34 protein-coding genes, 1 tRNA gene and 1 pseudogene (1 of these 36 only partly in view) are annotated in these 41,179 nt (G+C 56.7%); 21 read left to right on the forward strand and 15 right to left on the reverse strand.

From position 1 onward, the window contains the following. The 3 genes from H6G07_RS03675 to H6G07_RS03685 form a co-directional block, all read right to left on the reverse strand. Window positions 1–79: the start of a hypothetical protein gene (locus tag H6G07_RS03675; RefSeq protein ID WP_139296883.1), read on the reverse strand. The gene continues 1,553 nt to the left of window position 1, outside the view; 79 of the gene's 1,632 nt are visible here — the first part of the coding sequence; the start codon lies at window positions 77–79; its stop codon lies beyond the left edge, outside the window. 111 nt (window positions 80–190) lie between these two features. Then, window positions 191–778, reverse strand: coding sequence for a 3-isopropylmalate dehydratase small subunit (leuD, locus tag H6G07_RS03680; RefSeq protein ID WP_073606379.1), 588 nt, complete (start codon window positions 776–778; stop codon window positions 191–193). 713 nt (window positions 779–1,491) lie between these two features. After that, window positions 1,492–1,722, reverse strand: coding sequence for a DUF8624 family small hydrophobic protein (locus H6G07_RS03685; protein ID WP_073606378.1), 231 nt, complete (start codon window positions 1,720–1,722; stop codon window positions 1,492–1,494). A gap of 354 nt (window positions 1,723–2,076) precedes the next feature. On the opposite strand from H6G07_RS03685, the gene H6G07_RS03690 reads away from it, so the two are divergent. The 6 genes from H6G07_RS03690 (at window position 2,077) to H6G07_RS03715 (ending at window position 7,342) form a co-directional block, all read left to right on the forward strand. Beyond that, window positions 2,077–3,564 carry a tetratricopeptide repeat protein gene (locus H6G07_RS03690; RefSeq protein WP_073606377.1) on the forward strand — a complete coding sequence of 496 codons (1,488 nt, stop codon included), beginning with the start codon at window positions 2,077–2,079 and terminating at the stop codon, window positions 3,562–3,564. A 111-nt stretch (window positions 3,565–3,675) separates the two neighbouring features. Further along, window positions 3,676–4,209, forward strand: a complete 534-nt coding sequence (locus H6G07_RS03695) for a DUF3122 domain-containing protein (protein ID WP_073606376.1) — start codon at window positions 3,676–3,678, stop codon at window positions 4,207–4,209. 659 nt (window positions 4,210–4,868) lie between these two features. Continuing rightward, on the forward strand, window positions 4,869–5,186 hold the full coding sequence (locus H6G07_RS03700) for a DUF6464 family protein (RefSeq protein WP_073606375.1): 318 nt from the start codon (window positions 4,869–4,871) through the stop codon (window positions 5,184–5,186). Window positions 5,187–5,452: 266 nt separating this feature from the next. Next, window positions 5,453–6,088 carry a peroxiredoxin gene (locus tag H6G07_RS03705; protein ID WP_073606374.1) on the forward strand — a complete coding sequence of 212 codons (636 nt, stop codon included), beginning with the start codon at window positions 5,453–5,455 and terminating at the stop codon, window positions 6,086–6,088. A 122-nt stretch (window positions 6,089–6,210) separates the two neighbouring features. Further along, window positions 6,211–6,693, forward strand: coding sequence for a flavin reductase family protein (locus H6G07_RS03710; RefSeq protein ID WP_073606373.1), 483 nt, complete (start codon window positions 6,211–6,213; stop codon window positions 6,691–6,693). A 295-nt stretch (window positions 6,694–6,988) separates the two neighbouring features. Further along, window positions 6,989–7,342: a phenylpyruvate tautomerase MIF-related protein gene (locus tag H6G07_RS03715; protein WP_073606372.1), complete on the forward strand. Its 354-nt coding sequence runs from the start codon at window positions 6,989–6,991 to the stop codon at window positions 7,340–7,342. 68 nt (window positions 7,343–7,410) lie between these two features. Here the strand turns inward: H6G07_RS03715 and dnaX are convergent. Both dnaX and H6G07_RS03725 read right to left on the reverse strand, forming a co-directional pair. Next, window positions 7,411–10,671, reverse strand: a pseudogene (gene dnaX, locus H6G07_RS26985) (DNA polymerase III subunit gamma/tau); the annotation flags it as partial. 72 nt (window positions 10,672–10,743) lie between these two features. Next, on the reverse strand, window positions 10,744–11,175 hold the full coding sequence (locus tag H6G07_RS03725; RefSeq protein WP_073606370.1) for a hypothetical protein: 432 nt from the start codon (window positions 11,173–11,175) through the stop codon (window positions 10,744–10,746). Window positions 11,176–11,344: 169 nt separating this feature from the next. Between H6G07_RS03725 and rnhA the strand changes: the two genes are divergently transcribed. The 7 genes from rnhA (at window position 11,345) to H6G07_RS03760 (ending at window position 18,511) form a co-directional block, all read left to right on the forward strand. Beyond that, window positions 11,345–11,839 (forward strand): ribonuclease HI, encoded by a 495-nt coding sequence (gene rnhA, locus H6G07_RS03730; RefSeq protein WP_073606369.1) that lies wholly within the window; start codon window positions 11,345–11,347, stop codon window positions 11,837–11,839. A gap of 129 nt (window positions 11,840–11,968) precedes the next feature. After that, the gene (gshA, locus tag H6G07_RS03735) at window positions 11,969–13,120 is read left to right on the forward strand and encodes a glutamate--cysteine ligase (protein ID WP_073606368.1); all 1,152 of its coding nucleotides are present in this window, start codon (window positions 11,969–11,971) and stop codon (window positions 13,118–13,120) included. Window positions 13,121–13,360: 240 nt separating this feature from the next. Continuing rightward, window positions 13,361–13,864, forward strand: coding sequence for a tRNA (cytidine(34)-2'-O)-methyltransferase (locus H6G07_RS03740; protein WP_073606367.1), 504 nt, complete (start codon window positions 13,361–13,363; stop codon window positions 13,862–13,864). A 792-nt stretch (window positions 13,865–14,656) separates the two neighbouring features. After that, on the forward strand, window positions 14,657–16,813 hold the full coding sequence (locus H6G07_RS03745) for a peptidoglycan DD-metalloendopeptidase family protein (RefSeq protein WP_139296881.1): 2,157 nt from the start codon (window positions 14,657–14,659) through the stop codon (window positions 16,811–16,813). Window positions 16,814–16,991: 178 nt separating this feature from the next. Beyond that, window positions 16,992–17,063: transfer RNA gene (locus H6G07_RS03750), tRNA-Met, on the forward strand. 200 nt (window positions 17,064–17,263) lie between these two features. After that, entirely contained in the window at window positions 17,264–17,869 is a 606-nt protein-coding gene (locus H6G07_RS03755; RefSeq protein ID WP_073606365.1) for a peroxiredoxin, read from the forward strand. Window positions 17,870–17,974: 105 nt separating this feature from the next. Next, window positions 17,975–18,511: a redoxin domain-containing protein gene (locus H6G07_RS03760; protein ID WP_073606364.1), complete on the forward strand. Its 537-nt coding sequence runs from the start codon at window positions 17,975–17,977 to the stop codon at window positions 18,509–18,511. Window positions 18,512–18,520: 9 nt separating this feature from the next. Here H6G07_RS03760 and alr read toward each other — a convergent pair whose 3' ends face one another. Beyond that, window positions 18,521–19,717, reverse strand: coding sequence for an alanine racemase (gene alr, locus H6G07_RS03765; RefSeq protein ID WP_073606363.1), 1,197 nt, complete (start codon window positions 19,715–19,717; stop codon window positions 18,521–18,523). A 182-nt stretch (window positions 19,718–19,899) separates the two neighbouring features. On the opposite strand from alr, the gene H6G07_RS03770 reads away from it, so the two are divergent. Together H6G07_RS03770 and H6G07_RS03775 are read left to right on the forward strand one after the other, a co-directional pair. After that, window positions 19,900–20,400 (forward strand): HNH endonuclease, encoded by a 501-nt coding sequence (locus tag H6G07_RS03770; protein WP_073606362.1) that lies wholly within the window; start codon window positions 19,900–19,902, stop codon window positions 20,398–20,400. A 231-nt stretch (window positions 20,401–20,631) separates the two neighbouring features. Beyond that, window positions 20,632–21,837: a DHH family phosphoesterase gene (locus H6G07_RS03775; RefSeq protein WP_425320099.1), complete on the forward strand. Its 1,206-nt coding sequence runs from the start codon at window positions 20,632–20,634 to the stop codon at window positions 21,835–21,837. Window positions 21,838–21,973: 136 nt separating this feature from the next. Here H6G07_RS03775 and H6G07_RS03780 read toward each other — a convergent pair whose 3' ends face one another. The 3 genes from H6G07_RS03780 to H6G07_RS03790 all read right to left on the reverse strand — a co-directional run bounded on the left by H6G07_RS03780 (window position 21,974) and on the right by H6G07_RS03790 (window position 27,765). Continuing rightward, window positions 21,974–25,201 carry an efflux RND transporter permease subunit gene (locus tag H6G07_RS03780; RefSeq protein WP_073606361.1) on the reverse strand — a complete coding sequence of 1,076 codons (3,228 nt, stop codon included), beginning with the start codon at window positions 25,199–25,201 and terminating at the stop codon, window positions 21,974–21,976. Between the two features lie 116 nt (window positions 25,202–25,317). Further along, the gene (locus H6G07_RS03785) at window positions 25,318–26,589 is read right to left on the reverse strand and encodes an efflux RND transporter periplasmic adaptor subunit (RefSeq protein ID WP_084172800.1); all 1,272 of its coding nucleotides are present in this window, start codon (window positions 26,587–26,589) and stop codon (window positions 25,318–25,320) included. Window positions 26,590–26,856: 267 nt separating this feature from the next. Further along, the gene (locus tag H6G07_RS03790; protein WP_073606360.1) at window positions 26,857–27,765 is read right to left on the reverse strand and encodes an SDR family oxidoreductase; all 909 of its coding nucleotides are present in this window, start codon (window positions 27,763–27,765) and stop codon (window positions 26,857–26,859) included. A gap of 20 nt (window positions 27,766–27,785) precedes the next feature. Between H6G07_RS03790 and H6G07_RS03795 the strand changes: the two genes are divergently transcribed. The 3 genes from H6G07_RS03795 (at window position 27,786) to H6G07_RS03805 (ending at window position 31,572) form a co-directional block, all read left to right on the forward strand. Beyond that, complete coding sequence (locus H6G07_RS03795; protein ID WP_242026590.1) at window positions 27,786–29,144, forward strand: mechanosensitive ion channel family protein; 1,359 nt, start codon at window positions 27,786–27,788, stop codon at window positions 29,142–29,144. A gap of 65 nt (window positions 29,145–29,209) precedes the next feature. Further along, window positions 29,210–30,226 carry an endonuclease/exonuclease/phosphatase family protein gene (locus H6G07_RS03800; protein WP_073606358.1) on the forward strand — a complete coding sequence of 339 codons (1,017 nt, stop codon included), beginning with the start codon at window positions 29,210–29,212 and terminating at the stop codon, window positions 30,224–30,226. 137 nt (window positions 30,227–30,363) lie between these two features. Next, window positions 30,364–31,572 (forward strand): anion transporter, encoded by a 1,209-nt coding sequence (locus H6G07_RS03805; RefSeq protein WP_073606357.1) that lies wholly within the window; start codon window positions 30,364–30,366, stop codon window positions 31,570–31,572. A 135-nt stretch (window positions 31,573–31,707) separates the two neighbouring features. On the opposite strand, the gene H6G07_RS03810 is transcribed toward H6G07_RS03805, so the two are convergent. The 3 genes from H6G07_RS03810 to H6G07_RS03820 all read right to left on the reverse strand — a co-directional run bounded on the left by H6G07_RS03810 (window position 31,708) and on the right by H6G07_RS03820 (window position 35,019). Beyond that, complete coding sequence (locus H6G07_RS03810; protein ID WP_338420672.1) at window positions 31,708–32,331, reverse strand: response regulator transcription factor; 624 nt, start codon at window positions 32,329–32,331, stop codon at window positions 31,708–31,710. Window positions 32,332–32,382: 51 nt separating this feature from the next. Next, complete coding sequence (locus tag H6G07_RS03815; protein WP_084172799.1) at window positions 32,383–33,489, reverse strand: sensor histidine kinase; 1,107 nt, start codon at window positions 33,487–33,489, stop codon at window positions 32,383–32,385. A 108-nt stretch (window positions 33,490–33,597) separates the two neighbouring features. After that, a complete protein-coding gene (locus H6G07_RS03820; RefSeq protein WP_084172798.1) occupies window positions 33,598–35,019 on the reverse strand; it encodes an ammonium transporter in 1,422 nt (473 codons plus the stop codon). Between the two features lie 684 nt (window positions 35,020–35,703). On the opposite strand from H6G07_RS03820, the gene H6G07_RS03825 reads away from it, so the two are divergent. Both H6G07_RS03825 and H6G07_RS03830 read left to right on the forward strand, forming a co-directional pair. After that, window positions 35,704–37,197 carry a polysaccharide deacetylase family protein gene (locus H6G07_RS03825; RefSeq protein ID WP_073606355.1) on the forward strand — a complete coding sequence of 498 codons (1,494 nt, stop codon included), beginning with the start codon at window positions 35,704–35,706 and terminating at the stop codon, window positions 37,195–37,197. A 110-nt stretch (window positions 37,198–37,307) separates the two neighbouring features. After that, window positions 37,308–38,567: a glycosyltransferase family protein gene (locus H6G07_RS03830; RefSeq protein WP_073606354.1), complete on the forward strand. Its 1,260-nt coding sequence runs from the start codon at window positions 37,308–37,310 to the stop codon at window positions 38,565–38,567. 197 nt (window positions 38,568–38,764) lie between these two features. Here the strand turns inward: H6G07_RS03830 and H6G07_RS03835 are convergent, their stop codons facing one another. From H6G07_RS03835 to H6G07_RS03840, 3 genes are all read right to left on the reverse strand, one after another. Further along, window positions 38,765–39,556, reverse strand: a complete 792-nt coding sequence (locus H6G07_RS03835) for a hypothetical protein (protein WP_073606353.1) — start codon at window positions 39,554–39,556, stop codon at window positions 38,765–38,767. Window positions 39,557–39,735: 179 nt separating this feature from the next. Beyond that, window positions 39,736–39,924 carry a DUF8622 domain-containing protein gene (locus tag H6G07_RS27280; RefSeq protein ID WP_073606352.1) on the reverse strand — a complete coding sequence of 63 codons (189 nt, stop codon included), beginning with the start codon at window positions 39,922–39,924 and terminating at the stop codon, window positions 39,736–39,738. A gap of 4 nt (window positions 39,925–39,928) precedes the next feature. Beyond that, window positions 39,929–40,180 (reverse strand): TIGR03643 family protein, encoded by a 252-nt coding sequence (locus H6G07_RS03840; RefSeq protein ID WP_073606351.1) that lies wholly within the window; start codon window positions 40,178–40,180, stop codon window positions 39,929–39,931. Between the two features lie 286 nt (window positions 40,181–40,466). On the opposite strand from H6G07_RS03840, the gene H6G07_RS03845 reads away from it, so the two are divergent. Next, entirely contained in the window at window positions 40,467–40,970 is a 504-nt protein-coding gene (locus tag H6G07_RS03845) for a helix-turn-helix domain-containing protein (protein WP_073606350.1), read from the forward strand. Window positions 40,971–41,179: the final 209 nt, after the last annotated feature.

A 41,179-nucleotide genomic window follows, 5' to 3' on the forward strand; every position in this document is an offset into this window, starting at 1 on the left:
TTGCGGCTGTGGAACCCGGCAGCAAGGCCGGATCGGCCTGCAACCAGGGGGTCAGCGATCGCACAGCGGAAGAAACCATAGCAACAGCCCGCATAAGGGGGTGAGGGATCTCCCTAGAGAGTGCCTAGTTTTGCGGCAAAATCCACAGGGTGTTGCAAATCTATGGGTAGGAGCACAGCATGCTGTGCCCTTACCAAGCCACGTAGGGCAGCGTTGCCGCCGTGGCGCGAATCGCCTCGGCGTTGGCGACGAGCTGACCGCAAGCATCCCAAGTGCCCGCCAAAAAGGCCTGACGCACTCCTTCGGGCATCGCCACAGCTCCCGTCTCGGCCCCAAAGGTCACGGTTTGAGTCACCAAATCGAGCGTTACCGCAGCTGTTGGATCGGCCTCTAGCGCGGCCTGCACCTGGCTCACCACCTCAAAGGTCGCCGTCAGACAGGGAATGCCGATCGCAACGCAATTGCCAAAGAAAATTTCCGCAAAGCTCTCGCCCAGCACAGCTTTTATGCCCCAGCGGGCGATCGCCTGGGGAGCGTGCTCCCGCGATGAACCGCAGCCAAAATTGCGGTTGACCACCAAAATTGTGGCCCCCTGGTACTGGGGCTGGTCGAAGGGATGACGACCCTCCAAAGCGGCGCGATCGTCGGCAAACACCTGCTCGCCCAGCCCGTCAAAGGTCACGCACTTGAGAAACCGAGCCGGAATGATGCGATCGGTGTCGATGTCGTTGCCCACGAGGGGAATGCCGGTGCCGGTAATCTGTTCTATCTGCGTCACTGCGATCGCTCCTTACCCTTTCGCCTCTAGCTTAAATCAGCCGACTACCTCCCTAGAGGCAACCGCCTACTAATAGTAGCGTCTGGGTGCCCCCACCACAGCCCCAACATCCCAGCCCAAAAGCACTTTTGCCACCTGAGAGCAGGGTCGAAAACGCTGACTTTTCAACAGAATGATAGTAGCTGTTAATCTAATCATAAACTTTAGTATCATCCCTAGCCATCCACAAAGCAGGGGAGTATCTTAATAGATAAGGAAGTGAATCGATTGATACAAAAAACGGTTTCTTCCCCGACAGATCGAATAGTTCAGTCCTGTAAATAGGAGGTACGTTATCGATTTAACGTCTGAATCTATCTCGTCAAATACCAGCAGCACTTTACTCGGTTGTTGATATTTCCTCTCTGTAACTGATGAGAGCTCTGTTAAGAAATGCCCAGAAACGCTATAAACCCCACGCGATGGTTTCTTTACGACGGCATTTAAACATCTCTATTTAATCGGAACTTCTTGAGGAAAACTCTCAAGGTAATCAGTCAAAGTGCTGCTGTCTCCGAATTGCTTAAACGACATCCTGTCTGGAGGAGAATTATCCAGCCCATTGTGTCTAGTTACAGGCTATAAGGTTTAAGTTTAGAAGCCCCCGACAGATTATCTGCCGGGGGCTTCGCATTAGTTAGAAACTTGCTTAAGTGAAGGGATTAAACCCAACCTTATCCCTCAACCCGCATACTCTGAGGCCCATGAATGAGTTCCGACAGTTCAGGCATGATTAGATCGGCTTGGGCCGTAGGCATTGACCCCATCGCCGATATAGGCTCTTCAATCGGGGCAGGAGCCATCATATCGCTGGGCAAAAAGATGCGGGCACTGACCGCCAGCATCGCGACCGCAAAAATTAGCACAATCAGCAAGGGCGCAATGTAGGACCGGAAAAACGACATAGGGCGATCGCATGTGAAGGGATGTAACTCATGCTCTCATCTTACACGGAAGCCGGGGCAGAGGGGATCAGGAAGAAGGAGGAGATGAAGATAACAGGGGAGATGAGAAGAAGGAATGCAACCGTCAGTGAGCTCAACCATTGAGGGTCACAACGGCTCGCAAGGTACGGCAGAGCGATGGGATAACAGCGGGTACTTACAATTCTAGAAAAAACTCTTTAACCCGTCTCTCAACCTAAATAAGCTGACCTATCATTAGCGCCAGGGGCGTGGGTGGGTATGCTGACAAAACAGTCTGCTTAGGGGCAGCACCAGCCTACTAAATCTGCAAACACCGTCGGTGGAGGGGAAGCCATGAAACTGCGTTATGCCATTTTGCTATTGGGCTTGGGCCTGATGATTGGGGCCACCCCCGGAAGGGGCTACGCCCAAGCTCCCGCTGAGCCGGAGGTCATGGAACCCGAGGCGGCTGGCCCCGAGGAGATGGATCTCGAAGGCCTTGAGCCCACTCTAGCTGAGCCTGAAGCGCCCGAACCGGAAGCGGCTGAGCCCGGTCTGTCGGCTATTGGTGCCTACAACCAAGGGGTGGAACGCTACAACAGCGGTGACTATGACGCTGCCCTGGAATCTTTTGACTTGGCGATCGAAAAAGATTCTAATCTGGCCAACGCCTACCTCTACCGAGGCCTAATCTACTCTGAGCAGGGCGACTACGATCGCGCCTTGATTGACCTCAACCAGGCCCTCAGCCTTGAGCCTAGCAACACCAATGCCCTCTTTGCCCGAGGCAGCGTTTACTACCGCCAGGGTGAGTCTAGCCAAGCTCAGACCGATTTCAACGCCGCCCTTGAGCTCAACCCAGACGCCGTCGGCGCTTACCTCTACCGCGGCCTGATCGACAGCGAACAGGGTCGCTACGATCTCGCCATCGAAGATTTTTCCACCGCCATTGAGCTGACTCCCGACGATCCGACCGCCTACGTACTGCGGGGCTTTGCCCTAGAGCAAGTCAGCAACTACACTGCAGCTGTGGCTGACTTTAGCAAAGCCATTGAGCTAAATGGCGATCTGCCGCGAGCCTACATGGGGCGCGGGGTGTCGTACTATCACCTCGGATTGTTTGACACGGCCTTGAGCGACCTTAACGAGGCCGTCAACCGCGACCCGGAGATGGCCCGGGCCTACCTCAACCGCAGCTACGTCTATTTCCGCCAGGGGCGGCCTTCTCGGGCATTAGAAGATTTAGATCGCGCCCTAGCGCTCAACCCCGAACTGACCGAAGCCTATATGAGCCGAGGCACCGTTCGCGCCAGCCAGGGCAACTTCGGCGGAGCCCAGCAAGACTTTGCCCAGGTGCTACAACTCAACCCCGACTCGGCGATGGCCTACAAACAAAAGGGCGATGCACTCCTGCAAGCGGGGGATGCAACCGCCGCGATCGCCGACTATACCGAAGCGCTGTTCCTTGACCCCGCCTACGCAGAGGCGTTTAAGGCTCGAGGCGACGCCCGCCTGTCTGCTGGGGATGTGTTTGGTGCGATCGACGACTACAGTCAGGCCCTCGCGGCGCAACCCAGCTACCTAGAGGCCTACTCGGCTCGCGGCTCGGCCTACCTACAGGTGAACCAACCCCAAGATGCCTATCAAGACCTTACCCAGGCCATTGCTAGCTCCTCTAACAGCACTGACCCCAGGCTGTTCTACAACCGGGGTGTAGTGCGCGCCCGTTTGGGCGATGATGCCGGTGCCCGCCGCGACTTTGAGCAAGCCGCCCAGCTCTTTTTACAACAGGGCGAAGCCGCGGGCTATCGACAGACGCTGAATCAGATGAGCCAGTTGTAGAAGGTCAGGAGATGAGGAAGGTGAGGATGATGGGGAGATAATGGACACAACCACTGCAAACGTGGCTATCCTTCTCCATCGCCTCATCTCCCCTATCTCCCTCATCTCCCCATGCATCACCTCTGGCGTGCCCTGCGGCTGACAATTCTGGCCCTCCTGCTGGGCTGTTTGCTGCTGCTGGCGCTGGCCGAGCCAGCTCTAGCCTCTATTCACACCTACCACGAGCAGCCTGGGCAAACGACCTACCGTTCACGCCAGAGCCTGCGTGACCAGACCGATCTGGCTTGGCAGGCTACGGTGTTTAAGCGCTACACAGAGGGCATTTTTCAGGGTACCTTTCTGCGTTTAGTAGGCTTTCCGGGACAGGCGGCCACAGATCCTAACCGTGACCTGGCTATTGAAACCGGCACTAGCGCTCAATGGCAAGCGCCGCACCAGCTCGATCCTCAAACCCAAGCGCTGCCCGATGGGGTTGCCCAATATCAGATGGATGCCGTGCTAGCCAATCTTCAACGCCCGATTCCGTTGACGCTGCGGGTGCCGCTGCGGGGTGAAGGCACGGCTCGACTGGTTGCGGCTCCCTACGTGGTAGAAGAATGGTTGCAACTCTACGCCATGGTTGAAGCTGCCAGTACGGCAGATTAGACAAAGGTAGAACGCTGTGGGATTGAACAGATTGGCGAGGGGGTTGAGCAAAACCACTGCGATCGCCAAGCCCATCAGCCAGCTATAGCCATCGCTCTTTTGATTAGAACAGGCGCAACAACGCTCCTTGAGGGCAGATGGCCCAGCGCTGGGATTTCATATTTAGGCTTTAAAAGTAAAAAGCCGGGTAAGGCGCTATCACTGAGGAGCGAACCTCCACAATGTCCTGTGGCCCTACCCGGTCTTAGCTTTGGAGCACACGCGAGTCTACAGGATGTTTTGATAATCGGCTATAAACCAAGATCCGCCAATACATGAAAGTTCAGGATCTTGTTCAGGTGATAGGAAAACAAGGAGATTTTGGGTGAGAACTGCACCAAAAATCGTTCTCTCTCAAAGTCTAACTATAAATTCATTGGTCATCCCTATAATCGGGAACTTTCTGGGCGCAGAGGCGTCGCCCCTGACTACAAACATGGAGAGCCGTTCTGGTGGCTGATTTTGCCTTTGATTTAGCGTAAGAGAGCGGAGCGACCCTTGCTGGTCTATGTTGCGAAAGGCTAAGTAACGCAACGGTACGTACCAATCCCTAGCGGCATTGGGCTGGTCTGCCAATTCATCGCGTTAGGATAACCTTGCTAGTTTCGGACTATAGGTTCATGCTCGTCATTGTTCTAATTTTCGTTGTCGGTCTTACCCCAGCCTTGGTGTCAGCTTACTTAAGCGTACGGGCTGACCGAAATGAAAAGTGCGGCAGTGACACGTCAGCTATGCCGACGACCTTGGGCCAGAGCATGCTCAAGCTGCTCGATGGCAATAGCGACATGCACTATGTCGATGGCATGGGCTATATGATCGGCGACATCACCTGCGACTTAAATGCGCGATCGCCCTACCTGCGCTGCGCGATGAACCCCATGGGGCCCTGCGACGGGTGTAGCGCCTATGAGCCCAAGGTGTTCGATCGCCAGTTTTAGGCGCAACCCATGGGAATTCCCAAAAATATTTCCCAGCTGTGAGTTGAGCAACGATTTCTGAGACACCTAGGGCATGTCCCTAGGTGTTTCTGTTGCGGACAATTGGGGGTGGTCGGGCGATCGCACGTAGCACAAACGCCTACGCTACAATCCTTAAGATAATCCTCTAAACCCCGACCGGAATACCGGGGTTTGTGGGAGAATAGCGAACGTGAACGCTGAGCAACTTTAATTTGCACCCTGTCGAGATTAAACGGAGATTTGAGATGGCGCTTCAACTTGGCGATCAGGTACCTAACTTCACCCAGCAGACCAGCGAGGGTGAAATTGACTTTTATAGCTGGGCTGGCGATAGCTGGGTCGTGCTATTTTCGCACCCCGCTGACTACACCCCCGTGTGCACCACTGAGTTGGGCAGCGTGGCCAGGCTTAAGCCCGAGTTTGACAAGCGCAATGCTAAAGTCATTGCCCTCAGCGTAGACAGCGCTGATTCCCACCAGGGCTGGATTGGCGACATTAATGAAACCCAGGGCGTAACCGTCAACTACCCGATCATTGCCGACGACGACAAAAAGGTCTCCGACCTCTACGGCATGATTCACCCCAATGCAAACGCCAAGGTGACCGTGCGCAGCGTGTTCGTCATTGACCCCAGCAAAAAGCTGCGGCTGACCATCACCTATCCGCCGAGCACCGGACGCAACTTTGCTGAAATTCTGCGGGTAATTGACTCGCTCCAGCTCACCGACAACTACAGCGTCGCCACCCCCGTAGACTGGAAAGACGGCGACGACGTAGTCGTAGCCCCCACCATTCCCACCGAAGAAGCCAAGCAGCGCTTCCCCAAGGGCGTGACCGAAATCAAGCCCTACCTGCGCATGACTCCCCAGCCCAACAAATAGGGTCAGGGCATCACACACTACACCAGGCGCACTGCGGTGCGCCTTTTTTATGACTAATTGAGTAGAGGCGGGGGCGGCGGCTGTATTACACTGCCCCTAAAGCTTCATTCTGTAGGTGTCCTGTGCTAGACGAGCAAGCTAAGAAAACCCTTTTGCGCAAGATTCCCCACGGGCTATACATCTGTGGCGTCAAAGATGGAGATGACCTCAATGGCTTCACGGCGAGCTGGGTGATGCAGGCCTCCTTTCAGCCCCCCCTGGTGGTGAACTGCGTCAAAAACGACTCCACCTCCCACGCCATGGTGAAATCTAGCGGCGTGTTTGCCCTCAGCTTTTTAGAGGCTGGGCAAAAAGAACTGGCCCAAAACTTCTTTAAGCCCCTGCGCCGGGTAGGCAACAAGTTTGAAGACATCGAGTTTTACCCCGGCCCCGAAACCGGCTGCCCGATCATCAAAGACACCCTTGGCTATGTGGAATGTCGGGTGGTGGGCGCTGTCGAGCACGGTGACCACACCGTGTTTGTGGGCGAAGTGGTCGGGGCCGCTATTCACCGCGAAGGCGACCCCCTGCTGCTGGAAAGCACCGGCTGGAACTACGGCGGGTAGATAATGGATGAGTTTTGAGTTCTTAGTTTTGAATTTTGAGTTTAGGCATTACAGGTACAACTCAACGCTCAAAACTGGGAATTCAAAATTCAAAATTCGGCGTTGCTGATCAACGGTATGATTTGCCCCCCTAGCCCCCAATTCTGGGGGGAACCAGACGACTTCAAAGCCCCCCAAATTTGGGGGGTTGGGGGGCGATGCAGCAACTGTTGCTTTTGCAGATTCATTCCTCAATTCAGCAACGCCCAAAATTCAAAACTCCTCTCACTCCCCACCTCCCCTACCCACCCCAACCATGCCCCTGATCAAAATTCAAACATCGATCCCCTCTCCGGATCGCGCCGAGGTCGAAGGGCTGCTGAAAAAGCTTTCTGCCAGTTTGGCCAGCCACCTAGGCAAGCCAGAATCCTACGTGATGACGGCTTTTGAGGCCAACATCCCCATGACCTTTGGCGGTACCACAGACCCTGTGTGCTACATCGAGATCAAGAGCGTGGGCACCATGGGCGGGGCTAAAACCCGCGCCATGAGCCAGGAGTTTTGCACCCAGCTAGAAACTGCCCTGGGCGTGCCCAAAAATCGCACTTACATTGAGTTTGTCGATGCCCCCGGTGCCATGTGGGGCTGGAACGGCGGCACCTTCGGCTAAACGGAAGCAGATAATGCCGAATCCGGCTTGTTTAACTGTAAGTTGAGATTTCGCAAGTAGCGATCGCCCTAAAACGGCACATCCTTGTCGGCGTGGGAGGGTTGCTTAGCTGCCGCCTCCGAGGGCTTCAGCAGCGTTTTATCAATCCCAGGGCTTAGGTCATCGTCCAAATCGACCACTTGGCCGTTAAAGAAATGGGCAAAGTTTTTTACCGCTCGATCAAAGTCGCTGGCGATCGCAGGTAAAGACGGCGGCGCAGGAGCAGCGGAACTGGCGTCTGCCGCAAGAGCAGGTTCAGGAGTTGCCACCGGTTCTGCTGACGCGTCTGCCGGGGGCGCTGCAACGACAGGCGGGGGCGGAGGACTGAAAACCACTGGAGTGGGTGGAGTGGTATTTTGCTGCCCCGGCGCCTGGGAGATGTTGGGGGCTGGGGCCTCAGGCTTTGGGTCGGGCAGCACCTCCAGGGAAACCTGCACTTTGTGGTTGAGCACCTGCTGAAAGGCCGCCTCCACATTCTCGACGCGGCCCTGGGCCATCTTAAACAGTGGTCGAGAGCTGATGCCGACTCGGGCCACCACCCCGTCAAAAAACAGCAGGCTGCCCTGCTGCTGCATCAGGGCGCGGGTGCCTAAGGGCTCTAGTACGGCGATCACCTGAAGCCACAGCTGCCCCAGGTTAGGGGATGGGGTGGCGTTGGAGGTAGGCGGCGCGTCTTGGCCATTGTTGGGGGGCGAGTTTGATGCGGCGGCAGGCACGGGAGCTGGCGCTGGCGCTGTGCCATTGGCAGTTTCCGGCGGTAGCGCCGGGTCTGGTGAGGCGGGCGGCGGCACTGAGGCCGGTGGACTAACAATTGGCGGTGCTGGCTGCGGCGTGGGGATTGGTGCGATCGCCCCTCCGATCGCACCCGACGACCGCCCGGCACTGATCGTTCCACCGACTTGCCCAGCCAACGTCGAGGGCAATAGCCCTAGCAGCGTCACTTCCAGCCACAGCCGAGGTTGGGTGGTGTTTTTGACCTGCCCCTCGGCGCTACGCAGGTGCTGTTGCCCTAGTAGCAGCAATGTTGGATCGAGAGGTTGCACCAGGGTTTGCATGTCAGCCCAGGTGGGGGGCGTGATAGCGACTAGGTCGTGGCGACCGCCCGCCGTCTTGGCAATCAGCAGATCGCGGTAGAACCCAGCCAGGTTTTGCAGCACAATCAGCGGTTCCCGGCCCCGATCCATCAGCTTGCGAGCAACGTCGAGCACGGCGGTGCCGTCGTCGCTGAGGATGGCCTGCACCAGGGCCAGCAGATCGCGCTCGGGCACGGCCCCCACCAGATCCCACACCGCATCGGCTTCTACAGGAGGCGCTAGCAGACTGAGCTGGTCGAGCAAACTCTGGGCATCGCGCAGCCCCCCTTGGGAAACCTGGGCCACCAGCCGCAGGGCTTCGTCATTGATAACGATATTTTCCTGGTCGGCAATCTTCCGCAGGTGAGCGATCATCGGCTCTAGGGGAATGCGCCGGTAGTCAAACCGCTGGCAGCGAGAAATAATCGTCGGCAGCACCCGCTGGGGGTCGGTGGTCGCCAGGATAAACACCACATTGCTAGGTGGTTCCTCTAGGGTCTTGAGCAGCGCATTAAACGCCGCCGTACTCAACATGTGACAGTTGTGAACCAACAGCCCATTGGCAACAAAATTGTGGTTGTCTTCAACCTCAATGTCGTAGACCGGCTCAACTCCAGCGGGGCAGACAGATACGACCGTCTCCAAATTTGTAGTCCATTTCAGGAATGGAAAACTTTTGCAGATCGACCAGCCAGCTCCGAGCCGCCTTTGCCCCCGTTGCGATGTAGTCGTATCGCTTGCCGCTGAAGGCTTTTGTGTAGGATCTGACTTTCGCTGAGTAACCCAAGTCGGTGAGCCATTCAGCAATGAGCTGATTTTCTGCGGTGGTATAGCCTTCGGTATGGAACTGGATTTGGGGGCTGCCTTGGGGACTGAGGCTGAGGGAGCCATCATCCATGTACCACCAGGCAAGTCCTTCTGGAGAAATCTGGGATAACCAGTCGCAGGAAACGACTTTCCATCCACCGTCGCTTCTGACGAGGTTGAAGGCCTGGACAAGTTCAGGGTGGCAAACGGTTCGACAACAGATAGAGGTTGCACCGTAGCCGGCATTGGCTGTGCTGTATAGGCTTGGCTGCAAGTTAGAAAGGCGGGATGCTTTGTATTCCATCCATGCCCGTTGCTGTTCTCCATGGGTCCAGGCCAGGCGGGGAAATCTGCTGTATTTGTTGGGAGAAATGATGGATCTATCCCCCAGCAGAGTGCCGTAGATAAGCCCAAGGGTTTCGGCAGAAAGTGGTTTGAGCTGTTCGTTAAGGTGCTCGGTTCTGAGATCCCAAAGCCCATGCCCCTTTCTGTAAGGGTGTTTTTCCCAATAACTTTGAATGCTTTTGAGTCCTTTCCCTTTTTGCTGCAAGAATTCTGGGATACCCAGCTTTTCGCCACAGCCGCATTTGCACCTTGGCCGCAGGAATTCAGCTTGCTCAAGGATAAGCTCAAGGCTGTAAGGTTTTTGGCCTTAGGTGTTGCCCCTAAACTGGTGCCCTCGTACGAAACGCCGGAGTCGTCGATCAGAGCCAACTCTGTTGATGAGGGTGCCGCAGCCACAGGCGCAGGGGACAAGATCTTGCTCCCCGATTTGATGTCCCTTGCGGCTACCCATCCCTGATCAGTTCTAATCAAATGATTGCCAGTACATCTGATCCTACGATGAGTAGTCTGAATTTCCAAAATGTCTCGGGTGCCTTGGTCAAGCCAGCGCAGAACACGCTTAAACTCCCACACGCCTATTTGGTCGTCATAGCTGAGCACCTGCTTACCTTCGATCGCAGGGTCGTCGATCCTGACTAGGCCGTCTTGGGTAAGTACTAAGGAATCACCAGTCAGGCACTCGTCGATCACATAGACTTTGTAGCGACATTGCACTGGGGCAAATTGGGCGCGCTCGATCAGCTCGCGGATGTTATCGACCCCGGTGTTGCTGGCGGCGTCGATTTCAATAAAGTCGAGGGCCGAGCCGTTGGTGATCGAGCGACAGGTTTCGCAGGTGCCGCAGGGGTTTGGAGTGGGGTGATCTTGGGCAATACAGTTGAGCGACTTGGCCAAAATGCGGGCGCTGGAGGTTTTGCCCGTGCCCCGGGGGCCACAAAACAGGTAGGCCGGGGCAATGCGCCGCTGGTTGAGGGCGCTGGTGAGGGTAGTCGCGATCGCATCTTGCCCCACCAGAGCGCCAAAGGTCTGGGGGCGATACTTGTGGTGCAGCGGTTCGTAGGCCATAGCACTAAGATACCGTGCCCGCCCCTATCTCTGGAGACTCAACCCAACTCTCCTGATCAGGATGGAGTCTAGTTAATCCGAAAAATGAATGATCAGGGTCTCCATATCTGAGGTGGCGCACTGGGCAGCCTGTCCCCGAGCGGTACACATGCGCGACTGAGTCTGCTGGGCCAGAGCTTTGACCCGTTCGACCGCCGCTGAAATGTCTTGCCGCCGCTGGCGATCGCTGCGGGGGCAGGGCGGGGGAACGGGCAAAGCGACTGCAGCAGCCTCAAACGGCCTTTCCGCGGGGGAGTATCCCTGAAAGTAGGCCAGCGCTAGCTGCCGAAAGAGCGCTTGCAAGTGGCTCGGCAGGTCTTGCTCGACTTGGTTGGGCTTAGCGAGGCAGTCCACTAGCTGACCCATGGCGTGGGCAATTTCCATATTGTCTTGGCCGCTGGTGGGATAAACATCCTTAAGATCTAGCCAGCAAGCCTCAAAAGCTTTTAGTTCTCGTAGCATCATGGGGTTAACTTCACCGTTGGGATAACCGTGACGATAATAGGTGCACCCTGCCCATGACCTGAATGGAGGTTGTCCGGGGAGGACATCCGGTCTTAGCTTTAGCATGCCCCCTGGTACCGTAAACCCCCCACGGCTGAATTAACGATTTTTTAAGGACGGGATCGAAACCATGGCAATCATTCAGAAAATTTACACCGACGGTGCCTGCTCCGGTAATCCTGGCCCCGGCGGCTGGGGTACGGTGCTGTATCTGGTCGATGGCGGTGTTCACGAGATTGGCGGCGGCGAGGCTCCCACCACCAACAACCGCATGGAAATGCAGGCGGCGATCGCCGGTCTCACCCTGCTGCGAGACAGCGGCCAAACCGAGCCCGTCACCATCCACACCGACAGCGAATACGTGCTAAAAGGCATCACCCAGTGGATCGCGGGCTGGAAGCGGCGCGGCTGGGTCAACTCCGCCAAAAAGCCCGTGCTCAACCGCGATCTGTGGGAGACCCTAGACAGCGTCACCACCGAGGTGAACCAGACCCTCGATCGCCCCTTGCAGTGGATCTACGTGCGCGGTCACTCCGGCGACCCCGGCAACGAGCGCTGCGACACTATTGCCCGCGCCTATGCCGCCAAACGTGCGATCGCCCTGACGACGGCAGCCCTCGCCTAGCGGCCCTCCCCTGAGGAGTCTACACTCCCCTCCCCCGGCAGCTAAACGGGGGAGCGGGTTGCCGATAGTATGAGAACAGCGATCAACTGACTGAATATATATAGAGTGCCGTCTCCAGCGAGGAATGCCGTGCTGCTGTCCAAAGGGTTTGAAATTGAGATGTATACCGGCACCCCCAGCGGGGATGTGGTCGGCCTCTCCGATCGCATTGTGGCGGATCTCAACGGTTTCGTGCGCGAGCCCGACAGCCGCAACGTCGAGTACACTACCCCGCCCCTCTGCCAGTACGAAAAACTGCTGTGCGAGCTGGTGCGCCCCCGCCACGAGCTGCGCCAGTACCTCCGGGGGCTGGGCAACTATACCCTCGTGCCCGGCAGCACCCTGGCTCTAGGCGATACCGATCGCTTCTACCGCTCTGACCCCAGCAACCCTTACCACGCCTACATCGAGCAGACCTACGGCACCACCGTGGTCACCGCCAGCGTCCACATTAATATTGGTATTTCGGATCCAGAAATTTTGATGCGGGCCTGTCGCCTGGTGCGGGTCGAAGCGCCCCTGTACCTGGCTCTCACCGCCTCATCGCCGTTTTTGGGCGGTAAAGCGACCGGCTCCCACTCCAGCCGCTGGCAGGTATTTCCTAAAACCCCGGCCCACGTGCCCCTATTCACCAGCCACGCCCACCACATTCGGTGGATGGAAGCCCAGCTAGCGGCAGGCACCATGCAAAATGTGCGCCACCTGTGGTCGTCGGTGCGGCCCAATGGCGATCGCCGCCCCTACAACCTCAACCGCCTGGAGCTGCGCATCTGCGACCTGATCAGCGACCCCGTGGCGCTGCTGGCGGTGGCGGCCCTGCTCGAAGCCCGCCTGATTCAGCTAATTCAAAATCCTGATTTAGACCCGCTGATCCTGAGCGAGCTGCCGGAAGCCAGCCGCAATGACGATCTAGTGGCCCTCACCGACACCAACGAAATGGCCGCCGCCAGCGCGAGCCTGGAGGCCGAGCTGCGCCACTGGCAAGACGGTCGCCCAATTTTAGCGAGCGATTGGATCCAACAGCTCTATGATGAGGTGTGGCCGACAGCCAAGGCCAACGGCCTTAGCTGTTTCCTCAGCCCGGTGAAGAAGATTCTGCGGGAGGGCAACGAGGCCCAGCGGTGGCTACGGCAGCACGAAGCCGGGCAGTCAGTGCAGCAAGTGATCCAAAATGCGATCGCGGAGGTGGCGGACAGCGAGGGGATCTTGGCTCGCGATCTGTGCGAACCCTGTGCCGCCTAGGGAAAGTTTCGTAGGGTTGAGTCGCGATCGCGGCCTCCCTTAGTAAACATTTACTTATAGGTGCAATAAGGAAAGCTTTCTTCAGTAGAACCCGATCCCCGCTTTTTCGATCAGTTTTCGAACAGAGTAAAACTACTGAGGGAAGTATTAATAAAATCTATATCCCCTAGACATTTCCACCGCTGTCATAAATTCACCCCTCACCCGCTGATCTAGCCCGTTATTTTGGTTTTCCTGACCATGCCCGCAATTGTTTTAGTCACGCCCCAGATCCCCCCAAACACTGGGAATATCGCCCGTACCTGCGCTGCTACGACCACTCCCCTACACCTCGTTGGCCCCCTGGGGTTTGACCTCAGCGATCGCGCCCTCAAGCGAGCCGGGCTCGACTACTGGCCCCAAGTCAACCTCACCCTACACACCAACTGGGAAGCTTTCTACACCCAGCAGCGCCAGCAAGGAGGGCGAACCATTGGCTTTAGTACCTCGGGGCGATGTAGCTATACAGAACTGACCTATCGCCCCGACGACTGGCTCCTGTTTGGCAGCGAAACCGCAGGGCTTCCTAAATCAGTCCTAGCCACCTGTGACGAAACCGCCTACATTCCTATGGATCGAAGCGCTGTACGCAGTCTCAACCTTTCCGTGAGTGCCGCCATAGCCCTTTACGAGACCCTGCGCCAGCTTCAGCTCTTCCCGCCGCACTCCATCCTAGATAGTGCCGAAAACCTAGACCCAGCTTAGTCTTGAGCGCCAGGTCTACCCGAGCTATCTAGAGTTGAAGAAAGCCTGCATATATAAACCTAGCCAGTGATGGCAATGGTTAATAGCTATCAAGTAATGCCCATCTCATCTCTCCCTAGATTGAGCGATCGCATCTACGGTGCGATCTACCCTGTCAGCCTGAAGGGGTGAAACCCCCAACCCAAGCGTTTTTCAGCGCAAAATCGCCTCAAAAAGCCAGCAATAAAAATAAGCGGTTTCCGAGGATACAAAATCGGGACAGTCGAGATAAGAAATTTATATAACCTACCCAGGCGGCCTCGATCTCGACATCTGCCATAGGTTATAGAGACTAAATTGCACGATTTAGCAGGGGGGCGATCGGCCTTATCCGCCAAGGGTTTTCAGCCTTAGCCACAATAGTTTCATGGCTCCAAAACCAAGCGTGCTCTACAGTTGGTCGGTTCAGTCAAGCCCTAAACAATACGCTTGCCAAATACTTTTTTTTGGGGTTAAACGTTTATGTTGTGCTCATCAAGTTCCCGACCACGAGCCTAGTGTTCAGGGAAATGACAAAGAAAGCCTGGGTATTGATTTTCGTATTAAGTCATGTAAACTTGCCTAGGTTGCCGAAAGCAGGGTATTGTTGCCTAGCTAAGGCGTTAATCTGTCGATCCGTTGTTGTTCTTCTGCTAACACCTTGCCTTGTTACTCCTCCATCGATAGAGTTTCTGCCAACTGGCGGTGCCTCCACTCGATGGGCAGTCGGGCTTTCACTAGGTTGTTAAGCGCTGGTTTACAGGAGGTCGTTCCTTGAAACGCGTAGTTCCCCAAGAGTCTGAAGCTGATTGCCTGCCCTCTAGTTTGAGCAGCGCTCAATCTGAGACTTCAGTAGGTTATCGTCGAGTGCAAACCTCGGCAGCCATGCTGGGCCTGGCCCTATCTTTCGGAGCGTCTGCTCCGTTTCTCACAGAGCCCGAATTGGCCTTAGCGGCTGATGGCTCCAACCTAACGGTGTTACCTGCGGCCAAGCGAGATCAATCTCAAGCGCCCAAGTTGGTACCTGCCGAGACAGCCTCATCCTCGGCCTACCACACCGTTGAATCGGGCGAAAGCCTCTGGAAAATTGCTGCCCAGCACGAAGCCGATGTTCAAGCCATCAAGGTGGCTAACGGCATTGCTGGAGACGATGTACTACGAGTTGGACAGGTTATTCGGGTTCCTGCTGTAGGAATGGCCAGTTTGACTGCTAACGCCGATGTCTCTCGTTTGGCTCTAAAAGCCGGTGTTGCTGGGGGCGTTGGTGGTGATTTAGCAACGGCTAGCAGCCTGTTGCCCTCCAGCGACATACCTTCAGCGGATGAGCTAGAAAAAACTTGGCAGCTAGAGGACACTCTGGCTCTCAGAAGTGAAGATGAGCTGTCTGAAGAAGATCTCGCTGCGGCTAACTTAGACAAACTTTCTTCAGAAGAGCTTGAGATTAGCGCTAGCGGCAGCATCTCCTCACTCCCTCCGGCTGCTCTTCCGACCCTTGAACAAGAAGATCTCCTAGAGCCTGCAACGGCTCCGGTTGCCGACGATCAGCTAGTTGCCGCCAGCCAGCCACTGGCGGAGGTCAACGCGGCAGCCAATGAAACGGTTGAACCAGTTGAGTCCTTTGCTAGTTTGCCGCTTTACGAGGCAGGCGAACAGCCGGTTGCTACCGCTCAGACACCGCAACCCGCTGCTGTCAGCACCCCAGCCTCTACAGAACCTTCTAACACCTCAGTTGTAGAGACCAAGAAAGATCTCACCGTAGCGGCGCTGCCTTCACGAGCGGCTGCGACCACTTCAACCCTTGAGGTTGGTACCGTACGGTCTTATCAGGTTAAGCCGGGTGATACCCTATGGTCGATTGCCTCTCGCAACGGCCTGACCCTAGACGAGCTCCTTAGCCACAACAACGCTGTTAACCAACCTGAAGATCTGGCCGTCGGCGACAGTCTGAGCATTCCCCTAGCCTCAGGGACGGAAGAAACAGTTGTTTCAACCCCCTCCAGCGGTTTAGCGGCTGCGCCTAGAACCCGAGAGCAGGCCATTCGTGACCACTTGGCCCGCATTCGTGAGTCAAATAGCAGCCAGGTTAACCGCGACGCTCTCAATGCGCGAATTCGTGAAGCTCGTCAAGAGCTTGAGCGCAGCCGTGTCACCAATGCAGCTTCAGGAACCGCTGCTCTGGAGTACCACAGCCCTGAGCCAGCAGCTGCGGCTTCCACCCCAGTGAATAACCCTGAAGCTGCTAGCGCAACAGCACTAGCCTCTAGGGAGGGTGCCCAAACGCTTTCGTCACCTGCTGCTGAGTGGACAGTGACCGATGCCGCCAAAGACCAGGTTCAGCCGATCGCTGCTGCCCTGAGTCCAGCCAGTGAAGCTGTGGTTGATGAACCTGTGCAGGCAGATGCCGCCGCTTCTAGCCAGCTACTAGCAGCGGCTCCCCTAGGTGCTGATGCCTATCGGGTTGCACCAAGCATGCCTGTGGGGCAGACCGTATCTCCCAGCATGCCAATGATGCCGGGTGCCAACGAGTTTTTACCCGAAGCACCTCGTCTTTCCAATGGCTATATCTGGCCTACCCGTGGCACCCTGACGTCTGGCTACGGCTGGCGTTGGGGTCGCATGCACCGCGGTGTTGACATCGCTGGCCCCGTCGGAACTCCGATCGTGGCGGCAGCGCCGGGTGTTGTGGCACGATCGGGTTGGAATTCCGGCGGCTACGGTAACCTGGTGGATATTCGTCACGCCGACGGTAGCCTGACCCGCTATGCCCACAACAGCCGTTTGCTGGTGCGTGAGGGTCAGCAAGTGAGCCAGGGTCAGCAGATTGCTGAGATGGGCAGCACGGGCTACAGCACTGGGCCTCACCTTCACTTTGAGGTGCACTTGCCTAGCAGCGGTACCGTGAACCCCATGGCCTATCTGCCCGATCGCTAAATGATTTGGCCATAGTTTGGCAAAGCGGGCTGACATTGCTGTCGGCCCGCTTTTTGTAGAATATTTTCCATCAAAAAAATGCTGCTCATAGCTTGGTGTCTTGGCTAATTTTGTGATAGATTCATTAACTGTTGGTGACTAATGGGGCTATGCCTTAGTTAGGGAAAATCAATGCTACGGCTCAGTAGCTCAGTGGTAGAGCAGGGGACTCATAAGCCCTTGGTCGCAGGTTCAAATCCCGCCTGAGCCATTCTCAATGATTTAACAGTCTATTCAGTTTGGCCTAGCTTTTCTCTGGCTAAGGTTCGTTTGGGGTAACGCGTCAAAAGGCTTTAGCACTCTGTAGGTACGGTAAAGCCAAGAGCAGACAAGGACGCCAGGGGGTTTTCTCTGGCCAAAGTACTATGATGGTACTGCGCAACGGTGGTAAGACCTTGAGGGAATGAGTCCATGCCTGAGATCAGAGATGACTGTTTGCGGGTAGGCCAGATGGCACCCGACTTCAGTGCCACCGCCGTAGTTGACCAAAACTTTAAGATTGTTAAGCTATCCGACTACCGGGGCCGATACGTCGTCCTATTTTTTTATCCCCTCGACTTTACCTTTGTTTGCCCTACCGAGATCGCGGCCTTTAGCGATCGCTACGATGAGTTTAAGGCTCTCAACACTGAGATTTTAGGCATCTCTGTAGACAGCGAATTTGCTCACCTAGCCTGGATCCAAACCGAGCGTAAGTTAGGGGGGGTGGGCGATCTGAACTATCCCCTGGTGTCTGACCTTAAAAGAGACATCAGCACTGCCTATAATGTGCTCGTTCCCGACAGCGGGGTGGCTCTGCGGGGGCTGTTTATCGTTGACCGAGATGGGGTGCTTCAGCATGCCACCATCAACAACCTGGCCTTTGGCCGCAAGGTCGATGAAACCCTGCGGGTTTTGCAGGCTATTCAGCACGTGCAGGCCAACCCCGACGAGGTTTGCCCCGTGGATTGGCAACCTGGCGATAAAACCATGAACCCTGACCCGATGAAGGCGCGGGAATTTTTTGCTGAAGTCTAGCGACACTGTAGCGATTCCGGCACGGATACTCGCTCCGAGTCAGTTCCCGAACGCTCTGCGAATTGCCCCTGCTATGCCGCTGCTGTACTGTCATTTTTTGGCCTGATGAGTCCGATCGCGCCACTACCAGACCAGGCAGATCCCTGGCGCTATTGGCTGCCGTTGCCCCCTCGCTTAGGTCTGCCCCTCGGCCAGATATGCCCCGACTTCGCCCTGTGGGATGTCACCTACCAGCGCACCGTGCGCCTAGCCAACTGGCGGGGTAAGCAGCCGGTGGTCTTGCTCTTTTGCCGCCTCTTGGCAGAAATGGCCTACAGCCCGCAGCGGTACGCTGCGCTAGTGGCATTCGATCAGGCCTACGACCAGTTTCGCAACGCTGGGGCCGAGGTGCTGGCTATTGGCCATTTGCCCCAGCGTCAGGCGCAGGCGGCGGTAGCAGACCTGGGCTTGAAATTACCGCTGCTGTGCGACCCTACGGGAGTGAGCTTTCGGGCCTACCACACGGGGCAGGCGCTGGGGGCACCCTTGCCCGCGCAGTTTGTGCTAGATGCTCAGGGGCGTCTGCGCCACTGTCACCTATTTTCGCTGCTGCACCCAACAACACCGCTAGAGACGCTGTTAGCCACCCTGAATAAGCTGTAGAGCCTAAGCTCAGCTTTGAATGGCGGTAGAGGCCACCAGGGACTGCTCTACGGCGATGCGGGGCAGCCGGTGCTTAAAACCACAGAGAATTTCCCAGCTAATGGTATTGGCCAGGGCAGCCCAGTCGTCGGGGCCGATGGTGTGGTGGCCGTCGCGGCCAAGGAGGGTGACGACATCGCCCTCTTGCAGATTGGGGATATTGCTGACATCCAGCATAAGCTGATCCATCGTGATAGCACCGATTTGCTGGGCTAGGCAGCCTTTAACCATGACCTGTAACTGGTTGGAGAGCACCCGCGGCACTCCGTCAGCGTAGCCAATGCCGACCACGGCTAGGCGGAGGGGGCGATCGCACACGTACTGATGGCCATAGCTAATGCCGGTGCCGGCGGGCACATCTTTGAGGTGAGTGATGCGGGCTTTGACCTGCATCACAGGCTGTAGGTCGAGCCGCGATCGCAGATGGGGGGCTGGGTAGAGGCCATAGAGCCCAAGACCCACCCGCACTAGGTCGTAATGCAGTGCGGGGTCAGCCAGGGTGGCGGCGGTGTTGGCCAGGTGCAGCCGGGGAGGAAGCAACTGCTGCTGTTGTAGGTGCCCCAATGCCGCCCTAAACCGCTGCTGCTGCTGCTGCATAACGGTGGGGTCAGGGCTGTCAGCAGTGGCCAAGTGAGAGTAAAGGCTGTCGATTTTGAGGTGGGGCAACTGCCGCACAAATCGAGCAAAGTCCACGGCCTCGGCCCAGGGAAACCCCAGACGGCTCATGCCGGTGTCAATCTTAAGATGCACTCCTAGCGGACGGGCAGCGACTAACCCAGAGAGCGTGTCAGAAAAGACTAGAGCCTGCTTAGGATTGACCAGGGTAGGCTGGAGTCGCCAGTGGGCGATCGCCTGCATTTCTTCAGTGCTGTTAACCGCCCCCATCACTAAAATTGGTGCCTGAACACCTGCGGCCCGCAGTTCAATGCCCTCGGGGACGGTGGCTACGCCGAGCCAGGTGGCTCCTGATTGCAGCGCCGTTTGGGCAACGGCGACGGCTCCGTGGCCGTAGGCGTCGGCCTTGACCACCGCCATGAGCTGGGTAGTGGCAGGCAGTAGCCCCCTAAACTGGCGCACATTGTGGCGCAGCGCCGCGAGGTTGATCTCAACCCAGGCACGGCAGCAGCGCATGGGTTCCAGGCTTGGAGTGTGATCCCAACTCAGCATTGTCTTCCTCCTTCACCACCGGGGCTAGCGCCTCATCATAGCGCCAGAACTGACCACCAAATGTGCCTACGCTACCTCAAGGTACTGGCTCCAGGACAGTCTACCAGAGGTCAAAAACCTCAATTTAGCTTCTGTGCTAACATCAATCCAAATATTCTTTAGCCAATTATCCGCGCATTCGAATGGGTAAGGTTCTGGTGCTCAACGCCTCCTATGAACCGCTCAACATTACGAGCTGGCGTCGGGCTGTCGTCCTTATCATTAAGGGTAAGGCGGAACGGGTTGAGCACAACGGCAAGTTTGTCTACGCCGATTTTCCGCTGCCGACGGTAATACGTCTGCGCCACTACGTGCGGGTGCCCTACAAAGATATTCCTCTCACCCGGCGCAACCTGCTCCAGCGCGACAACCACACGTGTCAGTACTGCGCCTACAGCGGTGACGGCCTCACCCTCGACCATGTGATACCGCGATCGCGCGGCGGCGGCGACACCTGGGAGAATATGGTGGCCGCCTGCGTCCGCTGCAACGTGAAAAAGGGCAACCGCACCCCCCGGGAGGCCAACATGCCACTCTTTAGCCAACCTCGCAAACCCCACAGCAGCCTCTACTTTGAGGTGACGCGGCAGATCCACAGCGGCGTACACCAGGAGTGGAAGAAGTACGTGATTGGAATCTCATGACCTGATGACGGTTAAAACCAGACTCTGTCGGCTGACTCTAGCAGTTCCGCTGCAATTTGCGATAATGAAGTAGGGCCACGGCGCTATTGACAGCGCTTTTCAATCAAGACGATGGTGAGCCGAGCGGGTTGACGTTAGCTCCTCTAACGCCGCTGAGGTCTATCCCTTGTCTTTGCACCAAGGGGCTATGTCTAATTACCATCGAGCGCGCTGTCGCACAAGGAATTGCCCATGATGACATTCAATATAGATTCCGAGACCGCTGAAGCCAACTTTTCTAACGGCAGCGGCATGATTTCTCTTGTGCCTCGCCCCGAAAACGACAGCGACTCCGAGGATCCGGTACAGGCGGTGCGTAGGTTGCTGGAAAGGCATCGCGGCGATCGCCACCTGGTGCTGCTGCAAGACTTTCCTGACCCCGATGCGCTGTCGTCGGCCTGGGCCTACAAGCTGATTGCCAGCAACTACAAAATCGAGTGCGACATTGTCTACGCAGGCACCCTCAGCCACCAGGAAAATATTGCCCTCGTCCGGCTCACGGGCCTGCCCGCCCGCCGCTGGTTGACCGCTGCCGATAGTGCTAGCCTAGCTAATTACCAAGGGTTGGTGCTGGTCGATAACCAGGGCACTACCAGCCAGCTCTATGAACACCTGCGGGAGGCGGGGCTGCCCTTGGTGCTGGTGATTGACCACCACGCGCCCCAGTCTAAGCTCGATGCCGAATACATCGACCTGCGCCCCCATATTCGAGCCACGGCCACCATTCTCACCCAGTATTTGCAGCAGGGATTGCTGAACCTCGATCGCAACAACAGCAAGCACACCAAGTGCGCCACCGCCCTGATGCACGGCCTGCGAGCCGACACCAACCAGCTGATGCACGCCGGGGCCAGCGACTTTATGGCGGCGGCCTACCTGAGCCAGTTTTACGATGGTCAGTTGCTGAGCGCGGTGCTGCAAGCCTCGCGCTCAAAGCGGGTGATGGATGTGATCGAGCGATCGCTGCGCAACCGCAAGGTGCAGAACAACGTCTCTATCGCCGGAGTCGGCTACCTGCGCTACGACGACCGCGACGCCATTCCCCAGGCGGCAGACTTTCTGGTGACTGAAGAGAACGTGCACACCGCCGTGGTCTACGGCATCGTCCACGACGAGGATGAAGAGCGCGAGGTGGTGATTGGCTCCCTGCGCACCAGCAAAATCACCCTCGACCCCGACGAATTTATTAAAGAAGCCTTCGGCCAAGACAGCGAGGGCCGATTCTTTGGCGGCGGGCGATCGATGGCGGGCGGTTTTGAAATTCCGGTAGGCTTTTTGTCGGGCTTCTACGAAAACTCGGAGTTCAACCGGCTCAAGTGGGAAGTCTTCGACACCCAAATCAAGCAAAAGCTCTGGCGGCTGATCAACCCCGAAGAGGGCATGATTAACACCGATTGAGATTGACACTCTTTTACTAGTAGTCGATCAGGGGCAAAGTCCTGGCTAGGCTAAGGAGACAACAACCCCCCCCACCTAGATTCGCTAGTGGGGGGTTTGTCTAACTGTTGGGGTTCTGTCGTTGGAGTTCTGTCGCCTAGGACTGGAAAACTTCCGGCGAGTCTACCGGCTCAACAAAGTCATCTTCAATAACAGTACGCTTGCCGCCCGACCCAAACCCACCGTGGAGCAGGGTATAGAAGCAGGGAATGATAAACAGCGTCAGCACTGTGGCCAGCGATAGCCCTGAAAACACCACAACGCCTAGGGGTTGTAGAAACTCAGCCCCTTCGCCAATGCCCAGGGCCAACGGAAATAGCCCCAGTACCGTGGTGCACGTGGTCATCAAAATGGGGCGCAGACGCCGGGGCGCGGCGCGCAGAATGGCCTCCTGGCGGGAACAGCCCGTAGCCTCGTAGATTTGATTGGCTAGCTCCACCATGATGATGGCGTTGTTGACCACAATGCCCACCAGCAGCACCGCGCCTACCACCACCGTGGCCCCGATCGCCGTCTGGGTCACATAGAGGCCCAAGATTCCCCCCGCTAGGGCCAGGGGCACGGTAAGCATAATCACCAGCGGGTCAATCAGCGAGTTGTACTGAACCGCCATCACCACAAACACGAGGAAGGCGGCCAGGGCACCGAGCACCACCAACGACTGCTGTAGTTCGCTATTGGTTTCGGCGGCAGAACTCGGCAGCACAGTCACCCCCTCGGGCAGCTCAATGCCCGCAAGAATGGCCTGGGCTTCCGCTAGGGCAGCCCCGAGGCTGGCCCCTTCAGCCAAGTCGCCCCCAATCAGGTAAACCTGTCGCCGGTTGATGCGCTGAATTTCGCCTGGCGCTGGCCCCAGACCAACTGTGGCAATATCGCCCAGCTGAATGCGCTGACCGCCATCGGTAAAGAGCGGAATATCGAGCAGCTGAGACGACTGCTGCACACTGCCAGGTTCGATCTGCACCTGCACATCTACCAGGCGATCGCCCCTTTGCAGCTGAGTCGGCACCGAGCCGTTTAATGCCGTTTGAATGGTAGCCCCAATATCGGCAGCCGAGAGCCCCAGATCAGCGGCCCGATCCCAGTCGGGCACTATGCGCACTTCTTCCTGGGGGTCTTCGCCTTCGGGGCGAAAGCGGGCTAGGGTCGCCTGCTCACCTAAGGCGGCAACCACCTGCTGGCCTGCCTCGAGTAAAGCCTCACTGTCGTCGCCTTGGAGGCCGACATCAAGATCAGAACGTACTGGAGAGTTGCTTAAAACTAACCCCCGAACCGATTCAGGGTTGACGTTAATGCGGGTATCCACCAAGGGCAGAGCGCTCAACTCACCGTTAACCCGCTCTACAAAAGCCAAGGTGTCGGTGCCGGGTTTGAGGGTGATGGTGCTGCTACCCCGCAAGGTATTTTCGCTGGTGCTACTGCCAAATAGGGAGCCGCCAGCGGTAGTAAACACATAGTCGGTTTCAGGCTGGGCAAGCAGCACCTCATCGACAGCCTGCATAACCCGTCGGTTATCTTCGACAGTGGTGCCAGCGGGCAGGCGAGCGTTAACTCGGGCCTGGCCGGTGCTAATGCGGGGCAAAATTTCCTGGGGAATTTGACCCACCATCCAAAGACTACTGCCGCCAAACACTAGTAGCGCCAGGGCAATGACCAAGATCCTGTTCCGAATGACACGGCTGAGCAGGCGACCGTAGCCGATGGTCACGCCCTCTAGGCGGTTATTGAACCAGCGGAATGGCCCCCAGCTTTGCAGCGATCGCGTTGGCCGCCCCATAATCAGCCGCGCGGCCAAGGCAGGCACGATGGTGATGCCTACCACCAGAGACGCCGCGACGGAGAAACTCACAGACAAAATTAGCTCATTAAAAATGAGCGCAATAAAGCCGCCAATCAGCAAAAACGGCAGCACTGCCACCAGGTTGGTGATAGTAGAGGCAAACAGAGCACTCTCTAGCTCCTGGCTGCTGGCTTCAGCCTGAAAAATCGCCTCGCGAACGCTGTAACGCCCTTCTTGGCGCGAAAGCTCCATTTCCTCGGCCCGCTTGGCCATGTTTTCTAGCATCACGATGGAGTTATCTACCACGATGCCAACGCCTAGGGCCAGCCCCCCTAAGCTAAACACGTTGAGCGATAGCCCAAAGAGCCCCATCAAGATGAGGGCCATCAGCGTCGCTAGGGGAATAGCGAGCACGATGATAAAGGTTTGCCGTAGGGACCCTAAAAACAATAGCACCACCAGCCCAGCTAAGGCAGCACCGCTCAACCCCGACATGGTCACGTTGTTGATGGAGTTGCGAATAAACCGCGACTCGTCGAGGGTGGCGACCGTTTCCATGCCTTCAGGGACTTGGCCAGCCTGGCGCATTTCTTCTAGCTTGGCCTTGACCCCATCTACCACATCGATAGTGTTGGCGGCAGGCTGCTTTTGAATGCTCACCTTGACAGCAGGCTGGCCGTTCAGATTAACGAAGACCCGCTGCTCCTCGGTGCCGTCAATGACGGTGGCGACATCCTGCAAGTAGACCTGCTGGGGTGGATCGCTCCCCGGCACAGTAATGAGGATGTTCTGTAGCTCATCGGCTGACTCAAACCGCCCCACCAGTCGGGTGAGGTTTTCTTCGCTACCACCCCGCAGCCGCCCGCCAGAGATATCCTGGTTGCGCTCTTCTAGGGCCTCGATGATGTCTGTCACCCCAATGCCTGCGGCTTGAAGGCGGCGCAGATCGACATTCACCTGCACCTGCTCGTTGACGCCGCCGGAGACATCGGTGCTGGCCACACCGGGCACCTGCTGAAGCTCTCGAGCCAGCTCTTCCTCGGCAAAAATGCGCAGTTCTTGGGAGCTGAGTCGGTCAGAGGTGAGCGCCATCTCGTACACCGGTAGCTGAGAAGGGTCGGCCTTAAACAGGCGCGGTGTCTCAAGATTTTCGGGCAAGGTGCTGCGGGCACGGTTGAGGGTGGCGGTGGCGTCGTTGAGGGCCTGATCAATATTGCCGCCGGGCTCAAAATACAGGTCAATGCTGACCTGCCCCTCTCGGGTCTGAGAAAACACCTGGATGACGCCCTCAGTGGCGGAAAGGGCTTCTTCTAGGGGGCGAGTTACTTCGTCAATGGCAACCTCGGGCGATAGACCCGGCGTGTCGCCCCGGAGGCCAATGCGGGGGTAGGTGATGGAGGGCAGCAGGTCTACTGGCAGCTGCGAAGTAATGAAAAAGCCCATCACAAAGACGGTCAGCGTCAGCATCAGGGTGCCGATGTGTTGGCGAATGGCCAGCCCGCTGATGCTAAAGCTGCTCTTGGGAAAGGAGGAGGGGGTGGTCATGGATGGAGGAGTGTGAGGGTGCGAAGGCGGTGGTGGAGTTAGTTTTGAGTGCTTAGTTTTGAGTTTTGAGTGCTCTAGGAATCGCTTAATTCAAAGTTCAAAATTCAAAACTTTGCTCAACTTTCGGAGGTCAAACTGAGCTCTACGGATTGCCCGGCTTCTAGGGGCTGGCTGCTGCGGACGACATACTGTTCACCGGGGGCGAGGCCGGAGAGAATCGTTACCTGGCCGTCGGCGCGATCGCCCACCTGCACTGATCGCGACTCGACCACCGGGTCACCGTCAGTGTCGGTGACAACAAAGATTTGGTTGTCGCTACTTTCTGCGGTCTCCAGGGCGCTTTCAGGCACAACAACGGCGTTGGATTGATTGCCGGTGCTGGTCACGCGGGCCAGCAGACCGCTGCTGATGCGGCTGCCAGGGTTGGCCACGGTGATCTCAATGGGCAGCAGACGCGAGGTGCTGTCGGCTACCGGCGAAATACGCGTCACTTGCCCGGTGAAAGTTTCGTCGGGGAAGGCATCAATGGCAATCTCAACCGATTGCCCCACGCTAAATTCGCTGAGGTTGCTGTCGGCCACTTGAATGACCACCAAGACTTCTGACAGATCACCCAGGGTTAAAACGGCTTCCCCAGGCAGGATCAAATCGCCGGGCTCAGCGGCCCGCTCAAGCACGATGCCCGACAATGACGCGGTTAGGTTGGCGAAGGAGAGACGCTGCTGGGCCTCGCGCAAGATCGCTCGCTGGGCTTCGACCCGCTGCTGGGCCGCTGCAACGGCCTGCTGCCGAGTGCGTACCTGCTCTTGGGACGAGGCTAGGGCTTGTTCAGAGGTGCGCAGGGTGGTTTGGGCTTGCTCGGCGGCCTGGGTCGAGATTGCCCCCTGGGAGGCGAGGGTCGCCAGACGCTGGGCGTCGTTGCTGGCCTGCTGGAGCCGCACCCGCGCGTCTTCGATCGAGGTGCGAATGTCGGCCAGTTCAGCCTCAGCCTGAGCGACCTCAAACTGGCGGGCGGCGAGTTCGGCCTGGGCTTCGCCCACGGCGGTTTGCAGCAGCACATTGTCGATGGTGGCGATCACCTGGCCCTGCTGCACCGTGTCGCCAACGTCGCGGGATAGGGAAAGCAGCCGGCCTTCGGCCTGCGATCGCAGCGAAACTTCTCTCGCCGGGCTGGTGGTGCCGGTGTAAACTCGGCTCGAATCTTCGGCGGCGGCAGCAACCGCTGTATCGACAACGGTGGAACCCTCCTGCTGCTCAGGCTGGGCCTGGGCAGCGGGCTCGATGGGTTTGCCACAGGCTATCGTTGCGATCGCCATCGCCCCAATCAGCACTAGCCCCGGCAATCGCCTTAGGGAGGGTCGTGGCCCCCCAAAATGACCAACAACCATACCAAATACCCCTAATCTGCTGCTTTACTTTACTTTACACTTCTCACCCGGGCTTCTACCTTTCAGCAGATGCTACCTCCAGCGGCGATGGGCTGACCCTCACTTTGACACCCCCTTATATTCAGAACAGGGCTACAGACCAGTGCCCTTAAACAGGAGCGCTGGTGCCTTTTTAGCATTGAATAATTACAGAAAGATGACGAAAAGATGACAGTAGCAGCGCTAGGAAGCGCTGGTTAGTGCCGGCGCTAGCCCAAGCCAGGCAAGCTAGGGGTAGAGCCAGACCTGGGTTGTCTGGAGCCCAGCCACCACGCCCCTGGCCTGATACCCGAGTTCCGAGGCCCGCTGGCTGTTAGACGACACATCCGGTGGGCGGGCAGCAGGCATAGAAACATCGGCCTGTTTACTCGGCACTAGCAGCGCTTGGTCAAACCCAAACACCTCGACCAGGTGCAGGCCAAAGGCGTAGCGGCTGAGGCGATCGGGGCCGCCGAGGTGCAGCAGCCCGGATGCCCGCTCCAGGGCCAGCAGCAGGCCAGCGGCGGCATCCTCCACGTAAGCCGGGGTGCGAAACTCGTCGGTAAACAGGTGTAGGGGCTGCCCCGCCTCCAGGGTGCGCAGAAACCCCTGCAAAAAGCATTCTGCCGTTGGGCTTTGGGGGCCGTACAGCAGCGGCATGCGGCAGATGGCGGCGGCGGGATGGGCGGCCTGAATGATGGCTTCAGCTTCGACCTTATGGCGACCGTAAACGTTGATCGGGCTGGGGGGAGAGGTTTCGTCGTAGGGGGCCGCCTGGCCGTCAAACACCTGGTCGGTGGAGGTGAAGACAAAGGGAATTTGACGCTCACCGCAAAACTGAGCCAGCACCCGCGTGGCCTCAACATTCATGGCATAGGAGAGATCGGGTTCCTGCTCACAGCGGTTGGGCTGCGACAGGGCAGCGGTGTGAATCACAGCGTCGGGGGCGACCTGGACGAGCCAGTCTTTGAAGGCGATCGCATCGGTGAGGTCAATACAGTGCAGCTCGACCCCCGGCAGCGGCGGTGCGTGGCGGTGGTAAGTGCCCTCGACCTGCCAGGTCGCCTGGGCCGCGCGGGCCAGATGCCAGCCCAAAAAACCGCTAGCCCCGGTAATCAGCAGGCGGCGGTGGGTTGAGGCCAAGGTTGGGTGTGCCATAGCGCCCGAGATGGGATTGAATGAAGGTTTGTCGAGCGATGCACCTAGGGGAGTTAGACAACCGTATGGCTTGGGGAAGACGGCACCATCGGCGGTGGCTCTGGCTGGTAGCGCTGGGCCTAGGCTTGGCCCTCTGCCTCGGCGGGCCAGCGCCCCACCGGGGCCTGCCCGCCTTGGCTCAGACCACGGTAGACCCAGCGGAACAATTTTTTGCCGACGTGCTGGTGCGGGGGCAGCCTGTACTTCAGGTGGGGGGCTTGCCCGATATTAGCGCAGCCGATCGGGCAGGGCAAATCAACCGGCGCATTGCCGCTCTGCTCAACCAGACCGATAACCCAGACCCCATTACCGTCAACGTCGATCGCGATCGCGACCTGGCCACCCTGCAAGTCAACCAGCAGGTGATCATGACCGTAACCCAGCAAGACGCGCTGGACTTTAACACCGACCTGGCTTCCCTGGGCCAGCGCTGGGCCGTCCTGCTCAACCAGGCCATGGCGCGCACTAACCTGGCGGCGGCGGTGTCCTATCGCATTCGTGGCACTGCCCAGCAGCTAGTGAGAAACACCCTAGATAACCTGCCTGCACTACTGGGGGCGCTGGTGGTGCTGGTGCTGACCTGGCTGCTGGCGGCGGTGGTGCGCCACGCCGTGCTGGTGTGGGCCGCAAAAACCGAGGGCGATCGCACCACCGAAGAGCTGATCAGCCGCCTCTGCTACGGCGGCGTGTGGACTTTGGGCTCTGTGGTAGCCCTTGGGGTAATGGGGCTCAACTTCGCTGCCCTGCTGGGCACGTTGGGCCTCACCAGCGTCGCCATCGGTTTTAGCCTGCGCGATGTGCTGAGCAACTACATTTCTGGGGTGATTTTGCTAGCCACTCGGCCCTTTCGCATTGGTGACCAGATCGTCATTAACAATTTCGAGGGCACGGTGACTCAAATCCAGCTGCGGGCTACCACGGTGCAAACCTACGACGGTCGCCTGGTCTACATTCCCAACCAGGAAGTGTTTCAGAGCAGCATTACCAACAACACCGCCTCGCCCGTGCGCCTCAGTAGCGTCACCGTGGGCATCGACCACGACGCCGACTTGCCCGACTTGTTTAACCGCATGCAGCAGCAGATGAAGCAAATTGAGGGGGTTGAGCTTGACCCCGAACCCATTGTGCTGGTGCGAGAATTGACCCCCAGCACCGTGAACCTTGAGGCACAGTTTTGGGTGAACTCTCGAAAACAGTCGTTTTTGCAAGTGACCTCTCAAGTCTTAGCCGCCATCAAGCTAACGCTGCAAGACGCCCAGTTTGCCGAAACCAATGCCCCCGAAGACATGGCGATCGAGCCCCTCTCCAACGAGCCCCTACCCAATCCTCCCATCCCTTGAGCAGCATCTATAGCCGCTAGCGGCAGCGGCGCTATTCTTAAACGCACCCCCACTCAGCGGCAGCTATGGAACGCAATCAGTTTCGCATTGGCACCTTCAACCTCAACAACCTGATGCTGCCCGATCGCGAGTTTTACCCTGGCGAGGTGCATTCCCAGGTCAACTATCTCAAAAAGCTCACCTGGATTGGGGCCCAGCTCGATCGCATGAAGGTCGATATCTGCGGCTTTCAGGAGGTGTTTCACCGGGGGGCGCTAAAAGAAGCGTTGCACCGCAGCGAATACCACCAGCAGCACGAGATTGTTATGGCTGAAGGGTTTGGGCGGGGGCCGGGGGTGGCGCTGGCGACCCGGTTTCAGGTTTTGGGGCAGCGCATGTACGACGAGTTTCCGCCCGAGAGCGTGCTCGATTTGGAGGGGGCTGAGATCCCAATTCGGCGGTTTTCGCACCCGGTATTAGCGGTTGATCTGGCTCTAACTGAGGCGATTCACTGCACCGTGTTTGTAGTGCACCTGAAGTCAAAGCGACCCATGATGACCAACGGTGTCGACCGCAGCGATCCGGTCGAAATTGCTAAGGGCTATGCCCGCTCACTGATTCGCCGCACTGCCGAGGCCGCTGCCCTGCGGTTTTTGCTGATGGAGGGGCTGCGCGATCGCCGCTACCCGGTGATTGTCATGGGCGATGTCAACGACAACCACACCGCCGTCACCACCCAAATCGTGGCTGGGCAGCCCCCCTGGGAACGCTGGCCCTACCGCAAAAAAGCCCCAGTGTGGGATGTGCTGCTGTACCAGGCAAAAGACATTCAGGCCCGGCTGGGCTACGGCGACCACTACTACACCCACATTCACAACGGCCACTATGACAGCCTCGACCACATCATGGTGAGCGAAGAATTTTCGGCCCAAAACCGCGATCGCATTGGCCGAGTCACCTACGTCTCAGTGTTTAACGACCACCTGTTTGATCAAACCCTGCTCGACGACAACATCGAACCCTGGCAGTCTGACCACGGCCAGGTGGTGGCCACCATCGAACTCAACCCGCCCTTGTCAAGTCGTCCCCAGTTAGTGGTCTAAGGGGGTCAGGGGAGAAATCGCCAACGGGTTAGTTCCAAATCAATGGGAATTAAATAGAGTCGGGGTGGATAGGAACTTAGGGTAAAGTCGGGGTTTCAACGGCTGCTGACATTGGGTTTATCTCTGTGGCCTCTGGCATGACATTGACCTTGAACTGGCTGACTCTGGGGCAGGGGTTGGTGCTGGCGCTCAGCTACCTGGGGCTGGCACTGGGCTACGTGCCAGGCCTGCGGATGAACCGGGCCACCATTGCCCTGGTCAGTGCAGCGGTGCTGGTGGCCCTGGGCACCCTGTCTCTGGAAGCCGCCTGGGCCGCCATTGATGCCAACACCATTGTGTTTTTGCTCAGCATGATGGTGGTCAACGCCTACCTCTCCTACGCCGGTTTTTTTGCCCTGGCCCTGGTGCAGCTACTGCGCTTGACTCGCAGCCCCCTGGGTCTGCTGGTGCTGTTGACTCTAGGCACGGGGGCGCTGTCGGCGGTGTTTCTCAACGACACCCTGGCCCTGGTGAGCACGCCGCTGACCCTACAGCTCACCCGGGCGCTCAAACTCAACCCAGTACCCTACCTGCTGGCGATCGCCGGAGCGACCAACACCGGCTCCCTCGCCACCCTCAGCGGCAACCCACAAAATATTTTGGTGGGGTCGTTTTCAGACATTGGCTACCTGGCCTTTGCACAAGCACTGCTGCCGATCGCGGTGGTGGGGCTGGCCTTGCAAGTCGGCCTGCTGTGGTTGCTCTATCCAGAGGTGCGATCGCTGACCCCCTGCCCACCGCCAGTGCTGCCTCGCCTGCGCCTGCATCGGCCCCTGCTGGTCAAAACCACCGTGGTATCGGCCCTGCTGCTGAGCGCGTTTATTGTGGGCCTGCCCCTGGCCGAGTCGGCCTTTGTGGCCGCCGCCGCCCTGCTGATTACCCGCCGTATCAAGCCCGAGCGGGTGCTAGGGGCGGTCGATTGGTCGCTGCTGGTCATGTTTTCGGGGTTGTTTATTCTCACGGAGGCGGTGCGATCGCTCCAGGTGCTCGACGCGGTAGCCCCGTGGGTCGCTCACCCCGCCGGGCTGCTAGTGGTAACGGCGGGGCTTTCTAACCTGATCTCCAACGTGCCTGCGGTACTGCTGATTCAGGGCCTCATTGCCCCAGACGATACCCAGAGCTGGCTGCTGCTGGCGGCGGGCTCTACCCTGGCGGGCAATCTCACCCTATTTGGCTCGGTGGCCAACCTGATCACGGTGGAAGCTGCCGCGGCGGCGGGCTATCCCGTCACCGTCTGGCAGCACCTGCGCTTTGGTCTGCCGCTCACCCTGCTCACCCTGGCGCTGACCTATGTTTGGGTCGTTTAGAGCTGTGGAATAGCCTCCCATAAAGCAGTGGTAGCACTGACAGGGCGATTCAGCTATTGCTAAACCTTCACCAGGCTGGAGGGGGTAGGTTGAGCCCTTAGCAACCACGCGCTCAACCCCTCGGTCAACCAGACCTTAGGTATTGGAAGGTGATGTAATCAGGCCTTTTTGCAGTGCAAGAAGGGCGGCTTGGGTGCGATCGCGCACATCCAGCTTTTGCAAAATGGCATGGATATGAACTCTAACGGTGCCTGGAGTAATGTAAAAGGCTTCTGCAATTTCTTGAGTCGTCTTGCCCACCGTAATTAGCTGCAAAATTTGTTTTTCTCGGGGTGTCAACAGAAACTCAGGGGCTCTTTTCGATTGGGCAATATTCTGAATTTCAAGGGTTGCCGTGTGATCCCACCAGGAAGCTCCGGCGATGACCGATCTAAGGGCTAAAACCAAGCTCTCTGGAGCACCACCTTTCAAAAAATATCCCCGCACGCCTATCTCAATCAACTGATTTATCAGAGCGCTATCGGCCCGCGACGTGAGTATCAAAATGGGTAGCTGAGGACATTTCTGCTTAGCCTGACGACAGACCTCGACACCGCCAATTCTCGGCAGTCCAATATCGAGCAAAACTATGTCAAACTCGTGTTGTTCTACCAGATTAAGCGCCGTTTCGCCGTCCCCAGCCTCTATAACAGCTTCGATGTCAGCTTCCTGCTGCAACTTCATGCACAGTCCTAAACGAAAGAGTTCATCGTCTTCCACTAAGAGAACTCGCAGCCTTGGAGCATCCATGGTCAATAGTTGTGAAGGAAGTTAGACAGATTGTCCCGGCAGACGAAAGCCAAACAGTGCCCCGCAAGGCGTACGGTTTTCAGCCCAAATTTTGCCTCCGTGGGCCTCAACAATCTGCCGAGATAAGTATAGACCTAAACCCGAGCCCTTGGCCTGGCGATCGCTACACCCCTGGTAGAACCGTTCAAACAGCTGGGGCAGCTCTTCTGGGCGAATCCCTAACCCTTCATCTAATACTTTGACCACCTGCTGATTGAGTTCAGAATCCTGACAAACTTCTAAAACAATGTCAACTCTGCCATCTATAGGGGAGTGATAAATAGCATTAATCAACAAATTTGATATCACTCGATGAAGCTGCAAGCAATCTCCGTCAACCCAGCAGGACTCTGCCGCTATAGCAGTTGGGCTAAAGCTAATCGAAACCCGGTAGCTCGAGGCTAAATCACTTAAAGTATGAACAACTTGCTCTACCAATTCGACTAAATTGACGCGCGATATTGTAAGCCGAACCCCCTCCGCATCATTACGGTAGATGTCTAATACAGTTTCAACCAGGTGCAAGCTAGTTTTCTGGCTGCGCATCATGGTTGCCAATACCTGTTGCTGAGCCTCCGTGACGCGGCCAAAACGCTCCTGCTGAAAGACTTCTAGCGTCTCTATAGCGCCCAGCAAAGGCGTTTTAAGGTCATGGGTTAAAGTAGAAACAAAATTTTCCCGAAAGGTGGCCAGTTGTTCTTGTAGCTGTAGCTTTGTTTGCTGTTGGGCAATGGCTTCCTCATAGTAGCGATTGCGGTGGCTTAGCACCCCCGCCACCACGATTGCAGCGACGGCAATAATGCGATTGCCAACCGTATAGGGGGTAATAATGTGGCTACCGGGAATCCACAAGTTAAAAAGAGTTAAAAAAGACGCCAGTAGCGTTAAACGAAATGCAAAATGTGAGTTTAATCGTAGGGTGGCGAGCAGAATAGGGCCAATGTATAAATAACTAAAGACATAGTCTGCTGATGAAAACAGTTCCAGCAATATAATAATTACAAATAAGCTACCTGTTATCCAAAGAATGCCTAATTGAGAAACTGGGCGCAATTCATGGGGTCTTTGGTCAATGAGTCGGTCAGCCATAGAGCCACCCAGGGGAACTTGCCTCAAAAATAGCAGGAGCCAGAATACTAAGCCTTTTAGTACTCTAGCTCCTGCTGTTTGAAAAGACACCGTTTACAAGGTCAACAGCTAATGGCTTGGGTTACCGGTAGTGGTCGCACTAAAGTCAGAAGTTAACTGTTCACCATAGCCAACTTCGCTGTGCTCGGTTGGGTCTAAGCCCTGGGTTTCTACCTCCAGTGAAACCCGTAACCCCATAATTGCGTGCAGAATTTTGAGCAAGACAAAGGTGCCGACTCCGGCAATTATATAGGCGATCGCCACCGCCGCAATCTGCTTCAGGAGCTGTCCCGGGTTCCCGTAGAGCAGGCCATTGGCACCAAACTCATTCACATCGGTACTGGCAAACACTCCGGTCAGAATTGCCCCTACCGTCCCACCAACCCCGTGCACTGGGAAGGTATCTAGGGCATCATCAATACCCATTTTGTTCTTGATGCGGATGGCATAGTAGCAGCAAAACGCGGTGATGCCCCCAATTAACAAGGCTGCCACCGGAGTCACAAAGCCAGCCGCAGGGGTAACGCCGACTAGACCGGCAACCAGCCCCGTGGCAAGGCCCACCGCCGTCGGCTTACCTGTTAACACCCATTCCATCAAAATCCAGACCAGACCTGCTGCCGCCGCACCACAGTTGGTAGCAACAAATGCAACCGTTGCTAACCCTCCCGAAGCTAAAGCGCTGCCTGCGTTAAACCCGAACCAGCCAAACCAAAGCAGACCAGCCCCCAACATAATGAACGGGACATTGTGAGGCGCTGTTAGCCCACTGGGGTAGCTCTTACGATTGCCTAAAACTAAAGCCGCTACTATGGCAGAAACTCCAGAACTAATGTGGACAACGGTACCGCCAGCAAAATCAAGGGCACCAAAGCCACCGTATAGACCTATAAATCCGCCTTTGGCCCACACCATGTGAGCTAGAGGGCAGTAAATGAAGATGGACCACAGTAAAACAAACCAAAAATAGGTCTTAAACTTTAGTCGCCCGACCAAAGCTCCTGAGATTAGGGCAGGCGTAATGATGGCAAACATGCCCTGAAACATCATGAATGCCTGGTGGGGAACCGTCGCGGCATAGGATACGACAGCCTCTGGCTCAGAACCAAGCAAGTAGTCAGTAGTTTCTAGTCCAACCCCATTGAGAAAGAGCCATTGCAATCCACCGATGAAGGGTGTCCCTGGGGCAAATGCCAGGCTATATCCCCACAGAATCCACGTGACGCCGACAAGCAGCATGAGCACAAAGCTCATCATCAACGTATTAAGAACGTTTAGAGATCGGACAAAACCGCCATAGAAAAATGCCAGGCCCGGCGTCATTAAGAGTACTAACGCTGTACAGAACAATATAAATGCTGTATCTGCTGCGGTTTGGGCTGTAGCTGCCGCTTCAAGCGGATCAGGTGCCTGGGCCCATGCCTCCCCCGGAAATAGCCCTAGGGTTAAACCGAGGGCGATCGCCAACGTTGTCAGAATCCGAATACCCACGTCTGATTACTCTCCGGAACTCAAAACACTGTCAAATCATATTCATAACCAATTCAAACTACCTACAGAAAGAAACAGGAAAATGTAGCTATTTTTGCAGTTTATGCCATTCAAACGTTTGTTATAGATGAAACTAAACGCTCATATAGAATGGCTTTTTCGTGGCAGCCTGCTACGATCAATGGCTATCGAAGACAATCCTTAAAAAGGCTATTAGCTGAACCTTTAAAGCTCAACTAGTGGCTCAACACACTTAGACATCACTAAGGATTCAGCCTCTGCGGAGGCTGAATCCTTTTGTTTTTTCCAAGATAATTAAGAATTATTTGCAGTCTACGCATGACCAGCAATACTTTTAATCAAAGTTCAGCTTGGCGAAACTCAAATTTTCTACACCAACCAATTTCAAGCACAAACATCGGGAAAAATGACTCAGTCGTGAGGGGAGTCAGTTGGATGATGTAGCCTAGATTGGCCCATCCAGGCCGGTGGCGTTAGTACTATTCTTGTAGAGATATATTTTTCATAGGAAGCCAGGTCTATTATTGACCTCTGCTGATAGGTGATTTGCTAGACCACGAAATGTTACTGGCTGTGGTGTAACTGTTCCCCACAGTGCAACACTAAACTAGTGACCATAGGCTTTCTCGGCGGCAGTCGGGAGGCCAACCGTTGGAGGTTTCTATGACCGGTGTTGTGCTCTCTCCTGTAGACTGGCCCGCCCTTGAAGAGGGGCTGCCCCCGCTGTCGGGTCGAGAGGCCGATATCGCCGGTATCATGGCTAACCCAGAGCCGGTGTTTTTGTCCCACACCAACCTAAATTTGGCCGATATTTCGGCGGGCTTTGCGATCGCCCTGCACATGCACCAGCCCACCATTCCGGCTGGGGCCACGGGTGAATTGATCAACCACCTCCAATACATGTTTGAGCATCCCTACGACGGGGATAACCACAACGCGGGCACCTTTGCCTACTGCTACGCCCGCCTGGGCGACTTTATTCCAGAGCTGGTGAATAACGGCTGCAACCCCCGCGTCATGCTCGATTACTCGGGCACCCTGCTGTGGGGCCTGCAACAGATGGATCGGCAAGATATCTTGGCCAAGCTGCGCCGCCTGGCCTGCGACCCCACCTATCAACCCTACGTCGAGTGGCTGGGCACCTGCTGGGGCCACGCGGTGGTGCCCTCAACCCCGGTGCCCGACCTCAAGCTGCACATTCGCGCCTGGCAGCACCACTTTGCCACCCTATTTGGCCCCGAAGCTCTGGCTCGGGTGCGGGGCTTTTCGCCACCAGAAATGCACCTGCCCAACCATCCCGACGTGCTCTACGCCTTTGTCAAAACCCTCAAGGACTGCGGCTACCGCTGGATGCTGGTGCAGGAGCACACGGTGGAATCGATCGAGGGGCATGGCCTATCGCAGCCCCACCTGCCTCACCGACTGGTAGCCCGCAATGCCCAGGGCGAGGTGGAAGAGATTGTGGTTCTCGTCAAGACTCAGGGTTCTGACACCAAACTGGTGGGTCAGATGCAGCCCTACTGGGAGGCCAAGACCTTGAGCCAAGTTGCCCTCGGCCACGCCACAGTGCCGCAGTTGGTCAGCCAAATCAGCGACGGCGAAAACGGCGGCGTGATGATGAATGAATTCCCCAGTGCCTTTATGCGCTCTTGGTACGAAATGCGCGACAACGGCGGCGGTCGCCAGGGCGTAGTGGGCTTTAACGGCACCGAATACCTGGAGCTGTTGGCAGCGGCGGGGTGCGGCCCGGAGACGTTCCCCACCTGTCAGGCGGTAGGGCAAGCGCGGCTGTGGCAGGCGATGGGTGACGCGAGTGGATCTGAGGCCGTGGCAGGGGCGATCGCCGCCCTGCGCGCCGAAGACAGCAACTTTTCCATGGAAGGCGGGTCTTGGACGGGCGATCGCAGCTGGGTTGTGGGCTACGACAACGTGCTCGACCCCATGCAGCGCCTGTCGGCCCAATTTCACCAAACCATGGCTCGTCAACCCGAGCGGGGCGATGCCCTAGAGGGCCAGCACCGCTATCGCAACGCCCTGATCCACAACCTGCTGCTGCAAACCAGCTGCTTTCGCTACTGGGGCCAGGGCACCTGGACGGGCTACGCCGAGGAGCTCTACCGCCGCGGCCAGGCCATATTGGCCCACGACTTTGCCTAAGGTGCAATCTATATACGACGGGCGGCGTTCGAGCATCGGGTAGTGATTCAGACATCTTGCGATCGCCACTTATCCCTATGATGAGACCTAGCATTAAGGGATAGCAGGGTATGGACTATAAGCAAGAGCTGATTACCACCATCCACGACCTGGGGTACGATACTGAGCGTCTAGAGCAGCGACTCACCGAGCTTAGCCAAACCCACCCTACCGCCGTGCTGATTCCGTCGCTCTACGAAGAGCTAGAGCGCCCGGCCCTGGCCACAATTCGCGACCACCTCAGCCACGCCCCGTTTGTCAATAACGTCATTGTCTGCCTCTACGCCGATACCTTTGAGCAGTATCGCCATGCGGTGCAGTTTTTCGAGCCGCTGCCCCAGCCCACCTTTGTTCTGTGGGAAAATGGGCCGCGCATTACCGACATTCTGCAAACTCTTAAAGACAAAGGGCTAGACCTACTGCGCTTTAAGGGCAAGGGTCGCGCCGTGTGGCTCGGGCTAGGAGTGGCTTCTCTGCACGCGGCGGCGATCGCCCTCCACGACGCCGACATTGTCACCTACGATCGCGCCTACCCCCTCAAGCTGCTCTACCCCCTGCTGGAGCAAGACTTTGGCATCGACTTCAGCAAAGCCTATTACGCTCGCGTCGGCGGCGATCCCCGTGGCATGCACGGTCGGGTCACCCGGCTGTTTGTCACCCCACTGATCACCTCCCTGATGGAGCTGTTTGGCTACCGCGACTACCTGCGCTACCTCAACGCCTACCGCTACCCCCTCTCAGGTGAGTTTGCCCTCTCCGCCGATCTGGCGCTGACTACCCGCATTCCCGGCAACTGGGGTTTAGAAGTGGGTCTGCTAGCCGAGGTCTACCGCAACATGGCCCTCAAGCGCATTGCCCAAATCGACCTGGGCGTTTTTGAGCACAAGCACCAGACCCTAGGCAGCTCCACCAATTCAGGGCTGCAAAAAATGTGCCGCGACATTCTGCAATCGGTGTTTAGAACCCTGACCGAAACCGAGCAGGTGGTGATTGGCCAAGACCACATTCGCGCCCTGCGGATCAAATACCGCCGCGAGGCCCAAAACCTCGCCCGCCAGTATTTCGTCGATGCCCGCTTCAACGGTCTAGAGTACGATCGCCACCAGGAAGAAATCACCATCGAAACCTTTGAGCAGGTGATTTTAGAAGCCGGCAACCAGTACCTCGACGATCCCACCGGCACTCAAATCCCCGACTGGACTCGTGCCCTAGCCGTCATCCCCGACCTGCGCGAGCAACTGCTCGATGCCATTCTCTCGGATATGGCCCAGGCGCGATCGGCTCCATCACCAGTAGCGGATACCACTGAGATGGCAGCCGCCGTTTATTAATCATTAGGCGTTGCTGATCAACAGTATGATTTGCCCCCCTAGCCCCCCAATCCTGGGGGGAACCAGACGACTTCAAAGCCCCCCAAATTTGGGGGGTTGGGGGGCGATGCAGCAACTGTTGCTTTTGCAGATTCATTCTTCAATTCAGCAACGCCAATCATTAATCAATTGTCTGTAATCAACCGGGTGCTGCACGCTTAGGCCGGGTTCTTTTTGGGCGTCCTGCTGGTGCTGCTCATGCTAGCTGGCAGCTCATTGCGGCTGCGCAACGTCACATTCGCCCCTTCGCTAGACTGTTCAATCACCAGCAGGGGAGTGGGCTTGGCCTTTTGATCCCAGTGCATATTGGCAATGCGGCCCTGGATGGTGGGCTGCCAGTGGGTTTCTTCCGCATCGGGGCTCATAAAGTTTTCAATACATTCCACTAGCTGACCGATGGTCGAAGAGGTGGCCTGGGTCGGCAGCTTGGCCAGCCGAATTTGAATGCGAAACAGCACCCGCTTTTTCGCGATCGGGTTGTCTTGAGGGGCATACTCGACATCAAATATCTCATCCACCACGCGGGGCTTGCTGGCCACACCGATCAGCCCTTCTTCAGCCTGACGGGGCCGCAGAGCAATACTAATTTTTTGCTTAACTTTGACCTTGAGCTGGTTCACAATCGACGTGTGGAAATGCTCTTCGTCCATGCGCATGCGCAGGTAGTCGAGGTTAAATTCGCGCGAGTGAATTAGGTCAGGGTTTTGCTCCATCTTGCTGATGGTTTTGAGCGCCAGCTTGACCTTTTTTTGCAGCTCTTGATTTTTGTAGGATTCAAATTTGAGCTGTTTTACCAGACGGCGAGTTTGCAGGTGAGAATAGACACCCAACCCTAGCAAAAGCACTAGCAACCCCCCAGACGAGAGCATCCAAGGGTTATCAAGCTGGGGCCGACTGGCGGCGGGCGCTTGGGCAAGGGTTGAATGCACCAGAACTGTGGAAGTTTTCATGGCTTGTGCATTAGGCGATTAACGGTTACACCTATAGTTCCCTCAACATAACCTGGTTTAATCTGGGTCTGTAAAGAATCGCCAAGATTTCTAATAAGCTTGAAACAAGCCTACGTGATTTTACAGAGCTTTTACGTGTTAAAGAAAAGCAATTACGGTTGGTAGAAATTAGGGGAGGGCTAGCTTTTTCTGAGGCGAGCTTTCCAGGTGCCGCCATAGCGATAATTGGGGTTTTGCTCGCTTTGAGTCCTTTGACAGGGAGGGCAGGCTAACACCCAGGCTGCTCCAGGGGCGCATCGAATGCGGTACCGCACTGTTGCTAAGGCCTGGCACAGGTCGCAGGGCTTGGCCTGCAGATGAGATGCCATGCCCCTATTTTTGGTTAGCCGACTTGAACCGGCCTAGGGCAAAGTCTCGCTTGTACTGATGCTTGGTATTGCGGCCCGTTACCCGCTTTCGCCATAGACGGAAGCTAGAGGGCTGCATGTAGCGACGCATGATAGCAATCACTTGTTTCTCTACTAGCCCGAACTGAGTCTCAATGGCCTCAAAGGGTGTGCGATCTTCCCAGGCCATTTCGATGACACGGTCAATGGTCTGGAGGTCAAGTTCAGGACGGGCCATAGGCGATTAGGAGGCAATATTGAGCAGAGCCAGCTTTGCTACCGTAACGAATCTATAGAGGCCAGTGCAACAGAGGCAGTGTTTGGCGCAGGGATAGCATCAACGATGTGACCAAAATAGCGATCGCGCTCCCCTTCAAGACCCTTCAGCTAAAGGGCTGGGGTGAACCGTCCAGAGCGGAGATTCTCGGGGTCTTGCCAGCTTGCGGTCATCAAGTCAGGTTTTTGCGTCATTATAGAGAGTCATATGGTTTACCGCTGAGATTGAGTCGCGATCGCGCCTACCTATGAAACCCGGCAGCAAATACTACCCTTTGTTCGATCATCTGAAGACCTCTGGCAAGGCCGAAGTTTTGCTGACCTTCGCCGATATCGAGGCCTTACTCGGGAACCCGCTACCTCACTCAGCAGTTGAGCGCAAAAACTGGTGGAGCAACCGGGATACCCCCGCCGCTCTCCAGGCTGGGGCCTGGGTAGGAGCGGGCTACCACGTCTACGACATTGATGTAGACAGCAAGACTGTTACCTTTCGCAAGTTTGAGTCTCAATACAACATTGAGCAAAAAGACGGCAAAATCGTTTGGCAGCAAGATGCCATTCGCGCCCTGCGCAAGCATATGAGCCTGACCCAAATGGAGTTTGCTGAGCAGATGGGCGTGCGCCGCCAAACCGTCAGCGAGTGGGAAAACGGGGTCTATGACCCCGATCGCAGCACCGCTAAGTTTTTAGAGCTAATCGCCAAACAGGCCAACTTCACCGCACCCCTACCCGAAGATCCCCAAAGGCTTTAATCGCGATCGGCCAACGTTGAAAAGAACCATCGGCTTGCGATAGGTAGCCAGTGGTTTGTTGCAATTTTGGGGTTTGCGCTGGCTCGATGCACCCTGGAGCTAGGGCTGATACTAAATCCGACTTAGTTACCCCTGAAATAGGGTAGGATGGGAGAATGCCAAGACCCCTCCATCTTGAACCTCATTTTTCAGCCGATGAGCTTAAAGCG

Source organism: Phormidium tenue FACHB-1052 (assembly GCF_014696675.1).
Taxonomy (GTDB): Bacteria; Cyanobacteriota; Cyanobacteriia; order Phormidesmidales; family Phormidesmidaceae; genus Nodosilinea; species Nodosilinea tenuis_A.

Excerpts from the sequence above, each read along its gene's own strand:
- H6G07_RS03775 (WP_425320099.1), top strand. The coding sequence starts at position 20,632 with ATGATGACATTCAATATAGATTCCGAGACCGCTGAAGCCAACTTTTCT.
- H6G07_RS03700 (WP_073606375.1), top strand. The coding sequence starts at position 4,869 with ATGCTCGTCATTGTTCTAATTTTCGTTGTCGGTCTTACCCCAGCCTTG.
- H6G07_RS03685 (WP_073606378.1), bottom strand. The coding sequence starts at position 1,722 with ATGTCGTTTTTCCGGTCCTACATTGCGCCCTTGCTGATTGTGCTAATT.
- H6G07_RS27280 (WP_073606352.1), bottom strand. The coding sequence starts at position 39,924 with ATGGCATCTCATCTGCAGGCCAAGCCCTGCGACCTGTGCCAGGCCTTA.
- alr (WP_073606363.1), bottom strand. The coding sequence starts at position 19,717 with ATGCTGAGTTGGGATCACACTCCAAGCCTGGAACCCATGCGCTGCTGC.
- H6G07_RS03830 (WP_073606354.1), top strand. The coding sequence starts at position 37,308 with ATGGACTATAAGCAAGAGCTGATTACCACCATCCACGACCTGGGGTAC.
- H6G07_RS03815 (WP_084172799.1), bottom strand. The coding sequence starts at position 33,489 with ATGGCTGACCGACTCATTGACCAAAGACCCCATGAATTGCGCCCAGTT.
- H6G07_RS03715 (WP_073606372.1), top strand. The coding sequence starts at position 6,989 with ATGCCCCTGATCAAAATTCAAACATCGATCCCCTCTCCGGATCGCGCC.
- rnhA (WP_073606369.1), top strand. The coding sequence starts at position 11,345 with ATGGCAATCATTCAGAAAATTTACACCGACGGTGCCTGCTCCGGTAAT.
- H6G07_RS03760 (WP_073606364.1), top strand. The coding sequence starts at position 17,975 with ATGAGTCCGATCGCGCCACTACCAGACCAGGCAGATCCCTGGCGCTAT.
- H6G07_RS03695 (WP_073606376.1), top strand. The coding sequence starts at position 3,676 with ATGCATCACCTCTGGCGTGCCCTGCGGCTGACAATTCTGGCCCTCCTG.
- H6G07_RS03740 (WP_073606367.1), top strand. The coding sequence starts at position 13,361 with ATGCCCGCAATTGTTTTAGTCACGCCCCAGATCCCCCCAAACACTGGG.
- H6G07_RS03725 (WP_073606370.1), bottom strand. The coding sequence starts at position 11,175 with ATGATGCTACGAGAACTAAAAGCTTTTGAGGCTTGCTGGCTAGATCTT.
- H6G07_RS03690 (WP_073606377.1), top strand. The coding sequence starts at position 2,077 with ATGAAACTGCGTTATGCCATTTTGCTATTGGGCTTGGGCCTGATGATT.
- H6G07_RS03800 (WP_073606358.1), top strand. The coding sequence starts at position 29,210 with ATGGAACGCAATCAGTTTCGCATTGGCACCTTCAACCTCAACAACCTG.
- H6G07_RS03780 (WP_073606361.1), bottom strand. The coding sequence starts at position 25,201 with ATGACCACCCCCTCCTCCTTTCCCAAGAGCAGCTTTAGCATCAGCGGG.
- H6G07_RS03845 (WP_073606350.1), top strand. The coding sequence starts at position 40,467 with ATGAAACCCGGCAGCAAATACTACCCTTTGTTCGATCATCTGAAGACC.
- H6G07_RS03785 (WP_084172800.1), bottom strand. The coding sequence starts at position 26,589 with ATGGTTGTTGGTCATTTTGGGGGGCCACGACCCTCCCTAAGGCGATTG.
- H6G07_RS03705 (WP_073606374.1), top strand. The coding sequence starts at position 5,453 with ATGGCGCTTCAACTTGGCGATCAGGTACCTAACTTCACCCAGCAGACC.
- H6G07_RS03825 (WP_073606355.1), top strand. The coding sequence starts at position 35,704 with ATGACCGGTGTTGTGCTCTCTCCTGTAGACTGGCCCGCCCTTGAAGAG.
- H6G07_RS03805 (WP_073606357.1), top strand. The coding sequence starts at position 30,364 with ATGACATTGACCTTGAACTGGCTGACTCTGGGGCAGGGGTTGGTGCTG.
- H6G07_RS03770 (WP_073606362.1), top strand. The coding sequence starts at position 19,900 with ATGGGTAAGGTTCTGGTGCTCAACGCCTCCTATGAACCGCTCAACATT.
- H6G07_RS03840 (WP_073606351.1), bottom strand. The coding sequence starts at position 40,180 with ATGGCCCGTCCTGAACTTGACCTCCAGACCATTGACCGTGTCATCGAA.
- H6G07_RS03790 (WP_073606360.1), bottom strand. The coding sequence starts at position 27,765 with ATGGCACACCCAACCTTGGCCTCAACCCACCGCCGCCTGCTGATTACC.
- H6G07_RS03835 (WP_073606353.1), bottom strand. The coding sequence starts at position 39,556 with ATGAAAACTTCCACAGTTCTGGTGCATTCAACCCTTGCCCAAGCGCCC.
- H6G07_RS03755 (WP_073606365.1), top strand. The coding sequence starts at position 17,264 with ATGCCTGAGATCAGAGATGACTGTTTGCGGGTAGGCCAGATGGCACCC.
- H6G07_RS03795 (WP_242026590.1), top strand. The coding sequence starts at position 27,786 with ATGAAGGTTTGTCGAGCGATGCACCTAGGGGAGTTAGACAACCGTATG.